Below are 57383 nucleotides of genomic sequence, written 5' to 3'. Positions count from 1 at the left end.
ATCCACGCCTTCTGCGAAAGCGACGGCATGCTGCAGACGATGGAGCGCTGCGCCAGCGACCGGCGGATGTCGAAGGTCAGCCTGCGGATCAACAGCGGCACGATCCAGACCGCGGTGAACATGTTCACCACCGCCCCGACCCCGAACCTGATCATCCTCGAGAGCTCCACCGAGCCTTCGGCGATCCTGCAGGAGCTGGCGCCGCTGGCCGAGGTCTGCGACCCGAGCACCAAGGTCGTCATCGTCGGCCACTACAACGACATCTCGCTCTATCGCGAACTGATCCGCAACGGCATTTCCGAATATCTGGTCGCTCCCGTCGCCATGGCGGAGGTGCTGAACGCCGTCTCGGCGATCTTCGTCGACCCCGAGGCCGAACCGCTGGGACGCACCATCGCCTTCGTCGGCGCCAAGGGCGGCGTCGGCTCGTCCACCATCGCCCACAACTGCGCCTGGGACATCTCGAACCTGTTTTCCACCGAGGTGGTGCTCGCCGACCTCGACCTGCCCTTCGGCACCGCCAACATCAATTTCGACCAGGACCCGGCCCAGGGCATGGCCGAGGCGGTCTATACGCCGGAGCGGCTGGACGAGGTCTTCCTCGACCGACTGCTGGCGAAATGCTCCGATCACCTGTCGCTGCTGGCCGCGCCGTCCACGCTCGACCGGGCCTACGAACTGGAGCGCGGCTCGTTCCAACCGATGATGGAGGTGCTGCAGAGGAGCGCACCGGTGAACGTGCTCGACGTTCCGCATGCCTGGTCGGAATGGACGCGCGCGCTGCTTGCGGAGGTCGACGAGGTGGTGGTCACCGCCGTCCCGGACCTGGCGAACCTGCGCAATGCGAAGAACATCTTCGACGCCTTGAAGAAGCTCAGGCCGAACGACCGCACGCCGCATCTGATCCTCAACCAGGTCGGCATGCCGAAGCGCCCGGAGATCGCACCGAACGACTTCTGCGATCCGCTGGAGACCCAGCCGATCGCCATCATTCCCTTCGACGCGCAGCTCTTCGGCGCCGCTGCCAACAGCGGGCGGATGATCGCCGAGATGGACAGGAAATCACCGGCTGCGGAGACCTTCTCCCAGATCGCGCACGTCGTCACCGGGCGCGCCACGGTCAAGAAACCCAAGAAGGGCGGACTCGGCAAGGTGCTGGGAATGCTCGGCCGCAAATGACACCCGGCAAGGCCCGGCACAGGACTGGATGAAACGGCATGTTCGGTAGACGCGGAAACGAAGGCTTTGGAAAGAGTGGCGGCCCCGCCGGCCATCCGCCGCAGGCCGCCCCGACCCCGGCTCCGGTCGAACGCGCGGCGGCGCCGGTGGCTGCCGAGCCGGTGCGGGAAGCCGCGATCGCGTCGGCACCACCGCCCCATCAGCCCTCGCCGATCGCGCGCAAGAAGATGCCGCGCACGGAGGACTACTACGATACCAAGTCGCAGGTGTTCTCGGCGCTGATCGACACGATCGACCTGTCGCAGCTCGCCAAGCTCGATACGGAGAGCGCGCGCGAGGAAATCCGCGACATCGTCAACGACATCATCACCATCAAGAATTTCGCGATGTCGATCTCCGAGCAGGAGGAACTGCTCGACGACATCTGCAACGACGTGCTCGGCTACGGCCCGCTCGAGCCGCTGCTCGCCCGCGACGACATCGCCGACATCATGGTCAACGGCGCGGGACGGACCTATATCGAAGTGGGCGGCAAGGTGCAGGAATCGGAGATCCGCTTCCGCGACAACGCGCAGCTCCTGTCGATCTGCCAGCGCATCGTCAGCCAGGTCGGCCGCCGCGTCGACGAATCGAGCCCGATCTGCGACGCGCGCCTTCCCGACGGCTCGCGCGTCAACGTCATCGCCCCGCCGCTGGCGATCGACGGCACGGCGCTCACCATCCGCAAGTTCAAGAAGGACAAGCTGACGCTCGACCAGCTCGTGAAGTTCGGCTCGATCACGCCGGAGGGCTCCACGCTTCTGCAGATCATCGGCCGGGTCCGCTGCAATCTCGTCATTTCCGGCGGTACCGGCTCGGGCAAGACGACGCTCCTGAACTGCATGACCCGCTACATCGATGCCGACGAGCGCGTGATCACCTGCGAGGACTCGGCGGAACTGCAGCTGCAGCAGCCGCATGTGGTGCGCCTCGAAACCCGCCCCCCGAACATCGAGGGCGAGGGCGAGATCACCATGCGCGACCTGATCAAGAACTGCCTGCGCATGCGTCCGGAGCGGATCATCGTCGGCGAAGTGCGCGGACCGGAGGTGTTCGACCTGCTGCAGGCGATGAACACCGGCCACGACGGCTCAATGGGCACGATCCACGCCAACTCGCCGCGCGAATGCTTAAGCCGCATGGAATCGATGATCGCGATGGGCGGCTACACGCTGCCGGCCAAGACGGTGCGCGAGATCATCGCCGGCTCGATCGACGTGATCATCCAGGCCTCGCGCCTGCGCGACGGCTCGCGCCGCATCACCCACATCACCGAGGTGGTCGGCATGGAGGGCGACGTCATCGTCACCCAGGACCTGATGCGCTTCGAGATGGAGGGCGAGGACGCCAACGGCCGCATCATCGGCCGCCATGTCGGCACTGGCATCGGCAAGCCCAACTTCTGGGACCGCGCACGTTACTTCAACGAGGAGCGACGTCTCGCCTCGACGCTCGACATGATGGAAAAAGTGGCATAGCCGCGGGGGACCGATGTTCGGACTGGATCTCACCATCGTAGCGATCATCGCGCTCGCGGCCGTGGCCGCCGGCGCGCTCGGCTACGGCCTGCTGTTCTCCCGCATCGAGACCGAGAAAAAGGCCGAAAGCCGCGTCAATAAGGTGAAATCCGCCGAGACCGACCAGAACAAGGTCAAGGCGGCGCGCGAGCGCATGCAGGAGATGTCGAAGCGGCGCAAATCCGTCCAGGATTCGCTGAAGGATCTGGAGAAAAAGCAGCAGGAGCGCAGCAAGAAGGCGGCGCCTACCCTGAAGTCGAAGCTGTCGCAGGCCGGCCTGTCGCTGAGCCCGACGCAGTTCACCCTGATCGGCATCGGCTTCGGCCTATTCATGGCGGCCGCCGCCTTCGTCGCCGGCGCGCCTGCGGTCGTCGCCGGCGGGCTTCTCTTCATCGCCGGCGTCGGTGTCCCCCGCTGGGTGCTGAACTTCATGGTCAAGCGGCGGATGAACAAGTTTCTGGAAGAGTTTCCGAACTCGCTCGACGTGATGGTGCGCTCGATCAAGTCCGGCCTGCCGCTGACGGACGCGCTGCGCCTGATCGCGGCCGAGGGCCAGGAACCGGTCCGGTCCGAGTTCCGCCGCGTCGTCGAATCCCAGCAGATGGGCCTCAGCGTTCCGGACGCCTGCGCCCGCATGTTCACCTACATTCCCCTGCAGGAGGTGAACTTCTTCTCGATCGTGATCGCGATCCAGAGCCAGGCCGGCGGCAATCTTTCCGAGGCGCTCGGCAACCTGTCGCGCGTCCTGCGCGAGCGGCGCAAGATGCGGGCGAAGGTCGATGCGCTGTCGATGGAGGCCAAGGCGTCCGCGGTCATCATCGGCGCGCTGCCGCTGATCGTGATGCTGCTCGTCTACCTGACGACGCCCGACTACATCAAGGTCATCTTCATCGATCCGCGCGGCCATCTCATCCTCGGCGCTTCCGCCGTCTGGATGACGATCGGCATCCTGATGATGCGCAAGATGATCAACTTCGACATCTGAGGAAGGATATGGCGCGATGAAGGAACTGGCGGCGACCCTCACCAATCCCGACATCCTGCTGCCGGTGTTCGTGGTCATCGCGGTGCTGGCGACCTTCTACACGCTGGCGGCGCCCTATTTCGAGCGCGGCGACCTCGACAAGCGCATGAAGTCGGTGGCGCTCGAGCGCGACCAGATCCGCGCGCGGGAGCGGGCCCGGCTGAACGCCGAGGGGCCGCAGGGACGCGGCTCGCTGCGCTCGCAGCAGAACAGCTCTGTCCGCCAGGTGGTCGAGCGGCTGAACCTGAGGGAGGCGCTGGTCGACAGCGGCACGATCAACCGGCTGCGCCAGGCCGGCTACCGGTCGCAGAACGCGCTGAACATCTTCCTCTTCGCCCGCTTCGTCCTGCCCTTCGTGTTCTTCGCCGTCGGCGCCTTCTACATCTTCTATCTCGGGCATCTGGGGGACAAGCCGCTCGCGATCCGCATCCTGGCGGCGATCGGCGCCGCCTATCTCGGCTTCTATGCTCCGAACATCTTCATCTCCAACCGTGTCTCCAAGCGGCAGCTGTCGATCAAGCGCGCCTGGCCGGACGCCCTCGACCTGCTGCTGATCTGCGTGGAATCGGGCGTGTCGATGGAGGTGGCGCTGCGCCGCGTGGCCGACGAGATCGCCGCGGCTTCATCCGAGCTTGCCGAGGAACTGGTGCTGACGACCGCGGAGCTCTCCTTCCTGCAGGACCGGCGCGTCGCCTATGAGAACCTCGGCACCCGCACGGGCCTCGACATCGTCAAGGCGGTGATGCAGGCGCTGATCCAGGCCGAGCGCTACGGCACGCCGATCGCCCAGGCACTGCGCGTGCTGGCGCAGGAAAGCCGCGACCAGCGCATGAACGAGGCGGAGAAGAAGGCGGCGGCGCTGCCGCCGAAGCTCACCGTGCCGATGATCGTGTTCTTCCTGCCGGTGCTGATCGCCGTCATTCTCGGCCCCGCCGGCATCCAGGTGGCGGATACGTTCTAAGCAGCCGCCCGAGGGTCGGGTGCGCTGCCCGCAGAGCGGCGGCGGCCGGACATGCAGCCACGCCCGCCCCCGCACGACGCCAATTCCGGACAAGCCGCGCTGGTTTCCCGCCGCAACGGTCAACGATCATTGCCAAGACAACGCGCTGGTGCGCGCGGCCGGCCGCCAATGCCCCGGTCCGCAGCGCACATCTGCAGCAACGGCCGATTGCGCGATCAGTTGGTGTTGTTGTCGTCGTTCTGGGCGAGCTGCTTCCAGGCGTTCTGCTGAGAAAGCATGCCGCGGAGATAGGCGACGTTCGCCTCCGCCTGTTCGGCGCTGAGTTCCTGCCGTGCGATCTGCTGCGCCTCGTCGAAACGCCCCTGCAGGCCGATCGCGAGCGCCAGGTTCTGCCGGACGCTGGAATCCGCGCCGGGCTGCTGCGCTGCGGAGCGCAGGTAGGTTTCGGCGGTCTTCAGGTCGCGCACGAGAAGATAGGACATGCCGAGGTTGGACAGCACCGAGGGTTCGTTCGGCTTCAGGTCGAGCGCCTCGCGATAGCGGTTGCGGGCCTCGGGCGCACGACCGAGCTGGTCGAGGATCGCGCCCTCGGCGGACTTCAGCCGCCAGTCGGGACGATCCGGCGTCTGCGCCCGCTGGATCGTGCTGAGCGCCTGCTCGAGCTGGCCGGCGGCGGCCTGCGATTTTCCGTAGGCCGCAAGCACCTCGCGATCGGTCGGGTGGAAGATCGCCACCTGCTGCATGACGGCAAGCGCCTGGTCGTTGCGGCCGGTCATGCGCAGAAGGTTTGCATAGTTGAGGCCGGCCTGGCGATCCTTGGGGTTCTTTTCGTAGGCCTTTCCGACGCTTTCGGCCGCCCTCGCCAGTTCGCCGGCATTCATCTCCGTCACCGGCTTCGACATCTTCGGGATGGAGCCGGTTGTCTCCCGGCTGGGTCCGGTCTGACATCCCGCGAGCATCGCCGCCAGGAGGGCGGTCGCCGTCGTCAGGGCAAGTTTTCGGCCAAGCGATCGTGAATGTGCGGAGCCAGGCATGTGCGTTCCCCAGAATGTCTCCTGCGGCGCCCCTTCGAAGAATCACGCCGCAATCCTCACTCCAGCAATATTCTGTTAACCCTAACGGAGTGTTAATTCGCCGATTCCCGGACCGTACCGCAAAGGCTCTGCCATGGCTCCCTACCAGTTCATCGACCGCCCGTCCCCCTTCAACAGCCGCGGCGGAAAGACGCTTCCGATCTTCGCCATCACCCCGGCGCATATCGAGACCGGCACGATCGATCCGGTGGCGCTGGACTGGGCCCGCAAGGCGGGCTTCAAGGCCGACGTGGGTTCGCTGCTGCTCGTCCCGACGGACGACGGCCATCTGGGCGGCGCGCTGTTCGGCCTCGGCAAGACGCCCTCGGAGACGCCGTTCCTGGCCGGAAAGCTGGCGCGCACGCTGCCGGCCGGCGACTGGCATGTCGAGACCGCGCCGCTGACGGCAAACCGGCTCGCGCTCGGCTACGGCCTCGGCAGCTACCGCTTCGAGCGCTATCGCGAGGCGAACAAGGACGCGCCGACGCTGATGATCCCCACCGACGCCGACGCCGCCGACATCAAGCGGCAGCTCGCCGGGGTCTTCCTCGCCCGCGACCTGATCAACACGCCGACGAACGACATGGGCCCGGATGCGCTCGAGGACGCCTTCCGGGCGCTCGCCGAGCACTACAAGGCCAAGGTCACGGTCGTCCGCGGCGACGACCTGCTGAAGGAGAACTTCCCGCTGATCCACACCGTCGGCCGGGCCTCTGCCGAGGCACCGCGCCTGCTGGAGCTGCGCTGGGGCAAGAAGGGCCACCGCAGGGTGACGCTGGTCGGCAAGGGCGTCTGCTTCGACACCGGCGGCCTCGACATCAAGCCTGCCGCTTCCATGCTCCTGATGAAGAAGGACATGGGCGGCGCGGCAAACGTCATGGGGCTCGCCCTGATGATCATGGATGCCAAGCTGAAGATCGACCTGCGGGTGCTCCTGCCGGTGGTCGAGAACTCGATTTCCGCCAATGCCTTCAGGCCCGGCGACATCTATCGCAGCCGCAAGGGCCTGACCGTGCAGATCGACAACACCGATGCCGAGGGCCGGCTGATCCTGGCCGATGCGCTTGCGCTCGCCGACGAGGAGGAGCCGGAGCTGCTGATCGACATGGCGACGCTGACCGGGGCCGCACGTGTGGCGCTCGGACCCGACCTGCCGCCGTTCTTCACCGACGACGATGACCTTGCGCGCGAGTTGAGGGACGCCAGCCTCTCGGTCGACGACCCGCTCTGGCGGATGCCGCTCTACATGGGCTACGACAAGGACATCTCCGCCCGGATCGCCGACATCACGAATGCACCCGCCGGCGGCATGGCCGGCGCGATCACGGCTGCGCTCTTCCTCAAGCGCTTCGTGACGCGGACAAAGAGCTGGGCGCATTTCGACATCTACGGCTGGGCCCCCACCGAGCGGCCGCATTCGCCGATCGGCGGCGAAGCCCAGGCGATCCGGGCGCTCTACCATCACCTGCGGTCGCTGGCGGGATAACGGCGTCGCCGGGCGCGCTTGCGCGCAAGGGGTCCGGGCGGGGCCAAATCAAGCCTATTCCCATGACGGGAACGATCCGGTACCGTAACGACGTTGCGATACCCGACCGGAGACCGACTTGCCCCTGGAACTCTCTGCCTCGCAGGCGCTCGGCCTATGGCATTCCGTATCGATGCAGCAGGTCAGGCTGGACGAACGCGATCTCAGCCTGCGGCAGCTGGCGATCCTCCTCGAGATCTACCTCGTGCCGCCGCCGCACACCGTCCGCGGCCTCGCCGCCAAGCTCGACGTGACGAAGCCGGTCATCACCCGGGCGCTGGACACGATGGGCGCGCTCGGACTGGTGACCCGCGAACGCGACGAGCGCGACCGGCGCAACGTCATCATCAAGCGCACCATCGACGGTGCGCTCTATCTTGAACGGCTCGGCGACCTGATCATCGGGCGCGGCCGTTCGCTGACCCAGTGAGACCGTCATGAACGCCCTGCCCGATCGCCGTCTGAACGCCTATCGCCCCGATCTCGCCGAAGAGGCGCTGCGGGGACGCCTCGACGCCCCGCGCTATACGGCCGGCACGCCGGCGACGGTTTCCGCAGCCGTCGTGGCGCTGCGGCCCCGACCGGACGCCGGCGCCGGCATCGATACCGAACTCCTCTACGGGGAGACGCTGCGCGTGCTGGACAGGGCGGACGGCTGGGCCTGGGTCAAGGCCGATCTCGACGGCTATGTCGGATACCTGCCGGAAAGCGCCCTCCGCGAGGCCGCCCCGGATGCGACGCACGTCGTTGCCGTCCCGCGGACCTTTGCCTACAGCGGCGCGGACCTGCGCACCCCCGCCGCCTTCGCGCTCTCGCTCGGTAGTCGGCTAAACGTCGTCGGCGAGACCGAAACCCGGGGCACGCGCTACCTGACGCTCGACGGCGGACAACATGTCGTGGCCGCCCATTGCGCAGCGGCCGGCCGGCCGATCGGCGACGACTACGTTTCGATCGCCGCGCGGCTTCTGGAGACGCCCTACCTGTGGGGCGGCCGGAGCGGCTTCGGCATCGACTGCTCCGGGCTGGTCCAGCTTGCGATGCTGATGACGGGCCGATCCGTGCCGCGCGATTCCGACATGCAGGCGGCCGGGCTCGGAAGCCCGATCGACCGGGCCGACCTCCGGCGCGGCGACCTGGTGTTCTGGAAGGGCCACGTGGCGATCATGGAGGACGAAGAGACGATCCTGCATGCCAACGGCAACACGATGAACGTGGCCCGGGAGGGCCTTTCGGCCGCCATCGAACGGATCGGCTGGCTGCATCAGCAACCGACCGGCTATCGCAGGCCCTGACCGGCTCGACCTGATCGTTCCGCGCGGCGGTCAGTAGCCGGCGGCGCGGTCGACGACGTGCTCCAGCGGCTGGCCGGCTTCGACGCGGGCCATCTGGCGCTCGACATGGGCGAACAGGGCGCCGACATCGGATGCGGCGGCCGCATGCGGCGTGACGAAGATCTTCTCGTGGGTCCAGAGCGGGCTTTGCAGCGGCAGCGGCTCCGTCTCGAACACGTCGAGCGAGGCGCCGGCCAGGACGCCGCGATCGAGTGCTGCCAGCAGGTCCGCCTCGACCTGGCTGCCGCCACGGCCGGCATTGACGAAGACCGGCCCGCCGAGGGCTCCCCTGCGGCGAAGCCGTGCGAACAGGGCAGCGTTGAAAAGACCGCGCGTTTCGGCGGTCAGCGGCAGCAGTCCGACCAGGATGTCGGTGCGGGCCAGGAATGCGTCGAGCCCGGCCGTGTCGAAGGTCTCGATGCCTTCGATCTCCTTCTTGCGCCGCGACCAGCCGATGACGTCGAAGCCCATGATCTTCAGCTTGCGCGCCGCATCCTGGCCGAGCACGCCCATGCCCATGATGCCGACCGTCACCTGGGCGGCCTCCGGCTGGGCCAGCTCGTGCCAGAAGCGCTTGCGGTTCTGCGCCTCGTAGGCCTTGAACTGGCGCAGGTGCAGCAGGCACTGCATCACGATCCATTCGCTCATCCGGTTCGTCAGCGTCGGGTCGACGAAGCGGACGACCGGAACATCCGGCAGACCCGGCAGGGTCATGACGTGATCGACGCCGGCGCCGCCGGAAAAGACCACCTTGAGGTTGGAAGCCCGGGTGAAGAGATCGGCCGAGGGCCGCCAGACGACGGCATAGTCGATCCCGGAAAGATCGCGGCTGCGATGGGCCGGAAGCGCCAGGTCGATCACCTCCCGGCCGGCGAACGCCCCCTTGAGCGCGGCGGATACCTGCTCCCGGTCGAATTTCAGATCGAGGATGACGGGGCTCTTCTTCTGCACGTTGCGCTACCTGCTATTGGCGGATCACGTCGGACTTCACGGCCGCAAGGTCGAAGGCAGCGGCCATCAGCGCCTTCGTATACGGCATTTCCGGGGCTTCGATGATGCGCTCCGCCGGCCCCTTCTCGACGACCTTGCCGGCGCGCATGACGATGATCTCGTTTGCCAGCGCGCGCACGACCTTCAGGTCATGACTGATGAAGAGATAGGCGAGATTATGCTTCGCCTGCAGGTCGCGCAGGAGGTCCACCACCTGGGCCTGCACGCTCATGTCGAGCGCCGAGGTCGGCTCGTCCAGCATGACGAATTCGGGCTTCAGCACCATGGCGCGGGCAATCGCGATGCGCTGGCGCTGGCCGCCGGAGAATTCGTGCGGGTAGCGCCAGCGGGTGGTCGCGTCGAGGCCGGTCTCCTCCAGGGCGGCGGCGACGCGGCGGTCGCGCTCGTCGGCCGAAAGCGCCGGTTCGTGGATCGCGAGCCCCTCGCCGACGATGTCTGCGACGGACATGCGCGGCGACAGCGAGCCGTAGGGGTCCTGGAAGACGATCTGCATGCGGTTCCTGAGCGGCCGCATCTCGCGGAAGGAATAGTCGGCGATGTCCTTGCCGACGAAGGCGATCCTGCCCTTCGAGGCGATCAGCCGGGTCAGCGCCAGGCCGAGCGTCGTCTTGCCGGAGCCGGATTCGCCGACGACGCCCAGCGTATGGCCGGCGCGGAGCCTGAGATCGATGCCGTCGACCGCCTTCACATGGTCGACGACCTTGCGCATGAACCCGGCCTTGATCGGGAACCAGACCTTGACGTCGTCGGCTTCCATGATGACGGGCTTGCCGTCGTCGGCCGGCAACGGCTTGCCGCGCGGCTCGGACGCGAGCAGGTGACGGGTGTAGTCGTGCTGCGGATCGGTGAAGATCGCCTCGACCGGGCCGCTCTCGACGATCCGGCCCTTGGTCATCACGCAGAGCCGGTCGGCGAACTTGCGCACGATGCCGAGGTCATGGGTGATGAAGAGCATGGACATGCCGTGCTGGTCCTTGAGCTGCTTCAGAAGCTCGAGGATCTGCGCCTGGACCGTGACGTCGAGCGCCGTCGTCGGCTCGTCGGCGATCAGGAGCTCGGGCCTGTTGGCGAGCGCCATGGCGATCATCACACGCTGTCGCTGGCCGCCGGAAAGCTCGTGCGGATAGGCCGAAAGCCGCTTCTCCGGCTCGCGGATGCCGACCTGGTTCAGGAGCTCCAGCGTGCGCGTACGCGCCGCCGCCCCCTTGATGTTCTGGTGCAGCTCGAGGATCTCGCCGATCTGCCGCTCGATCGGATGCAGCGGATTGAGCGAGGTCATCGGCTCCTGGAAGATCATCGTGATGTCGTTGCCGCGCACCCGGCGCAGCTCCGCCTCCGATGCGTTCATCAGGTCCTGGCCCTTGAAATGTATCGAGCCGGAGGGATGGCTCGCGGCCGGATAGGGCAGGAGCTTCAGCACCGAATTGGCGGTCACCGACTTTCCCGACCCGGATTCGCCCACGAGCGCCACGACCTCGCCCCGGCCGATCTCGAAGGAGACGTGGTCGACGGCGACCGATGTCTTGCCGCCCTGGTGGAAGGCGACCGACAGATCCTCGACCTTGAGGATCGGCTCGCTTTTCTTCTCGTTCATGGCAGCGCTCACCGGAAGGTCTTCCTCGGATCGAAGGCATCGCGGGTCGCCTCGCCGACGAAGATGAGGAGCGACAGCATCAGCGACATGATGACGAAGGCGGTCAGGCCGAGCCAGGGCGCCTGCAGGTTCTGCTTGCCCTGGGCGATCAGTTCGCCCAGCGACGGCGAGCCGGGCGGCATGCCGAAGCCCAGGAAGTCGAGCGAGGTCAGGGTCGTGATCGAGCCGGACAGGATGAAGGGCAGGAAGGTCAGGGTGGCGACCATGGCGTTCGGCAGCAGGTGCCGTACCATGATGGTGCCGTTGCCGACGCCGAGGGCGCGCGCGGCATTGACGTATTCGAAATTGCGCGCCCGCAGGAATTCCGCGCGCACCACGCCGACGAAGCCGACCCAGGAAAACAAAAGCATGATCGACAGCAGGATCCAGAAGCCGGGCGGCAGGATCGCCGAGATGATCAGCAGGATGTAGAGCACCGGCATCGACGACCAGATCTCGATGAAGCGTTGCATCAGAAGATCGGTCCAGCCACCGAAATAGCCCTGCACGGCCCCGGCGGAAACGCCGACGACGGCGGAGGCGATCGTCAGCGCCAGCCCGAACAGGACCGAGATGCGGAAGCCGTATATGACGCGCGCGAGCACGTCGCGCGCCTGGTCGTCGGTGCCGAGCCAGTTGAGGTTGCCCAGCGTGCAGTTGCGATCGGCCGCACCGTTCGGATAGCCCGCGCAGCGTTGCTCCTCGCCCATCAGCCAGAACGGTTTCGTCGGCGCGGAATGGGGGATGTTGGAATTGACGGTGCGGTAGGAATAGCGGATCGGCGGCCAGATCATCCAGCCGTTCGCCTCGATCTCGTCGCGAATGAAATCCGACTTGTAGTCGGTCTCGGCAAGGAAGCCGCCGAACTTCTCCTCCGGGTAGTTCACCAGCACCGGAAACAGGATCTCGCCCTTGTAGGAGGCGATCACCGGCCGGTCGTTGGCGACGAATTCGGCGCAGAGGCTGATGCCGAAGAGGACGAGGAAGATCCAGAGCGACCAGTAGCCACGGCGGTTGGCGCGAAAATTCTCCCAGCGCCTCTTGTTGGTCGGCGACAGCAGGCCGCGCCGCGGCGGTTCGGTCGGAAGCGCCTTGCGGGTATCGGGGACGGCCGCCATCAGACGTCCCTCCGCTCGAAGTCGATGCGCGGGTCGACCCAGGTGTAGATGAGGTCGGAGATCAGGCTGACGACCAGGCCCATCAGCGAGAAGATGTAGAGGGTGGCAAAGACGATCGGATAGTCGCGGCGGACGACGGCGTCATAGCCGAGACGCCCGAGGCCATCGAGCGAGAAGATGTATTCGATCAGAAGCGAGCCGGTGAAGAAGGCCGAGATGAAGGCGCCAGGGAAGCCGGCGATGATGATCAGCATGGCATTGCGGAACACGTGGCCGTAGAGCACCTGCCGCTCCGTCAGCCCCTTGGCGCGGGCGGTGACGACATACTGCTTCTTGATCTCGTCGATGAAGGAGTTCTTCGTCAGGAGCGTCGTGGTGGCGAAGGCCGACAGCAGCAGCGTGATCAGCGGCAGGGTCATGTGCCAGAGGTAGTCGAGCGGCTTCTGCCACCACGGCAACTGCCAGAAATCGTCGGAGACGATGCCGCGCAGCGGGAACCAGTCGAAGAAGGAGCCGCCGGCGAAGACGACGATCAACAGGATGCCGAACAGGAAGCTCGGCACCGCATAGCCGACGACGATGATGGCGGAGGTCCACATGTCGAAGGGCGAGCCGTCGGAGACCGCCTTCTTGATGCCGAGCGGGATGGAGATCGCGTAGGAGAGGACCAGGATCCACACGCCGAGCGAGATCGACACCGGCATCTTCTCGACGATCAGGTCGACGACGGAGGTGTTGCGGAAGAAGCTCTCGCCGAAATCGAAGCGGATGTAGTTGCCCATCATCGTCAGGAAGCGCTCGAGCGGCGGCTTGTCGAAGCCGAACTGCTGCTCGAGCTTGGCGATGAATTCGGGATCCAGGCCGCGCGCGCCGCGATAGCCGGAGGAGGCATCCTGCGAGAAGTCCTGCAGCATGTCGCCGCCGCCCGACAGCCGGTCGCCGCCACCCTGGCTGGTGAGGTCGGAAATGACCTGCTCGACCGGGCCGCCGGGGGCGAACTGCACCACGATGAAGGAGATCGCCATGATGCCCACGATCGTCGGGATCATCAGCAGCAGCCGCCGGAGGATATAGGCGCCCATCAGCCCCGCCCCCGCTCGCCTGCGGATGCCCTGCCGCGCCCTGTCGCCCTGTCAGCTGTCAAAACCGCCCGATCCCCGATTCTCGTCCCGCTGTCCGCGGTGATTCGTGTTTGCGTCATTTGGGGCGCCGGAGCGCCCCAATGCAAGCGCTCAGTCCTGCTTGACCTCGGTCGACCACCAGGCGTCGGGGAAGCCGAGGCCATAGGTGGGCAATTCTGCCGGCCGGGTGATCCGGTTCCAGTAGGCGATCGGATCCGTCATGCGGTAGTACATCGGCACGACATAGTGATGGTGGAGAAGCACACGGTCCATTGCACGGGTTGCGGCAACGAGTTCCTCGCGGTCCTTGGCGAAGATGATCCGATTGATCAGCGCATCAACGGCAGGATCGGCGATCCCGGCATAATTTTGCGAACCCACGCGCGACACCGAGGATGAGCCCCAGTAGTCGCCCTGCTCATTGCCCGGATGCAGGGACTGACCCCAGACGTGCCATGTCATGTCATAGTCGAAATCGCGGGTTCGATTGGTGTATTGCGACGGATCGACGGTGCGCAGCCTCGCATCGATGCCGATCCGCTTGAGATTGTTGGCGTAGGGTAGGGCGACTCGTTCCAGCATGGGGCTGGACAGCAGGATCTCGAAGGAGAGCGGATGACCGCTATCGGCCTTCACCATCCGGTTGCCCTTCAGCACGTAGCCGGCATCCTTCAAGAGGGCGACCGCCTTGCGCAGGTTCTCGCGCTGCCTGCCCGGATCGCCGCCGACCGGGTTTTCGAAGGGCTCGGTGAAGACGCTCGGCGGCAGCAGATCCCTGTACTCGTTCAGGATTTCCAGCTCCTTGCCTTCGGGCAGGCCGGAGGAGGCCAGCTCCGTGCCGAAGAAGAAGCTGTTGACCCGCTGGTACTGTCCGAAAAAGATGGTCTTGTTCAGTTCTTCGAAGTCGAAGGCATAGCCCAGCGCCTCGCGCACGCGTTCGTCCTTGAACATCTCCTTGCGCATGTTCGGCACCATCGCCTGCATCACACCGCTCGCGCGGCGGCGGTTGGGGACCTCCTCGCGCTTGACGCGGCCGTCCTTGACGGCGGGGAAGTCATAGCCCGTCGCCCAGCGGCTCGCCTGGTTCTCGAACCAGTAGTCTACATTGCCGGCGCGGAAGGCCTCGAACTCGACGTTGCGGTCGCCGAAGAAGGAATATTCGATCCGGCCGAAATTGTTCTGGCCGACGTTGACGTTGAGGTCCTTGCCCCAATAGTCGTCGCGCAGCTCGTAGGTGATCGTCGCGCCCGGCGAGAAGGCGGCGATCCTGTAGGGGCCGGAGCCCATCACCGGCTCGAGCGTGGTGCGGGCGATGTCGCGCTGCTTGCCGGCGGCGTCCTTGCCCTCCCACCAGTGCTTCGGCACGACCGGGAACTGGCCGAGGATCTGCGGCAGCTCGCGATTGTTCTTCTCATCGAAACGGAAGGTGACGTCGCGTTCTCCCGACTTCTCCGCCGAGACAACGTGCTGGTAGTAGTTGGTGTAGAGCGGATTGTGCTCGATCACCTTCTCGAAGGAGAAGATCACATCCTCCGGCGTCACCGGCTGGCCGTCCGCCCATTTCGCCTCCGGGCGCAGGCGAAAGGTCGCAGACGAGATGTCGTCGGGATAGGAAACACCCTCCGCCAGCAGGCCGTAGGAGGTGGTGACCTCGTCTTCGGAGGATTTCATCAGCGTGTCGAAGACCAGGGAGATGCCGACCGCCGCCTCGCCCTTGGCGAGCAGCGGGTTGAAGGTGTCGAACGTGCCGGCATCGGACAGCCGGAGCGTGCCGCCCTTCGGCGCCTTCGGGTTGACGTAGTCGAAATGCGCAAAGCCGGGCCGGTATTTCAGATCGCCGACCGTGGAGATGCCGATCCGCCATTCGGGGGCCGTCTCTTCGGCGCTTGCGGAGGCGAACAGCGAAGACGCAGCCGCCGCGGCAAGGATGAGCCCAACGAATTTTGCGGATCTGCGTAACCTCATGCCAAGCCCCTTGTCCTTGTTCGTTGCTGTCGTCTGCCGGAAAGATTAGACGAATTCCGGGCAAAGGACACAAGCCGCCATGAAAGCGGCGATTTTTTGCGGCCCCCTCGCGACTCACAAATCCATTTCCGCGAAAGCGCGTCGTGCTATTTCGCAACGAACGAAAACACGCAATCGATTCCGGACAGCCCGATGTCTTCCATGCTCATGACGCTCCTCTCCCGCCTCGGCGCCGCGGCCGCGCTGCTCGCCGCCGTCGCCGTTCCGCTGCATGCGGAGGAGCGACCGGCCAAGGAACTGTTCGGCGCAAAGGCGCTGCCCACGGTGATGGAGCCGCAGGCCTATGGTTCCTATGCCAAAGGCTGCATCGGCGGCGCCGTGGCCATCCCGACGGACGGCCCGGCCTGGCAGGCGATGCGGCTGTCGCGCAACCGGCGTTGGGGCCATCCGCAGATGATCGCCCTTCTGGAGCAGTTCTCGCAGGATGCGCAAAAGCTCGGCTGGCCGGGACTGCTTCTCGGCGACATCTCGCAGCCGCGCGGCGGTCCGATGCTCTCCGGCCACGCCTCGCACCAGATGGGGCTCGACGCCGATATCTGGTTCACGCCGATGCCGGATCACCGGATGAGCGCCCAGGAACGCGAACAGCTGCCCTTCACCTCCATGCTCGACAAGAGCAAGTTCCTGACGGTCGACTCGCGCCGCTGGACTGCCACGCATGCCCGCCTCGTGATGAAGGCCGCCAGCTATCCGCAGGTCGAGCGGGTCTTCGTCAATCCGGCGATCAAGAAGAAGCTTTGCGACACCTGGCAGGGCGACCGCTCCCTGCTCGGCAAGGTGCGCCCGATCTACGGCCACGACGAGCACTTTCACATCCGCATCAAATGCCCGGCGGGGTCGAGCAACTGCAAGGGCCAGGCTGCCGTGCCGGCCGGCGACGGCTGCGACAAGTCGCTCGCCTGGTGGTTCACCAAGGAGCCCTGGGCGAAGCCGAAGCCGAGCTCGAAGCCGGTGAAGCCGCGCTACGTCAAACTCTCGGACCTGCCGAAGTCCTGCGCGGCGGTGCTGGCGGGACCCGCGCCGTCCTCCGAGCAGGCGGTCACCTATGGCGGCGGCGCGGCGATGGCCTTTGCCGCGCCGCCCGCGGCCGACGACGGGATCGCCGCGGTGATCGCCGCCGATGGCGGTGCAGAGCCGGCAGGCGTCGTCCCCGTCCCCCTGCCGCGGCCCTCGCTGCAGTGAGGCTGCCTGCGGCGTCGAAAGCGGCTTTTCATGCAGGGCGCCCTGCTGTACACAGCGTCTAATCGATTTAAACCGACGACCATGCCGCTTGAGGTGACCGCGTCCATGCCGCTTCCGAAGACCATCGCGCTCATTGCCCATGACGAGAAGAAGGACGAGATGGCGGAATTCGCCAGGCGGAACGAGGCTGCCCTGAAGCCCTGCAGGATCTTCGCCACCGGCACCACCGGCGCCCGGGTGCAGGCGGCCTGCCCGCACCTCGACGTGACGCCGCTGAAGAGCGGGCCGCTCGGCGGCGACCAGCAGATCGGCGCGCTGATCGCCACCGGCGAGGTCGACATGCTGGTGTTCTTCGTCGACCCGCTGACGGCCATGCCGCACGACGTCGACGTCAAAGCCCTGATGCGGCTTGCGATCGTCTACGACATCCCGATGGCGCTCAATCTCGCAACCGCCGAGCGGCTGGTTGCGGGCGGCTGACAACAGTGGCAAAAGCCTTCGGGTGAGATTCAAATCGCGGCCTGCGGGCCGGCGGGAAAACGAGACATCATGGTAAAGTCGACCCACGGCGAGAACGCCCTGCCCTTTCCCATCCTGATCGGCGACATTGGCGGCACCAATGCCCGCTTCGCGCTGCTGCTCGACGCCTTCGCCCCGCCGAAGGAATTCCCGATCGTCCAGACGGCGCAGTTCGAGACCATCGACGAGGCGCTGCAGCGCTCGATCCTCGACAAGAGCTCGGTCCAGCCGCGTTCGGCCATCCTGGCGCTCGCGGGCCCGATCCAGGGCAACGAGGTGCCGCTGACGAACTGCGACTGGGTCGTCCGCCCGCACGACATGATCGCCAATCTCGGGCTGGAAGACGTGTTGCTCGTCAACGATTTCGAAGCCCAGGCTTTGGCGGTCGCCGCGCTTTCCGACGGCGACCGCGAGCAGATCGGCGGCGGGGTGGAGAATTTCACGGCATCCCGTGCCGTGCTCGGCCCCGGCACAGGCTTGGGCGTCGCCGGACTGGTGCATGCCATGCACACCTGGATCCCCGTTCCCGGCGAAGGCGGCCATATCGACATCGGGCCGCGCAGCGAGCGCGACTACCAGATCTGGCCGTTCCTCGAGCCGATCGAGGGCCGCATGTCCGCAGAGCAGGTGATCTGCGGGCGGGGCATCATGAACATCTACCGCGCGATCTGCGCCGCCGAACGCCGCGATGCCACGCTGGACACGCCGGCTGCCGTCACCGGCGCCGCACTGTCGAAGTCCGACCCGGACGCCATCGAGACGGTGTCGCTGTTTTCGACCTATCTCGGGCGCGTGGCCGGCGACATCGCCATGATCTTCATGGCCAAGGGCGGCGTCTATCTCTCCGGCGGCATCTCGCAGAAGATCCTGCCGGCGCTGCGTGGGCCCGAATTCCGGGCCGGCTTCGAGGACAAGGCCCCGCACACGGAAATGCTGCGCGAGATGCCCACCTTCGTGGTCACGCATCCGATGGCCGCACTCGCCGGGCTCGCCGCCTTTGCCCGCATGCCCGACCGCTTCGGCGTGGCAAGCGAAGGACGCCGCTGGAAGAGGTAGAGGCTCGTACGTCCTCAACGCCAGACTCGCCAAACGCGGCGCAACGCACTATAGAGCGCCGCAACAGGCGTCCCGGATGCCAAGGGCGCCGAACGCCGCTGCAGGAAAGATGGGTTATTGAGCGAAAAGCACCGTAGCGATCGTCACGTCAGTGCCGAAACGATCACGGGCGTTCTGAAGCGCGTCATTGCGGAGAACGGGCGCGATCACATTCGCGGCTACATCTTCGCGATCTTCTGCCTCGTCGTCGTCGCCGGCTCCACCGCCTTTACCGCCTGGATCATGGAGGCGGTCGTCAACGAGGCCTTCGCCAACCGTCGCGCGGATCTCGTCGCCTGGATCTGCGGCGCGATCCTCGTTGCCTTCATCCTGCGCGGCTTTGCCACCTACGGCCAGGCGGTGACGCTGTCCAAGATCGGCAACAACATCGTCGCCAACTACCAGCGCCGGCTTTATTCGCACCTGATGAGCCTCAGCGTCGGCTTCTTCAGCGAGGCGCGCTCGGCGCGGCTGGCGGCCCAGATCAACCAGAACATCAACGGCATCCGCGACGTCCTGAACATGACGGTGACGTCGATCGCCCGCGATTTCCTGACGCTGGTGTCGCTGATCGGCGTGATGATCTCGAAGGACGCGCTGCTCACGGCGATCGTCTTTTTCGTGGCGCCGCCGCTGCTGCTCGGCCTGCGTTACGTCTCCAAGCGGCTGAAGTCGGCCACGCGGGAATCGGTGCTGATCAACAGCCATGTGCTGGGCGCCATCCAGGAGACCATCCAGGGCATCAGCATCGTCAAGGCGTTCACGATGGAGGACCAGCTCCGCGCCAAGGTCGAGACGATCATCGAGCAGGCGGAGAAGCGTTCCAACCGCATCGCGCGGCTGTCCGAGCGAACCGCGCCGATGACGGAAACCTTTGCCGGGGTGGCGATCGCGAGCGTGCTCGGCTACTCGGCCTACCAGGCGATCTATGGCGGCGTGCTGCCGGGCGCCTTCTTCGCCTTCATCGCCGCGCTCCTGATGGCCTACGACCCGGCCAGGCGGCTCGCACGGCTGCAGGTGTCGATGGAACGGGCCGTCGTCAATGCGCGGATGATCTACGAGATCCTCGACATCGAGCCGCACCAGCGCGACCGGCCGGATGCAAAGCCGATCCGGATCGAGAAGGCCGAGATCACCTTCCGCAACGTCTCCTTCGCCTACGGCAGCGGCAAGAGCATCCTGAACGGCGTCAGCTTCGTCGCCGAGGGCGGCAGGACGACGGCGCTCGTCGGGCCGTCGGGCGCGGGCAAGTCGACGGTGATCAGCCTGATCCCGCGCTTCTACGATCCGGCGGAAGGCGAGATCCTCATCGACGGCCAGGACATCGCGCATGTGACCAAGCAGTCCCTGCGCAACAACCTCGCCTATGTCTCGCAGCAGCCGTACCTGTTCGAGGGCACGATCCGCGACAACATCCGCTACGGCCGCCCGGATGCGACCGATGCGGAGGTGGAGGAGGCCGCACGGCTCGCCTATGCGCACGAGTTCATCCTCGGCCAGCCGCAGGGCTACGACACGCCGGTCGGCGAGAACGGCATCACGCTGTCGGGCGGCCAGCGCCAGCGTCTGTCGATCGCCCGCGCGCTGGTGCGCAACGCGCCGATCCTGCTGCTCGACGAGGCGACCTCGGCGCTCGACACCGAATCCGAACAGGCGGTGCAGAAGGCGCTGGAGCATGCGATGAGCGGACGGACCGTGGTCGTCATCGCCCACAGGCTGTCCACGATCGTCAACGCCGACAAGATCATCGTGATGCAGAGCGGCACCGTCGCCGAGGAAGGCTCGCACGACGTCCTTGCCGGGCGTCCCGACGGTCTCTACGCTCGGCTGCACAATCTGCAGGGACCCGGCGGAAATCCGCAGGAAGCGGGGAAGGAAACAGGAGAATGATGGCAGGGGACATGAAGCTGGTCGTGGTCGGCGCCGGCGGGCGCATGGGCCAGACGCTGATCCGCACGATCCATGCGATCGCGGGCGCACGGCTGTTTGCCGCGGTCGAACGCCCAGGCTCCCCCTTCGTGGGCAAGGACGCGGGCGAACTCGCGGGGCTCGGGCCGATCGGCGTCAAGGTGACGGACCGGCCGCTCGAGGCCTTCGTCGAGGCGGAAGGGGTGCTGGACTTCACCGCGCCCGCCGCAACGGTCGAGTTCGCGGGCCTCGCCGCACAGGCGCGGATCGTCCATGTGATCGGCACGACGGGCTGCTCGGCCGACGACGACGCCAAGATCGCCGCGGCCGCCCGCCATGCCCGCATCGTCAAGTCGGGCAACATGAGCCTCGGCGTCAACCTGCTTTCGGTCATGGCCGAGCAGGCGGCGCGCGCGCTCGACGCCGCCGACTGGGACATCGAGATCCTCGAAATGCATCACCGCCACAAGGTGGACGCGCCGTCCGGCACCGCACTGCTGCTGGGCGAGGCGGCCGCGCGTGGGCGCGGCATCGCGCTGGCCGACCATTCCGTCCGGGTGCGCGACGGCCACACCGGCGCGCGGGCGCCGGGCACCATCGGCTTTGCGACGTTGCGCGGCGGATCGGTCGTCGGCGAGCATTCGGTGCTCTTGGCCGGGGAAGGCGAACTGGTGACCCTGTCGCACAGTGCCGGCGACCGCGCCATCTTCGCGCGCGGCGCGGTCAAGGCGGCGCTATGGGCGCGTGACAGGAAGCCCGGCCTCTACTCCATGCTCGACGTGCTCGGGCTCAACTGATCCCCCCATCTCCAAAGCGAGGAGCGAAGACCACATGAGCGGAACCCTTGTCCTTGTTCGCCACGGCCAGAGCGAATGGAACCTGAAGAACCTGTTCACCGGCTGGAAGGACCCGGACCTGACGCCGCTCGGCATCGAGGAGGCCAATGCCGGCGGCAAGGCGCTCGCCGACACCGGCATCAAGTTCGACATCGCGTTCACCTCCGACCTGTCGCGCGCGCAGAAGACCTGCCAGATCGTGCTGGACAAGGTCGGCCAGCCGAACCTCGAGACGATCCGCAACCAGGCGCTGAACGAACGCGACTACGGCGACCTCTCCGGCCTCAACAAGGACGACGCCCGCGCCAGGTGGGGCGAGGAGCAGGTGCACATCTGGCGCCGCTCCTATGACGTGCCGCCGCCGGGCGGCGAAAGCCTGCGCGACACCGGCGCCCGCGTCTGGCCCTACTACCTGACCGACATCCTGCCGCGCGTGCTGGCCGGTCAGACGGTGCTGGTCGCCGCGCATGGCAACTCGCTGCGCGCGCTCGTGATGGTGCTCGACCGGCTGACGAAGGAACAGGTGCTGAACCTCAACCTCGCGACCGGCGTTCCGATGGTCTACAGGCTGAACGCGGATTCGACCGTGGCGTCGAAGGACGTGCTGGGCGACATGTCCGGCGCGCACTGAGCGCTTCCTGCCTTCCACGCACACCATGGCCTCCGGAAAGATCTTTTCCGGGGGCCTTTTTCTAAGCTCGGCCGACGACCTCCACGCGGCGCAGCGCCTACGCCTTGCCGGCTTCCCAGCCCAGCATCGCCCGCTTGCGGGTGAGGCCCCAGTGGTAGCCGGTGAGCGCGCCGCTCTTGCCGAGGGCACGATGGCAGGGGACGACGAAGGAGATGGGGTTGCGGCCGACGGCGGCGCCGACGGCGCGCGAGGCGGTCGGCTGGCCCAGTTGCCCGGCGATGTCGGAATAGGTGACGGCCTTGCCGAGCGGTATGCGCAGCAGCGCCTCCCATACGCGTATCTGGAAATCCGAGCCGATCAGGACGATGCGCAGCGGTTCCTCCGGATGCCAGCGCTCGGGATCGAATATGCGCGCGGCATAGGGCGTGGTCGCCTCGTCGTCGCGGATATAAGTCGCGTTCGGCCAGCGGCAGGTCATGTCGTCGAGGCAGGCCTGCTCGTCGCCGTCGTCGGCGAAGGCGAGGCCGGCGAGTCCGCGGTCGGTGATCATCACCAGCGCCTGGCCGAAGGGCGAGACATGGAAGCCGTAGCGGATCGTCAGGCCGGCGCCGCGCGCCTTCCATTCGCCGGGCGACATGGCCTCGTGGGTGACGAACAGGTCGTGCAGCCGGCCGGGGCCGGACAGTCCGACCTCGAGGCTGGTCTCGAGCAGCGGCATCTTCTCCTGGCCCAGCAGCCGCTTGGCGTGATCCAGGGTGACCGCCTGCAGGAAGGCCTTCGGCGACAGGCCGGCCCAGCGGGTGAAGGTCTTCTGCAGTTGCGTCGGCGGCTGCTTCAGGCGGGCGGCGATCTCGTCCAGCGAGGGCTGGTCGCGATAGTCCTCGGTGATCAGTTCGATGACGCGCCGGACGGTCTCGTAGTCCGAGCCTTCCGGGGTGATGTCGGATTTCAGCGTGGCGGCAATGTTCATGGCTTTTTCTCCTGAGTTTCAGGAAACCATGCCGCGGCGGCGGCCGCCACCCGAAACTTGCACCCGAAACTGACCGGGCGCCTCAGTTCCCGCGCTTGACGCGCGCGAGCGCGCCGGCAAAGGCGGCGGCGAAACGCTCCCGATCGTCGAGATGCAGGAAGCCGCCGACGTCCGTCCGGCGCCCCTGCCCGCTCACCGACATGCCGGTGATGCCGATCTCCGCCTTGCGCGCGACGTTGAAGCGCGCCCAGAAGGGATTGAAGTCATGCGCGCTCTCGCGGCCGGCCGGATCGCGCTTGCGGATCGAGATGTTGGTGCGCGACAGGGCGATCCGCTCGCAAGCGCGGGCCGCGCGGTTGTTCAGCCAGAAGGCGCCGAACAGGATCAGGAAGTCGGCGCCGAAGAACATCATCACCGGCCAGGCGCCGGAGAGAAGGAACACGGCCATGTGCGCGAAGGTGAGCGCGCCGGCGATGAGGAAGAAAACGAGGTGGCCTTTCCGGCCGAGCGAGCGGTGCGGCCTGAGTTCGGCGAGGAACACAGGCCGTTCGTTCGCACCGATATCATCGTTGCCATCGCTCATGGCCGATGACTATAGAGGCAGGATGAAAAACACGAAACCGAAATCGAAGGTTGCTCCTGCCGGCGCAGCGAAACGCCGGGTGAGCCGGCCCAGGAGCGCCTATTCCAAGGACGAAATCCGCGAGATCTTCCGGCGCTTCTCGATCCAGCGGCCGGAGCCGAAGGGCGAGCTCGAACACGTCAATCCCTTCACCCTCGTGGTCGCCGTGGCACTTTCCGCGCAAGCGACCGATGCCGGGGTGAACAAGGCGACGCGTGCGCTGTTTGCGGTCGCCGACACGCCGGAGAAGATGCTGGCGCTCGGCGAGGACCGGGTGCGCGACTACATCAAGACGATCGGGCTGTTCCGCAACAAGGCGAAGAACGTCATCGCCCTCAGCCGCAAGCTCGTCGACGACTTCGGCGGCGCGGTGCCGCGCAGCCGCGAAGAGCTGGTGACGCTGCCGGGCGTCGGGCGCAAGACGGCCAACGTCGTGCTGTCGATGGCGTTCGGGCAGGCGACGATCGCGGTCGACACGCATATCTTCCGGATCGCCAACCGCATCTGTCTGGCGCCGGGCAAGACCCCGGACGAGGTCGAGGCCCGGCTGATGCAGGTCATTCCCGACGACTACCTCTATCACGCCCACCACTGGCTGATCCTGCACGGGCGCTACGTCTGCAAGGCGCGCAAGCCGGAATGCGAGCGTTGCGTGATCGCCGACATCTGCAAGTCGCCGGAAAAGACCTGCGACATCCCGGCGCCGCTCGTGGAGCTGCCGCCGCAGGCGATTGCCGCCGCGCAGTGAACGGCACCTATCGGAGGCCGTCGATCAGGCGGACGACGGCTGCCTCATAGGCGGCGCGGTCGCCGCCCTCTGCGATCTCGATCGCTGCGCGATCGAAGGCTGCGGACAGCAGGGCCGTCAGTTGATCCAGCAACGGCTCTGCGCCTTCCAATGGCCGGAGCAGGTCGGACAGGCCGGCGCGCAGCGACGCCTCGGCGTGGCGACGATCGAGTGCCGTGACCGCCTCGGGACCGAGGACGGCCGGCGCATCGAGAAGCAGAAGACGTGTCCTGCCCTTTTTCTGCATCGCATCGAAGTAGCCTTTCGCCCCGAGGAGCAGTGCCTTGCGGGCATCCGCCTCCGATGCGGCCTGCGCTTCGATTTCCTCTGCCACCGCTTTCGCCTCCCGCTCGACGACCGCGAGGAACAGCGCCTTCTTGTCCTCGAAATGGTGATAGAGTGCGCCGCGGGTCACGCCGGCCGCGGCGACGACGTCGGGCGTTGCGGTTTCCGCGTATCCCCGATCCACGAACAGCGCCCGCGCCGCCTCGATGAGTGCTGCGCGGGTCGCCTCGGTCCTGTCCCTGTTGCTGCGGGCCACGATCGCTCCTTTACATACATTCTGCACGTATGATAGATATAAACATGCAGATTGTATGTTGTTCGACAGAGGATGAGAAGCCATGAAATGCACCAGCTACTATCCCGTGATCATGACCGACGACGTCGCCGGCACGGCCGCCTTCTATTGCGCGCATTTCCGTTTCCGGCCGCTCTTTGCCAGCGACTGGTACGTCCACCTGCAGTCGACGGAGGACGAGCATGTGACGCTCGCCATCCTGGACGGGCAGCATGAGACGATCCCGCAGGCCGGTCGCGGCAAGGTGTCCGGCCTGCTCCTGAATATCGAGGTCGAGGATCCCGATGCGGTCCATGCGGCCTGCCGCGCCGCCGGCCTGCCGATCCTGAAGCCGCTCTGCGACGAGGATTTCGGCCAACGGCACTTCATCACGGCCGATCCCAACGGCGTATTGATCGACGTCATCAAGCCGATTGCGCCGAGCGCGGAATTCGCCGCGCTGTACGACGCCTCCGCCCTGCCGTCCTGACCCTCAGCCGCGAAAGCCGGGATCGGCGCGGGACAGAAGCTTGTGCAGGTGGACCATCAGGCTCGCCGCAAAGAGCGGCGTCAGCAGGTTGACGATGGGCACGGCGAGGAAGGCGGCGATGACGAGGCCGGCGAGGAAGACGGTGGAGGCGTGCTTGGCCCGGAACAGCCGCGCCTCCTCCGGCGAGCGGAAGCGCATGGCGGCGAATTCGAAGAACTCGCGCCCGAGCAGGTAGCCGTTGACCAGGAAGAAGGCGATGAGGTTGATGCCGGGGATGAAGAGGAGGAACAGGGCGATCAGGTTGCCGACCAGCACCACGCCGAGAAACTTGACCGAGCCGGCGATCGCCGGCCACAGCGGCAGCGCCTTGCCCGGCGGATCGTCCGGGTAGTGGTGCGCCTCGACCACCTCGGCCACGTCGTCGAGAAAGAAGCCGGCGATGATCGCCGTCACCGGTGCGAGCAGCAGGGCCAGCGACAGGGCCAGCCCGATGCTGGCCACGATCCCGAAGACCACCGTCAGCCAGCCCGCCCAGTCGGGCACCGTGGGCATGTAGCCCGAGACCCAGGGCAAGGCGTAGGCGATGAAGCTTTCGCGCAGCGCGAACCAGAGCCCGATCAGGACCAGGATCGTCAGGCCGAGCACCTTCCAGAACACGCGGCGCGTGTCCGGCGCAAAGAGATTGCCGAGCGCCAGGCGCGCCGCGTCGAGGATCATCCCTATACTCCCTGTTGTGCCGACCGATGTAGGGTGTGGAAAACCGGCCCGCAAGCCGTGGCTTTTGACCATGCAGTTTAAGCCTGCGTTAAAGGGCCGGATCTAGAGTTCACCTCACGTCAGTCGAGGTCGAAATTCCAGTCCGGGTGTTTGAAAAATGCGCAGCATCAAGATCAGCAGGCTCCTTCCCGCCCTCTTCGTCCTGATGGTGCTGCTCGGCGGACTGCAGGGTGCAGTGGCCTTCCGGTCGCTCTCGACGATCACCGGCCAGTTCGAGCGCATCGGGCAGGAACGCATGCCCCAGATGAGCGAGATCCTGCAGATCAGCAACGATTTCTCCGTCCTGAACGGCACCTTCTCCGAACATCTGCTGTCGATGGACCCGGACGAGCTGACGGCGATCGAAAAGAAGATCGCCGACGATGCCGCCATCCTGAACCAGAGGATCGATGCCTATGCGGGCGCCGTGTCGGGCGATCCGGCAGCCGCCGGCACGGTCGCCGGCATCAAGGACAGCCTGGCGGCCTATCTGGCCGAGTCCGAAAAGCTGAAGCAGTTCTCGGCGATTGCCGCCAAGGGTCCGGCGCTGGAGATCTTCCATGGCGCGATGAAGCAGCAGGCCAACACGATCGATGCCGGCCTGAAGAACCTCGTGGCCACCAACCAATCTCTGACGTCCGAGGCCATCGACGCTGCGCAGGCCGAGCAGGATTCCGCCTATCTCTTGACGATCGCCTCGCTCGTGCTGTCGGTCAGTCTCGCGATCGCTGCGATCTTCATCGTCCACAGGCGCGTCGTGCGTCCGCTCGACGGCATCGCGGCTGCGATGAAGAAGGTGGCCGACGGCGACATCCACCAGGACATTCCGCACGCGGAGCGCGGCGACGAGATCGGCGAGATGGCCGCGGCCGTCGCCATCTTCCGCGACAACGCCGGCGAGCGGATGCGCCTGGAGCGCCAGGCCGCCGCCGATCGCGCCAGCGCCGAGAGCGAGCGGATGGCACGGGATGCCGAACGCAACCGGGAAAGCGGCAAGGTCGAGGCGGCGGTGGGCTCGCTCGGCGATGCGCTCGGCCGGCTGGCCTCGGGCGACATGACGTGCGCGATCGACGCGCCGTTCGAAGGCGAGCTCGACCGGCTGCGGCAGGACTTCAACACGTCGGTGGCGCGGCTGCGCGAGGCGCTCTGCGAGGTCGGCGACAATGCGCGCGCCATCGATTCCGGCGCCCGGGAGATCCGCGCGGCCGCCGATGCGCTGGCCCGGCGCACCGAGCAGCAGGCGGCCTCCGTCGAGGAAACGGCGGCGGCACTGGACCAGATCACGACGACCGTGCGCGATTCCACCAAGCGCGCCGAGGAGGCCGGCGACCTCGTCGGGCGCACCCGCGCCGGCGCGGAAAAATCCGGCGAGGTGGTGCGCCGGGCGATTGAAGCCATGCAGCAGATCGAGCGGTCGTCCGGCGAGATCGGCAACATCATCGGCGTCATCGACGACATCGCCTTCCAGACCAACCTCCTGGCCCTGAACGCCGGCGTCGAGGCCGCGCGCGCCGGCGAGGCGGGCAAGGGTTTCGCCGTCGTGGCCCAGGAAGTCCGCGAACTGGCGCAGCGCTCGGCCAAGGCCGCGCGCGAGATCAAGGCCCTCATCACCACCTCGAGCAGCCAGGTGCAGAACGGCGTGGCGCTCGTCGGCGAGACCGGCAAGGCGCTGGAGACGATCGTCGTGGAGGTCGAGGAGATCAACGGGCACGTCCAGGCGATCGTCATGGCGGCGCGCGAACAGGCACTCGGCCTTTCGGAAATCAACACCGCCGTCGGGGCCATGGACCAGGGCACGCAGCAGAATGCCGCCATGGTCGAGGAAACGACGGCGGCAAGCCACGGGCTGGCCAGCGACGTGCAGGCGCTCAACGCCCTGATCGGCCGCTTCAACGTCGGCGGCTCGATGAGCCAGGCCTCGCGCGGACCGCAACTGCATGTGGTGCCCGGAGCGGAACCCGCCGCAGCCGGCCCGACGCCGTCTGCGTTGCCGCCCGGAACGGCTTCGCCCAGAACCGCACCGGCCGGAACGGCACCGGCCGACGCGGCGCGCGCCCCCTCCAAGGGCGTGGTCTCCCAGCTGCCGCGCAAGTCAGCCGGCCAGTGGAACATCAAGGCCGCCAGCAAGACATCGCGGGCCGTCACCTCGCCGGCCCATCTGCTGAACCAGAAGCTGGCGGGCGCACTGGGGGCAAGGCAGGCCGACACCAAGGACGGCGACTGGGAAGAATTCTGATCCTCCGCGACTGCGGGCGGCGGCAGGCGCTCCCGGTGAGGCAGGCTCGAGGGCCTGGCAGCTTGCGGTGTTCCTGCGTTGAGGCGGCGCCTCTTGTCCGTCAGTCGTGGCGCGGCGGATAGCTGTGCTCGCCGCCGCGGAAATCGCGGATGCGGAAGCAGCCGTCATCGCTCTCGCGGACGGCATCGGAAAGCACCGGCACCTTGCCGTGACCACCCGGTATGTCGAGGATATAGGTGGGCTGGCAGAGGCCGGAGATGCGGCCGCGCAGCTGCTCCACCAGCGCCCTGCCCTCGGCGAGGCCGAGGCGGAAGTGGCCGGTGCCCGGCGCCAGATCCGGGTGGTGGAGATAATAGGGCCTGATGCGGTTTTCGACGAAGGCGCGCATCAGTTCGGCCAGCACGCCGGCGTCGTCGTTGACGCCCTTCAGGAGCACCGTCTGGCTGATCATCGCGATCCCGGCGTCGACGAGCCGGGCGCAGGCCGCCCGCGCCTGTGCCGTCAGCTCGCGCGGATGGTTGGCGTGGAGGGCCACATAGGTCGTCTTGCCGGACGCCTTCAGAGCATCCACGAGTTCGGCGTCGATGCGGTCGGGTTCCACGACCGGGACGCGGGTGTGGAAGCGAACCACCTTGACGTGGTCGATCTCCGCCAGCCGTTCCATCAGGTCGCGCAGGCGTCGAGCGGAGAGGACCAGCGGATCGCCGCCGGTGAGGATCACCTCCCAGATCTCCGGCCGTGCGGCGACATAGGCGATGGCCGCGTCGAGCTCGTCGGGGGCGAGCGTGCCCAGTCCCGACGGCCCGACCATCTCGCGGCGGAAGCAGAAGCGGCAATAGACCGGGCAGACATGCACGGCCTTCAGCAGCACCCGGTCCGGATAGCGGTGAACGATGCCCGCCACGGGGCTGTGGGCGAGGTCGCCGATCGGATCGGCCCGCTCTTCGGCGCGAACGAGGAGTTCGGCCGGATCGGGGAGAAACTGCCGGGCAATCGGGTCGTGCGGATCGTCCGGCTCGATCAAGGCTGCGACCGCAGGCGTCAGCGCGATCGCGTAGCGCTCACCGACTTTCGCCGCTCCCGCATGCTGGGCTTCGGGCGGCATCAGGCCGGCCTCCACCAGTTCGGCGACCGAGCGAAGCGTCCTTGCCGTCGTCATGGCGCTGTGTCCGGCACCGGCGCCCAGATGACCTGGTCGATGCGGGCGGCCCCCGTTGCCAGCATGACCAGGCGATCGAAGCCGAGGGCGATGCCGCTCGCCTCCGGCATGATCCGCAGCGCCGCGAGAAAATCCTCGTCGAGCGGATAGGACTCGCCGTAGACCCGTTGCTTCTCCGCCATCTCCAGGCCGAAGCGGCGGCGCTGCTCGGCTGGGTCGGTCAGTTCGCCGAAGGCGTTGGCGAGCTCGACGCCGCAGGCATAGAGCTCGAAGCGCTCGGCGACGCGGGGATCATGCGCCGCCGGACGCGCCAGGGCGGCCTCGGAGACCGGATACTCGCAAAGGATCGTCGCCCTGCCGAAACCGAGCTTCGGCTCGATGCGCTCCACCAGCACCCGGCTGAACAGGTCGGCCCAGGTATCGTCGGGCGCCACGCGGATGCCGGCTCTGCCCATCGCGCTTGCCAGCACCGCGCGGTCGGTCGCACCCTCGGGGCCGATGCTCGCCAGCAGGTCGAGGCCGGCATGGCGCGCGAAGGCCGCCGCCACGGTCAGCCGCTCGGGCTCGGCAAAGGGATCGCAGGCACGGCCGCGCCAGGACAACTGCTGCGTCCCGGCCGCTTTCGCGGCGAGCGCCAGGATCTCCGCGCAGTCCTGCATCAGTTCGTCATAGGTCGCCCCCGCCCGATACCATTCGAGCATCGTGAACTCGGGATGATGCAGGGGGCCGCGCTCGCGATTGCGATAGACATGGGCGAAGCAGGCAATGCGCCGTTCGCCGGCGGAGAGCAGCTTCTTGCAGGCGAATTCGGGCGAGGTGTGCAGGTAGAGCGGGGTTTCGGTGCCCGAGTGCCCGATCGCCTCGGTGCGGAAGGCATGCAGATGCGCCTCGTTGCCGGGCGAGACCTGCAAGGTCGCGGTGTCGACCTCGACGAAATCGCGATCGGCAAAATATCCCCTCAGGGCCGCCTGGATGCGGTTGCGCGCCATCAGGAACGGGCGACGATCGGCATGGACGTCTGGCGTCCACCAGGGGGACGGTGCGGGGGTGCTCGCGGTCATGGCAAGTTTCTATCAGATTCCGGCGGACGCGCTGGCCTTTTGGCGGAATTTAGGGTAGTTGCGGCCCGAACCCGCTTTCCGGCGGCCCGGGACGACACTTGCCGTGTCCTCTACGACGCGGCCGCTCCAGATACAAGGAAGACTTATGGCAAAGATCATCGCTTCTTCCGTCCGCAAGGGCAACGTGCTCGACGTCGACGGAAAACTCTACGTGGTTCTGACGGCGCAGAACTTCCATCCGGGCAAGGGTACGCCCGTGACGCAGATCGACATGCGCCGCATCTCCGACGGCGTGAAGGTCTCGGAGCGCTACCGCACGACCGAACAGGTCGAGCGCGCCCATGTGGAGGACCGCGAGCACACCTTCCTCTACGAAGACGGCGACGGCTTCCACTTCATGAACCCGGAGAGCTACGACCAACTGACCATGTCCGCCGAAGACGTCGGCGACGCCAAGGCCTATCTCCAGGAGGGCATGGCCGTGATCCTGTCGACGCACGAGGGCGTCGCGATCGCGCTCGACCTGCCGCGCCACGTCACGCTCGAGATCACCGAGACCGAGCCGGTCGTGAAGGGCCAGACGGCATCTTCCTCCTACAAGCCCGCCATGTTGTCCAACGGCGTGCGCACGCTCGTTCCGCCGCACATCCAGGCCGGCACCCGCGTCGTCATCGCCACCGAGGACGGCTCCTACGTCGAGCGCGCCAAGGACTGAGCCCATTTCGGCCGCCCGACGGAACCCGATCGGGCGGCACCCCTTACAATCCGTCGAAAATCCGCTATGACCGGTATCCGGCTCTTACCCCAACGAGACGGATCTGATACCGCATGACCCAATTCGACGTGCTGACGGTCGGCAATGCCATCGTCGACATCATCGCCCGCTGCGACGACGACTTCCTCACCGACAATGCCATCATCAAGGGCGCGATGAACCTGATCGACGCCGAGCGCGCCGAGTTGCTCTATTCGCGGATGGGACCTGCGGTGGAAGCCTCCGGCGGCAGCGCCGGCAACACGGCGGCCGGCATTGCGAGCTTCGGCGGACGCGCCGCCTATTTCGGCAAGGTGGCGAAGGACCAGCTCGGCGAGATCTTCACCCACGACATCCATGCCCAGGGCGTCCATTTCGCCACGAAGCCGCTCGACCGTTTCCCGCCGACCGCGCGGTCGATGATCTTCGTCACCGAGGATGGCGAGCGGTCGATGAACACCTATCTCGGCGCCTGCGTCGAGCTCGGGCCGGAAGACGTCGAGGAGGCCGTGGTGGCGGCCGCCAAGGTCACCTATTTCGAGGGCTATCTCTGGGACCCGCCGCGCGCGAAGGAGGCCATCCGCGCCTGCGCGCGCATCGCTCATGCGAACGGCCGGGAAGTCTCGATGACGCTGTCGGACAGTTTCTGCGTCCATCGCTATCGCGACGAGTTCCTCGAGCTGATGCGCTCGGGCACCGTCGACATCGTCTTCGCCAACCGGGCCGAAGCGCTGGCGCTCTACGAGACGGACGACTTCGACCACGCGCTCCAGCGGATCGCCAACGATTGCCGTCTCGCCATCGTCACCATGAGCGAGGAAGGATCGGTGATCCTGAAGGGCGGCGAGCGGACACGGGTTCATGCCTCGCATATCGAGCGGGTGGTGGACACGACCGGCGCCGGCGACCTCTATGCGGCCGGCTTCCTCCATGGCTATACGCAGGGGCGCGCGCTGGAGGATTGCGGCAAGCTCGGCAGCCTCGCGGCAGGGATCGTCATCGAGCAGATCGGGCCGCGACCGATGTGCTCGCTCGCCGCGGCGGCCGTGCAGGCAAGGCTCGCCTGAGCCTTTCTGCTACTTGAAAGCCTCTCCGGGATAGGCGCCCCAGATCTCGGCCTGGGCTACCCAGCCCTCGGTGCCGTCCACCTCGGCGCGGCACCAGTCGCCGTTGCATTCCCCGACCTTGATGACGACGCCGGGTTCGAGCTTGGCGACGATCGCGCTGGAGGACTGCGGATCGCGGCGCATGTTGACGTAGATGTCGGCGCCCTTGCCGCGCATCCAGGGCGCCGTCACCGCCGTGCGTTCCCCCGAAAGAAGCGCCTGGTTGACCCAGCCCTCGGTGCCGTCCGCATCGCGGACGCGCCGCCAGTTGTCGTATTCCTGGATGATCTCGACCGGCACGCCGGACTTCATGTAGCGCCAGGCGACCGCATAGTCGACGCTCGGGCCGACACGCAGATTGACGCTCTTCGCCTTCAGGCTGACAAAGCGCGGCAGCGGCAGGCCGCTCGAACCCTTCGCCGCCTGCGCGAAGGCGGCAGGGACGCCATGGGAGGCCAGAAGGGACAGGGCGGCGAGCGCGAGGGTGCAAACGCGGATGGGTAAGCGATGCATGACGTGATCCACTCAAAAACATGCGGGCATCCGGCAACCGGACCTGGCCGGACCAGGCAATTCGCAAGTCCGGCTTTCAGAGCGGATTGTCTTCGCGATGGGGTCTGGTAGAAAATGCCCTTGATGAAGCAAGTCTTGCCTATCTTGGTTAAGGACCCGTCAACAGGACGCCGATCGGACCATGACGAACAAGAAAAAACCGAAGGTCTATCTGACACGCCGCCTGCCAGACGTTGTGGAAACGCGCATGCGCGAACTGTTCGACGCGGAGCTCAACATCGAGGACACGCCGCGCTCGCAGCCGGAGCTCGTCGCCGCGGTCAGGACGCATGATGTGCTGGTGCCGACCGTCACCGACCGGATCGACGCGGCCCTGATCGAGCAGGCCGGACCGCAGCTGAAGCTGATTGCCAGCTTCTCCAACGGCGTCGACCACATCGACGTCGACGCGGCGGCACGCCGTGGCATCACCGTCACCAACACCCCGAACGTCCTGACCGAGGACACCGCCGACATGACGATGGCGCTGATCCTCGCCGTGCCGCGCCGGCTCGCCGAGGGCGCGCACCTGCTGACGGACCGCAAAGGCGAGTGGGCCGGCTGGTCGCCGACCTGGATGCTCGGTCACCGGATCTGGGGCAAGCGGCTCGGCATCGTCGGCATGGGCCGGATCGGCACCGCAGTCGCCCGTCGCGCCAAGGCCTTCGGCCTCTCCATCCACTACCACAACCGCCACCGCGTCAGCCCCGCGACCGAGGAGGTGCTGGAGGCGACCTACTGGGACAGCCTCGACCAGATGCTGGCGCGCGTCGACATCGTCTCGGTCAATTGCCCGTCCACGCCTGCGACCTACCATCTGCTCTCGGCGCGGCGGCTGGCGCTGATGCAGCCGTCGAGCTACATCGTCAACACCGCGCGCGGCGGCATCATCGACGAGGCGGCGCTGATCAAGTCCCTGCGCGAAGGCAAGATCGCAGGCGCCGGGCTGGACGTGTTCGAGCACGAACCGGCGGTCAACCCGAAGCTCGTCAAGCTCGCGACCGAAGGCAAGGTGGTGCTCCTACCGCACATGGGCTCGGCGACGCTGGAGGGCCGGATCGACATGGGCGAGAAGGTGGTGATCAACATCCGCACCTTCTTCGACGGACACCGGCCGCCGGACAGGGTGCTGCCCGGACGCACCTGAGCCGCCCGTCCCCGATCCTACTGTCTGCGCCGCCGATAGCGCATCACGTCGAAGCGGGCCGCGAGGCCGTCATAGAGCATCAAGCGACCAATGAGAGGTTCGCCGGCGCCGGTGACGACCTTGATCGCCTCCATCGCCATCAGCGTGCCGATGACGCCGGTCAGCGCGCCTACGATGCCGGCCTCGGCGCAGGACGGGACGACGCCAGGCGGCGGCGCCTGCGGGAAGAGGTCGCGGTAGCCGGGGTTCAGCCGTCCGTCGGGATCGGTTTCCCACGGCTTCAGCACCGTGAGCGAGCCGTCGAAGCGGCCGACCGCGCCGGTCACCAGCGGCAGGCGCGCCGCCTCCGCCGCGTCGGCGGCGGCATAGCGGGTCTCGAAATTGTCGGAGCCGTCGATCAGGAGGTCGAAACCCGCCAGGAGGCCCGGGGCCGCCTCAGGCGTGAACCGCGTCCTGAAGCCTGTGACGCGGACATGCGGATTGATCGCGGCGATCGCCGCCTCGGCACTCTCGATCTTGCTGAGGCCAATGGCGTCGGTGCCGTGGATCACCTGCCGCTGCAGGTTCGACAACGAGACGGTGTCGTCGTCGACGATGCCGATGTGCCCGATGCCGGCGGCTGCCAGGTACTGCAGGACCGGCGCGCCCAGGCCGCCGGCGCCGATCACCAGCACGGCGGCGTTCTTCAGCCTCTGTTGACCCGCGCCGCCGATCTCGGCCAGCACGATATGGCGCCGGTAGCGCTCGATCTCATCCGGTCCAAGGGGCTCTTCGGTCGTCACACGCGCACTCCGTCGGTCTGCTATCCCGCAATCGCACCGTTCGCCACCGTCAGGAAGCGAGCGCGATCGCCGAGCGCCTCGAACATGGCACGATCGGTCCCGGTCATGAAGGCCTGACCGCCGAGCGCGTCGACGCGGTCGAACAACGCCGCCCTGCGGCCCTCGTCGAGATGGGCGGAAATCTCGTCCAACAGCAGGATGGGCGCATGCCCGGTCATGCCGGCGACGAGGCCGGCATGGGCGAGCACCATGCCGACGAGCAGCGCCTTCTGCTCGCCGGTCGAACAGCGCGCGGCATCCATGTCCTTCTCGCGGTGGCGGATCATCAGATCGACCCGATGCGGGCCGTCGAGCGTGCGGCCCGCGGCAGCGTCGCGGAACCGGCCGTCGCGCAGCATGGCGGCATAGACCTCCTCGATCTCGTAGGCCGGCCGATCGAGTTCGTCGTCCAGAAAGCCGCTGAGCGCCATCGCTGCGGAGGGGAAGGGCCCTTCGTCGCGCGCCGCCTCGACGATGCCGGCCAGGAGGCCCACGAGCTCGCGCCGCGCCAGCGCCATGGCGACGCCGATCTCGGCCATCTGTAGTTCGAGCGCGTCCAGCCAGCGCGCGTCGGGCCGCGGCTCCGACAGCAGCCGGTTGCGGCCACGCATGGCCTTGTCGAAGTCCGCAGCCCGGCGGCCGTGGTCGGGATCGAGCGACAGAACCAGGCGATCGAGGAAGCGGCGGCGGTCCGACGACGCCCCGGTGAAGAGCCCGTCCATGGACGGCGTCAGCCAGACGACGCGCAGGTGCTCCAGGAGTTCGTCGACCGACCGGGCCGCGGTTCCGTTCAGCCGGAGGCGGCGCGACTGGCCCTCCTCGCCGGCCTCCGTGCCCGTGCCGATCTCGACTTCGCCCTGCATGCCGTCGATCGCCGCAAAGACGCTGAAGCCGCCCGGCGCCCCCTCGCGGGCGACGTCGGCATAGGCGGCGCGGCGCAGGCCGCGGCCGGGGGTCAGGAAGGAGACCGCCTCCATCAGGTTGGTCTTGCCGGCGCCGTTCGCGCCGGTCAGCACGACATGGCGACCATCGAGCCCGAGCGCGATCGACGCATAGTTGCGAAAATCGTGCAGCTTCAGGCTGAAAATGGTGACCTTGTGAGGCATCGGCATCCGGATCTTTCGCCAGAGAGCTATGCCGAAGCGGGCGCCAAGGCAAGCCCGCCCGTCCGGCGCAACCCATTCTTGCAAATCGGCAAGTCCGTTCACCGGGCCTTAACGCCTCGTCGGGACAATGTCGCGGCCGTATCTGCCGCCTGTTGGGGCCGGCTCACCCCCAGGATCTTCATGCCGCCAAACGACCGCTCATTCCGCCTCTCGCTCGTGGTCGCCACCCTCGGCCGCTCGGACGAGCTGGCGCGACTGCTGGGCTCGCTCGCAGCACAGACCGTGTCTGACTTCGAAGTGATCATCGTTGACCAGAACAGCGACGATCGCGTGCTCGGCCCGATCGCGCAGCACAGCCGCCGCCTCGAGATCGTGCATGTCAGGACACCGAGGAAAGGCGTCTGCCGCGCGCGAAACCTCGGCGCGTCGGTGGCGCGCGGCGATTGGCTGATGTTTCCGGACGACGACTGCTGGTATCCGGAAAGCCTTCTGGAGCGCTATCGGCACGTGACCGAGGCGATGCCCGCCGACTTCTACTGCGGCCGCGCCACCAACGCGGCCGGACAGACGATCATGGGCACGTTCGAGACCCGTCCGGTGCGGATCCGGCGCGGCAACGTCTGGACGACGCTGATCGAGTGGATGCTGGCGGTGCGAAAGCACGACTTCACCGCGGCAGGCGGGTTCGACGAGAAGATCGGGCCGGGCTCCGGCACGCCGTGGGGCGCCTACGAGGTGCAGGATTTCGTGCTGACGCTGCTGGAGCGCGGGCTCATGGGCCGGTACGATCCGACGCTTGCCGGGCACCATCCCGAGGACATGACCGACCAGACCGTGCCGGCGAACATCGCCAAGATCCGCTGCTACAGCGCCGGCCTCGGCTATGTGATGCGCAAGCACGGCTTCGGCCTTTCCGGTTTCCTGCCGCGCCTGCTGCGGCCGCTCGCGGGAATGAGCGTCTACGCGCTGACGGGCCGCCCGGCGATGGCGCGGCGCTCGCAACAGATCATGATCGGCCGTCTGGACGGATGGCGGAGGGCGGCAGAGTGACGACCATGCTGCAGTCCAACGACCTTGCGGCGGCCGCCGACGAAAGCGCCACCTGGACGCCAGGGTCGGCGGCCCTGCCCGTTTCTTTCGCCAGGACCGTCGGCCTCTTCACGCCGCCGGGGCCGGGGGCGGCACCCTCCGACTGCGCCGTGCTCCTTCTCAGCCCATGGGGCTTCGAGGAGATGTGCACGCGCAAGCTCTGGCGGCAGCTCGCGGAACGGTTCTCGGGCCTCGGGGTTGCGAGCCTCCGCTTCGACTATCCGGGGACGGGCGACTCTCTCGACGCGATGGAGTTTCCCGGCGGCCTGCCGGTGTGGCAGGGGGCGATCGAGGCCGCGGCGGCCGAACTGCGCCGCCTGTCCGGCGCCTCGAAGCTGGTCCTCGTGGGGCACGGGCTCGGCGCGACGCTCGCGGTCCTGTCGGCGGGGAAGCTCGGAGCCGTAGAAGGAATGGCGCTGATGGCGCCGGTGGTCAGCGGGCGCTTCTACCTGCGCGAACTGTCGGCCTGGTCGAAGATGGTGGACGACGGCCTCGGGCTGGGCGAGGACCAGCGTATCACGTCGAAGACCTCGATCGCCGGCCTGGTCATGCCGGACGACGTCGCGGAGGCGGTGCGCAGGATCAATCTCCAGGCCACGGAGATCGCCCCGGCCCCGTCGATCCTGATGGTGCACAGGCCTGCCCGGGAGAACGAGGCGGCACTCGCCACCCGGCTGGAAGAGCTCGGTGCCGCCGTTTCCCGACAGGCCTATCTCGGCTACGACGAGCTCGTCTCCAACCCGACCATCGCGACCCAGCCCGACGCGGTCGCGACACGCGTTGCCGAATGGGTCGGGACGCTGGCGGCCGCGGCCGGGCCTGCGAGCCGGCCATGGTCGTCGCCCGGCACAGCCGTTCTGGGCGGCGACGGCTTCTTCGAGGAGCCGCTGCGGTTCGGGCCCCGCGGCCGGCTTTCCGGCGTCCTCTGCACGCCGGTCGCGGCGCGGCGCGGCGCATCCGTCATCCTCCTCGGCACCGCCTATGACCGTCACGCCGGATGGGCGCGCTCGACCGTGGAGACGGCCAGGTGCCTTGCGCTGCAGGGCATCGCCTCGCTGCGGTTCGACGCGGCCAATGTCGGCGACAGCCCGCCGGTCGGGGGCGCGCCGGGGCAGGTGCTCTTTTCGGCGGGCCAGAAGGACGACGTGAAGGCCGCCTTCGACCTGATGGCGGCGCGCCGGCTCGCGCCGGCCGTTCTTGCCGGGCGATGCAGCGGCGCCTATCTCGCCTTCCAGAGTTCGCTCGACGAGCCACGCTGCCGCGGCGTCGTCGCCGTGAACCCCTTCACCTTCGTCTGGGACCCCGACGACAGCGTCGACGAGGCCCTGCGGTACAATCCGCGCTCGCTGGGCGATTACCGCAAGCGGGCGCTGCGGCTGGACACCTTGCGCCGGCTCGCCGCCGGCCAGATCGATCTCGGGCGTGCCGCAGCCAATATCGGCAGGCAGCTCGGCCGCCGGGCGGCCGCGGCGGCACCGGGCCTGCTGGGACGCCTGACGAAGTACGGCCGGCTGCAGCGGTCGGCGCTGTCCGCCTTCCGCACCCTTGCCGGGCGGCGGACGCCCGTGCGGCTGATCTACAGCGAGACCGACGTGGGGCTCGAACGATACCACGCCTATTTCGGGGCGGATGGGTCGGGCCTGAGGGCGTTTGCGAACGTCTCAGTCGAGGTCGTCCCCGATGCCGATCACAACATGTCGCCGCCCGCCGCCAGAGCCCTCCTGCAACGGCGGATCATCGAGACCGCGCTGGCCGACGACTGAGCGGCAAGGGCTGACCTGACCGAAATGACAGGCGTGGTGGCACCGGCTCAGAAGGAGACCGGAGCCTGCAGGTTGAGCGCGGAGAACTCTCCGACGGGGCGATCCACGGCACCGAGCTGCGCCAGCCGGATCACGCGCTCCCGCCCCGGCGCAAGATGGAACCAGTTGTCCGAAGGCAGGAAGCCAGGGCAGGCGATATGGGCCGACTGCAGCAGCCGGTCCGCAGCGACCCGCAATTGCCAGCCCTCGTCCCCCTCTTCCAGCGCAACCGTCGCCGTTGCCGGGTGAAGGGCGCGGGTCCGGCCTTGCGGGAAATGGAAGGCCTCGGCGAGGATCGCCGATCCGTCCGCCTCCTCCCGCAGGCTCGCGATCGTGACGTCATGCGCGGGCGGGCCGAAGCGGAAGGCATAGGTCGTATCGTAGAAGGCGCCGAAGAGATCGGTGGCGGCGATGGTGGCGGTGCCGTGGGCCGCAAGCGTCAGGGCGCGGCGGCCGCTGACCACGGGCTGGCGACCGTCTCGCAGGCAGGCGAGCTCGAGGACAAGCGCGCGGCCGCTACCCGTCTCGTTGATCACGTGCACGTCGAGGCCGTTGGTGCCCTCGTCGGAGAGTAGCACCTGGAGCGGACGGAAAGCCCGCCGCAGCGCATGCCAGGCCGGCTTCGGCAGGCCGGTGGCGTCGACGATGCCCCACCCCGCGCCCGGCTGGAGATCCTGAAGCGTCCAGACGAGCGCGCCGTTGCAGGTCGATTGCGGCCGACGCCATTCGGCATAGGTCGCCTCCATGACCTCGCCGGTGACGGCGCGGGAGAGGTCGAGGTAGCGCGCAGGATCCTCGCGGCGCAGGCGCGCCGGATCATGGTCGTAGAGCAGGCCGAGATAGTGGTCGCGCACGTCCTCGAAGTCCCACGAAGCGCCGCGGTCGCGCGGGACCCGCGCCTTCCAGCGGGGATCGTGAACGGCGGGGACGGGCAGATGCGCATCGAGCGTCGCCTGCTCCGGCACGTTGGCGAACGCCAGCGCTTCGGCTGCGAAGCGCACCGCCGCCCGGCGCGCATCCTCGAGCGGCCGGCAATAGGCGCCGACGCCGTAGTAGTGTGCGACGCCGGCATTGGGGGAGAACGGCATGGCGCCGCCGAAGGGCGAGTTGGGAACGAAGGGAACGTCCGGGCGGAGCGTTCGCACGACCTCGGGCAGCACCGTCTCCGTCAGCGGCCCGCGCCATGCGTCCGCCGGCAGACCGAGCATCGCCGCCTGCTGGAACACCTCGCTGCCGCCGCAAAGGACGGCCAGCGACGGCGAGGCGGCAGTGCGCAGCAGCAACTGCTCGACTTCGGTTTGCAGCAGGGCGACGAAATGCTCATCGGCGGCCGGATAGTCGAAATTCGCCAGCATGACGTCCTGCCAGACGAGGATGCCGAGCTCGTCGCACAACTCGAAGAAGGCATTGGTCTCATAGGCCATGGTGCCGCCGATGCGCAGCATGTTCATGCCGGCCTCGGCCGCAAGCCGCAGGGTCGGCGCGTAGCCCGCCCGCGTGCCCGGCAGGTCGACGATGTCCGCATTCGTCCAGACGGCACCACGGCAGAAGACCGGGACGCCGTTCACCCGCAAACCGAAACCGCTGCCATCGGGACCGGTGTCGATGTCGATGCGGCGGAAGCCGGTGCGGCCGAGCGCATGGCGTTCGCCATCCAGATCGGCCTCGACCGCATGGAGGACGGGGCGACCGTGGGTGTGCGGCCACCAGGCGGCGACGTCCGGGATCCGGAGCTGGCCGCTCCAGCGGCCGTCGGCGGTGCGATGCATGGGCACGGCAGTGCCGGCACAGTGCAGCACGGCTACGCGTGTGCCCGCGTCCGCCGAAAGCGAAACGGCAAGATGCCCGGTGCCGTCCGGCGCAAGGCTCGAAGCGATGCGGATGTCCCGCGGACGGCCCGGTTGCGGCCGCACGAGCCGGACGGGGCGATAGGGACCGACGGCGTGCACGGACGGGCACCAGCCCGGCATCCGGCCGAGCAGGGTCGTGCGGGTGAGCCGGAGGCCCTGCGGAACGATCATCTGCGGGCGCCAGCGGGCACGCGGGCCGCGCCGCTCCAGATGCGGCGCGAGCGCGCGAAAGCAGATCGCCAGATGGTCCGTGCCGTTGACCTGCACGTCGATCCGATGGCCGATGAACATCGAATCCGAGGCAAGCAGGAGCGCACCGTTCCAGTAGACCTCCGCGATCGTCGCCAGGCCTTCCAGCTCGAGCACGGCCGGGCCCGGCCGCTCACCGGACAGATCGAGCAGGTACCACGCATCGTGTCCGTCGAGCGGCTCCGGGTCGTCGCGGTCGAAGCGACCGGCGCGCTCCAGGGCGCCCGCGACCGTTCCCGGCATCGGCGCCTCCAGCCTCTCGGCGTCGCGGTCGATCATCGACGGGTCGGACCAGGCGCCGGCCGCCGTCAGGCACAGCTTCCAGCCCCTGTCCAGTTCGATCGTGGACGGAGACGTGCGCTCTGCCGGATCGCTCATGCGCATCCCCCAGCCTCAGTCGATCCGGCGTTCGAGCACGGCCATCATCTCGTCCCAGGCGGCGGCCGCCGGATCGAGCGCGGTCGCAAGCGGCTCGAACCGCTTGCGGGTCACCGCGCGGGCGAGCTGGAACTGCACGGACTTGGCGGTCTCGGCGATGCGGCGGGCGGCTGCCGCTGCATCCGACAGCGTGCCGTCCGGGGCAAGCCAGTCCAGGTGGCTCGCGGCGAGCTCGAAATTGGCGCCGAGCTGGCGCAGCGTGTTGAAGGCATATTTATGGAAGAAGCCGAACGGGCGTTCCGCGACGGCCTCGACCTGGCCCGGGAAGACGGCCGCGAAGGCGGCAACGGGGTTTTCCGGCGGCCGGCGCTGCAGGTGGAACCGCAGCAGGCGACGGGCGGCTCTTGCCATGTCGGCCGCGGCAGGGCGCGCGGCGGGGAACTTGACGAATTCCGTGTACGGCAGGAACGGCAGCGCATCGGCCGGCGCGTCGAGCTGGAACAGCCCGTCGAAATCCTCGCCCTCCAGCCGGAAGAAGCCGGCATTGTGGAAATAGTCGAGCGTGCGGGCGGCAAGGTCGAGACGGTTGATCGCCACCGTGGTCTTGCCGTGTTCCAGCCGGTAGGCGACGCCGCGCGTATCGGGCATGTAGAAACTGTCCATCTCCACCAGGCAGAGACGGCCGCGACCGATCTGTTCCAGGACGTGGCGCTCCACCCGGTCGTAGATCGCAAGCTCGGTGCAGCGGATACCGTAGAGCACCTCGAGGTCCTCCAGCGGCACCTTGAAGAAGGTGAACTGGTCGCCCTCGAAGTCCTGCGTCAGGGTGAAGCCCAGCATCGCCTCCGGCGGCAGGGCGCGGGCGTTCAGCACCTCGATCCACAGGTCGACATAGCAGTTGGTCTCCGGCCACATGCGCTCGTGATCGTGCAGCGCGTGCGGCCGGTAGGCGGCGGGATCGAGCCCGGGAAAGACGGAAGGCGCGGCCAAGGTCAGCCCCAGAGGGTCTTGCGGACGCTCTCGGGCCAGTCGGCGACGTCGAGGCCATGGGTGTGGAACAGCGCCAGCGCGATCCGTTCCAGGCCGAAGCCGACGCAGGCGGTGTGCGCCACGCTGCCATCCTCCATGACCAGGCCCCACTTCGCGCCGAACGCATCCTGATGATAGTTGAAGCTCATGCAGGCCGTGGGCTTCGCGACCGAGGTGATCGGGATCAGCAGCTCGAACTTCAGGTTCTGGTCGCGCTGGTTGTTGGCCAGCATCTTGCCGGCGCGGCCGAAGAAGGGATCGTTGGCGACATCGATCGCAACCTCGAGGCCGACCTCCTTCATCATGGCGACGCCGCGGTCCATCCAGGACTGGCGGAAATCGGTGACATGCTTCTCCGTGCCCATGCAGACATATTCGCGCATGCGGAAGAGCTGCTGGCGCGCCGGGTCCTGCGAGGGCTCATGACGGAAGCAGTAGGACTGCAGGTCGTAGAGGGCACCCTTGGCCGGAACCGGTCCACGCTTTGCCACCGTCGGGTACAGCGGATAGCAGGCCGCCGGCGTCAGCACGATGTCGGTCGCCTTCTGGTCCTTCGTCCAGTCCTCCTCGCCCACCTCCATGCATTTGAGCAGGCTCATATGGTCGAGCTCGTTGCCGCAGAAGGAATGGACGGTGCCCGCGAGCTGCGGGAAGCTCTTCATGTAGCCGCTCTTTTCGAAGAAGGCGCGGTTCATGCCCGGCGGGAAGCGCATGGCTTCCGCGCCGTCGGCCCCGCCGAAGCGATCGATCAGCCGCTCGAAGGCGACGATGACGTCCTCGAAGCGGCCGCTGCGGCCGTAGAGCCCGTCAACGCCGGTATCGATCAGCAGGCCGGCATCGAACAGGCGGTCGAGAAACGAGGTCTGCATATCCATGGTTCTTCACCCCAGAAGACTGGTGTCCTGCTTGTGGACGAGCAGGAGATTGGACGTGTTGCCGAGAATGCGGTCGTTGGAGATCATCAGCTGGGCCGAATGCGCGTCGCGCAGGTGCCGGCCGAGGCTGTAGGGCGTGCCGTTCTTGTAGCCCATGATGCCGCAGATCAGCATGGCGTGGTTGATGATCGTCAGGATCGTTTCCGACGAGCCGATCTTCAGATTGTTCATGGCGACGGCGAAACCCATCGAGGACAGGACGTCCTGATCCGTCTTTGCCGCCTCGAAGGCGTTCAGACCGGCGACCACGTTGGATTTCAGAAGCTGCAGCAGACTGGAGGCCTCGGCGAGCCTGAGCGCGCCGGGCGGCGTCTGCCCCGGCGCCTTGCGGGCGGCGGCCCGGACGAAGGCCTGTGCGCGGGCAAAGGCGTTGACGGCGATGCCGTACCAGACGGCACTCCAGAGCAGGTGCGAGGTGGCCAGCATCGACTGGGCGGCAATTTCCGCAAAGGGCTTCGGCAGGATCTGCTCGGCCGGGGCCTCGCCCTTGAACAGGTAGCCGTCCGAGCAGGTGCCGCGCATGCCGAGCGTATCCCAGACATGGGTGCGCTCGAGCGTATACTGGTCCTTCGTGAAGACGGTCATGACCTGGTCGGTGGATGCGGCTTCGGCATGGCTGCGCGAGGTGATCAGGATCGCATCGGCGTTTGCGCCGTAGGAGATGACGGTCGCGTCCTTCTCCAGCCGGCAGCGGCCGCCCTCGACTTCGATGGCGCAAATGCTGTTGCGCAGGTTGCCGCCGATGCCGCCTTCCGTCGTGGCGGAGGCCAGAAGCAGCTGTTCGTCGGCGATGCGGCGCATGAAGGCGCGGTGCCAGGCTGCGTCCGCGCCGTGCGAGACGAGGCTCGACGCCTTGATCTGGTGCATGGCGAAGACCATGGCGGCGGCAGCGCAGGACTGGCCCAGAATGGAGCAGACCTCGGCGATCTCGGCGATGCTCGCCCCCTCGCCGCCCAGTTCGACAGCGATCTGGATGGACAGCAGGCGTTCGGCGCGCATGGCATCCACCGCCTCCTGCGGGAAGCGCCCCTTGGCGTCGACGTCGTCGGCATGCGCCTCGGCTACCGCGGCAACGCGGGCGGCCCGTTCGGCCAGGCCCGCCCCGGTGGACATGTTCATTCGGCGGCCTCCGCGTTGCCGGTCAGCCCTTCCACCGTGCGCGTGATGGCCGCAATGCTCTGGAACGACTTGCGGTTGAGAAGATTGTCCGGAAACTCCAGGTCGAAGGCCTCCTCGATCGCCAGCATGATCTGGACGGAGGCGAAGGAGGACAGGCCCGCCGCGTAGAGGTCCTGGTCGTCGGCGATCTGGTCGACGGCGACAGGCAAGCCGCCATGCTTGGCGAGCAACTCACGGATTTTCTGCTTCATGGCGACACTCTCCCGTGCTGTTTTCTTGTCGGCAGGCCACGCCGCCCGCCCGGTCTCGTTCAACCAGAGGCATACAGAACGAGAGATAAGAACGCTTGAAGGGACATGGATAAGATTCCATGAAGGCGGCCCGGCTGGCGCATCTGGCCGGGGAACGGCGGCCGCCCTGAGACCGGCCGCCCCGAAAAGCATCGTATTTTCAATATCCTTTATATGTCCCCCGCCCCTGCCGCCGCCGTCTTTCCTGCGCGCCGGTTGAGAGGTTGTTAACCATAATCTGAGAGGTTGCGGGACGGTTCTCAGCAAGCGCCGCGCGATCGGGCGGCGGCGGGGACCGTGGATTCGGCCGCTTCCGAGAGGGACCGGCAATCGGGCATGTGATGGACATCGACATTTTTCAGTTGCCGGGCATCGTGAGGAAGAGGATCCACTACGTGATCCTCGCCGCGGTGGTCTGCGCCCTGCTGGGAATGGCCTTCGTCCTCACACAGAAGCCCTTCTACCGCTCGACCGCGGAGATCTTCGTCGACATCGGGGCAGGCCCCGTCGTCGGCACCGACACGGGCGGTTCCCTCAACGTGCAGCAGGTGATCGGCAGCCAGGTCTATCTGATCCAGTCCCGCGACGTGCTGCACCAGGTCGTCACAAAGCTCAACCTCACCAGCGATCCCTATTTCAACCACCGCGGGCTCCTGTCCCGGTTGCTGGGGGGCGCGAAGGCCGATGCCGCGACGGTCGACGGCATCATCAATGCGCTTCTGGAGAACCTGAGCGTCGCTCGCAACGGCGACAGCTTCGTCTTCACCATCACCGTCAAGCACGGAAACAGCGAGATGGCCGCGAAGATCGCCAATGCGATTGCCGAAAGCTATCTGGCGGTCGCCGACAAGGCACGCCTGGACGTCAGCCTGAAGACCACCCGCACGATCGCCGAGCAGGCGGAAGAGCTGCGCCAGCGGGCGCTGGACGCGCAGAAGGCGGTGGAGGACTTCCGGGCCGAGAACGGCATGATCAGCACCGGCGACCAGGGTCTGATCACCGACCAGCAGCTTGCCGGCCTGAACCAGCAATTGCTGACCGCGCGCCAGCAGGTGGAGCAACTGAAGACGGCTTACGAACAGGCGCGCCAGCTCAACGTGTCCAATGTCGAAGCGGGCGCCATTCCCGAAACGCTGAATTCGGGCGCACTCTCCGGGCTGCGCAGCCGCTATTCGCAAGCGCTCGACCGCCAGGCGGAACTGGCGGCCAACCTCGGCAACGACCATCCGCAGATGCGTGCCATCCGCTCCCAGATCGCCAGCATCCGCAACGCCATCGAGATCGAGCTGGAGCGTATCCGCCAGCTGTCGGCCAATACCTACGAGCGCAGCCGGGCCAACCTCGCCTCGCTGGAAAAACGCTTCGACGAGCAGGCGGCGTCGACGAAGGACAGCGGCAAGCTCCGCTTCCAGCTGGTGCAGCTGACGAGCGAGGCACAGGCCATCGATGCGGTCTACAAGGCCTTCCTCACCCGCGCGGAAGAACTGAGCCGCCAGCAGGATCTCGGCAACGGCAACTCCCGGATCATTTCCGAAGCTGTGCCATCGGACAAGGCCGTGCAGGCGCCGAAGCTGCTGGTGCTGATCGCCGCCATTCTGTTCGGTGCGGCCGCCGGGGCCGCGCTTGCGGTCCTGCGGGAGCTGCTCGGCGGCACCCGGCGCATCGAACGGAGCCTCGTCGCAAAGACCGGCGCACCCATGCTGGCCGTGATGGCGGGCAGCGAGCCTTCCCCCGCAAGCCGCCTCGACAGGCTGGCGCGCCGGATGCCGTTCGCACGGCCGGCCGCACCGGAGGCCTTGCCGCACGAGGCCGGGATCCGCAGGTTGGGCCAGCTGCTCGAAGCGGAATTCGGCACGACCCGACCCGCCACCATCGCCTTCCTGTCGCCCGACGGCAGCGGCCGGGACAAGGTCGCCGCCGCGGTGGCGCGCGAGCTGCATCTGGCCGGCGAGGTCGTGCTCTTTTGTAACGGCGAACTTCGCCGCAGGGACCATCTGGCCGCACGACCGTCCGCCAGCGTCAAGATCCGCCTCGATGCCGCAGCGCCGCGCGACCATGCGCTTCAGGATATCTTGCACTTCGAACGCATCGGTTCCGGCGGGCTGAGAAGAATCGCGGCGCTCGGATCCTCCCGCGTCAGTACCGCGCCCAGGTCCGAGCCCGTCGACTTCGCCGTCGTCGATTGCAGCGGCACGCCCGCCGAAACGGTCATCCCCACCGTGCTCAAGCACGCAGACGCCGTCATCATCGTCTCGACGGTCGGCGCTTCGGGGGGCGATGCGCTCGATACGCTGATGGCGGAGATCGGCCCGTGGCGCGACAAGATCCTCGGCAACGTCCTCCTGTCCGGCAAGGCCTCATAGGAGACGCTGAGGATGGCCCGCACGGAAACGATCGGCACCGGGACGGGTTTCGGCAACCGGTTCGGCCGCAGCAGCCCCGATGTGCGCCACGACGCTGCTGTGCCGGCGGGGATCGAGCCCGTGCGCATTGCGGCGATCGTGACGGTGATCGGCGGGCTGGTGTTCAACGCCCTCCTCTGCCTGGTCAACACCCGTTTCATGGGGACGGCCGACCGCCATGTCATCATGTCGGAGCTCGCGATCGTCGGCTGCGCGTTTCTCGCGGCGATGACGCGACGATCGACGCTCTACGTGATCCTCGGCGTCTTCGTCAGCTACATGATGTTCCTGTTCATGCTGCGCGGGCAGGTGAACCCGAAGGCGATTCGCGACATCCTGATCCCGCTGACCTTCTATTTCATGGCCGCCCGCATCGCGGATGCGAAGCTCGCCGACAAGCTCGTGATGGCGAGCGGCCTGATCGTCGTCGGCTTCGGGCTCTTCGAATATCTCTTCCTCGAGACCTTCCTCGAATACTTCAACGTGATCGGCTACTATCTGGCGCGCGGCACGGTGACGCTGGACCAGGTGTTCGGTCAGACCAAGGGCCTGTTCATTTCCGGCCAGCGCCCCGAGGCCCGCACGATCCTGCCCTTCCTCGGCCAGCACCGCGTCTCCTCCGTCTTCCTGGAGCCGGTCTCGATGGGCAATTTCGCCGTGATCATCTACTCATGGGCGCTCTATCGCGGGCGCGCCTTTCCGGGCCGGTGGCTGGTGTTCGCGCTGGCCTTCACCGTGATCGCGCTGGCCGACGCCCGCTTCGGGCTCTACAGCTGCGTGCTGATCACGCTGCTCTATCCGGTCTATTCGTTCCTGCCGCGACTGGTCTGGGTGGTCCTGCCCTTCTTCCTGCTCGCCGTGCTGACGATCTACGGCATCACCTCGGTCTCCGGCGGCGGCCCGAACGATCTCGCCGGACGCTTCGCCGTCACTGCACACATCCTCACGCAGCTCGACCTCGGCGTCGTGCTCGGCTCGGAGACGACCGACGCATTCACCGCCGATTCCGGCATCTCCTACTCGCTGACCGCGTTCGGCATCTTCGGCTTCATCGGGCTCTGGACGATGTTCGTGCACGCGCCGCTGAAGGAGGCGCGGGCCTGGCGCTTCCACTCGATGATGATCGTCTACCTGCTGCTGCTGATGCTGATCAGCGACTCGTTCTATTCGATCAAGACCGCCGCCCTGATGTGGTTCCTGGTGGGCACCGCCGGCGCCTGCCGGGATGCGACCCCGCCGCGACGGCCCGTCCTCGCGAAGACGCCGCTACGGCGGGTCGCAACGACCCTGCCACGGCACGCGTGACGCTCCTACTCGGTCTGGCCGAGCGCCGGGCAGGCGCCGGTCTTCGCCGGGATGCTGCCGCCATATTCGAGGGCGCGCAATTGCAGCCGGTCGCCGTCCTTGGTTGGCTGGATGTTGAGTGCCTCGGTCGGCGGCCACCAGTCACCGGCCGCCCAGTAGGTCCAGCCGGTCCACACGTCCGGCGCGCCGTCGACCACGGCGGTCATGCGGGACAGCGCCGTCAGGCATTCGGTCTTGGCGGATGCGCCGAACTCGCCGAGGAAGCCACGCTTGCCGTTCTCGCGCAGCCAGGCGGTGAAGCGCTCGAGTGCCGCGACGGCGCTCTCCGCGCCCTCGCAGGTGTCGTGCGTGCCGGAGAAATCGTCGTCGAGATATTGGTGGACCTCGTAGGCGTAGTTCTTCGCTGGATCCTCGACGCCCAGCATCACGCGGGCGTTCGAGCCGCCGGGCCGGTCGCTCTCCCAGCTGTGGGCGCCGGTCCAGATCGTGCCGGGGACGTAGACGAGATTGTCAGCCCCCGCGCTGCGGATCGCGGCGATGGCGGCGTTGGCCGCAACGAGCCATTGATCGGCCGGAATGTCGTGAGGCTCGTTCATCAGGCCGAACTGCACGGCCGGGTCGTTGGCGAACTCGGTGGCAAGCCTGCGCCAGAAGTCGGCGAAGGCCTCCACGGGGACCTCGTCGGAACCGATCTGCCGGCCGGCGTGATAGGCGTAGTTGTGCGGATCGAGAACCACCGTGAAGCCGGCCGCCTTCAGGCGCTTGACGGTGTCGACGAGGCGCCGGCGCTCGCCCATCGCGAACGCCCGGCCGAGCCTCGGCTGGAGACGCTCCCAGCGGAACGGCAGCCGCGCGCCGTTGAACCCCTTGCCGGCGAAATACTGGATGGTCTCGTCACTGGGATAGATGTAGTCCTTGCCGTAGACGCCCGGCGGATCGCCGAACTCGGCGCCGGCGAAGTTGACGCCGCGCATGCAGGCGGCGGAGGCCTCGAGCGGAAGAACCAGGGCCAGCGCCAGCCCGCCGATCCGCAGTGCCCCACGTCTGGCATGCGCGGACCGGGATGCGATCCGCCCGGTACGCCGGCGCTCAGCCATTGGCCGCCACTTCATTGCCTTCACTGCCCTTTGCCGCCGGATCCCATTCGGGCGGCGCGACGCCCCCCAGTATCTCAGTGTAGATCTCGGCATAGCGCCGGGCCACATGATCCCACGCATAGCCGTCTGCCGCGCGCATGGCCCGCGTCCGGTAGCCGGCGACGTCGCGGGCGAGCGCCAGGAAGGCCGAGTGGATCGTTCCGGCGGCCGCTTCCGCGTCCTCGAAGTCGCAGAGGCGAATCTCCGGATGCTTGGCGGCGAGGTCCTCGTAAGCCTGGTTCGGATGCAGCAGGGGCATGAGACCGGCGCTCATCGCCTCGACCGCCACGAGGCCGAAGCCCTCGTATTCGGAGGCGGAGGCAAACAGCGAGCATCCCGAGATCAGCGTCCGGATCTCTTCGTTCGACAGGCCGACATGCACCTCGATATGGTCCTCGAGCGCCCGTTGGCCGATCATCCGCTCAAGGTCCGCCTCGGTTAGGTCGCCCGGGACACCCACGACCGAGAGGCGCCAGTCCGGCTCGTGCACGACGAGCCGCGACAGGGCTTCGAAAAGACGGTCGAGCCGCTTGTTGGACGAGAAACGGCCGATGGTGACGATGCGGCGCAGCGGCTTGCCGGCGCCCGCGTTGCGGAATTTGGCGACGTCGGCGCCGTTGTCGACCTCGACGACCCGGCGTCCGGCGATCTTGCGGAACAGCCGGGCGTCCTGCGCGCTGCAGGCGATCAGCCGGCGGTAGGCGAGCGCCGACAGGCGCGTCGTGACGTTGAACCAGGCGAGCTTGAGTGCCGCATAGCGGTCGGTGTGAAAGAAGCCGCCATGGGTCGTGGCGACCAGCGGCTTGCCATGCAGGAGCTTGCCCCAGGCGAGCGCGTCGAAGAAGAAGTCGATAGCGTGCACATGCACGAGGTCGGCATCCTTCAGATGCCGGAATACGCCCGGCGCGATGGGATAGCGGGTGCTGCCGGAGAACGGAATGCGCACCACCTCGATCCCGTCGACAAGCTCGCGGTCCGGCAGCTTGCGATCGGGGGCGGTGAAGAGGCGATCCAGCGTCACGACGCGAACGCGGTAGCCGCGCGCGCAAAGCTGGCGCGACAGGTTGAGGACGACATCCTCCAGCCCGCCGCGGCTCGGCGGAAACTGGCGCACGACCTGCACGGCCAGCGGCGCGCGCCTGTCAGGATCGCTGGAAAGACTGCCTTGCAGAAATGCGTCCATGCCGTCATCCGTGCCGCATCGCATTGCGGGTCATCCGCAATTTCCAGGCGCCGGTCGATGACACGCGCCCCCCAAGCCTCCCGCAGAAGCGCAGGAAGCCCTTAAGGCCGCGTTAAGGCCGGCCGGCCGGGGCTGAGTTCCGCGCGAAACGTCGGTACGTGGTAAACGGACCCGCAACAGTTGCACCGGCTGCGCCGACGAAACGCCTAGTGCGCTTCGTCCCAGTTGAGGGCCGCGCGCGCATCCACCTTCAACGGCACCTTCATCGACAAGGCCGGCATGGACGCGTGCTCCATCACGCCGACGATGACGGGAATGGCGCGTTCCACTTCCGCGTCCTCGACCTCGAAGACGAGCTCGTCGTGCACCTGCAGCAGCATCCGCGCCGACAGGCCGTTGTCGGCAAGCGCCGGCTCCATCTTGATCATGGCCCGGCGGATGATGTCGGCGGCCGAGCCCTGGATCGGGGCATTGATCGCCGCCCGCTCGTTGAAGGCGCGCACCGAGGGATTGGAGGAGCGGATCTCGGGATAGTGCGCGCGGCGGCCGAAGATCGTCTCGACATAGCCGTGCTCGCGGGCAAAGGCCTTGGTCTCGTCCATGTAGTCCTTGATGCCGGGGAAGCGCTCGAAATAGCGCTTGATGTAGTCGCCGGCCTCGGAGCGCTCGATCGACAGCTGGTTGGCAAGGCCGAAGGCGGAGATGCCGTAGATGATGCCGAAATTGATCGCCTTGGCGCGGCGGCGGACGTCTGCGGGCATGCCCTCGACCGGCACGCCGAACATCTCCGACGCCGTCATCGCATGAATGTCGACACCGTCGGCGAAGGCCTGCCTGAGCTGCGGGATGTCGGCGACATGGGCCAGCACGCGCAGCTCGATCTGGCTGTAGTCGGCGGAGACCAGCTTGTGGCCGGGGGTCGCGATGAAGGCGGTGCGGATCTTTCGGCCCTCGGCATTGCGCACCGGGATGTTCTGCAGGTTGGGGTCGGACGACGACAGGCGGCCGGTCGTGGTCGCCGCCAGCGCATACGAGGTGTGCACCCGCTTCGTCTCGGGGTGGACGAAGCCCGGCAGCGCGTCGGTATAGGTGGACTTCAGCTTGGTCAGTTGGCGCCAGTCGACGATCTTGCGCGGCAGCGGCACGCCCTGGGCGGCCAGGTCCTCCAGCACCTGCGCGGAGGTCGACCATTGGCCGGTCTTCGTCTTCGAGCCGCCGGGCAGGCCCATCTTGCCGAACAGGATGTCGCCGAGCTGCTTCGGCGAGCCGATCGTGAAACGTTCGCCGGCGAGCGCGTAGATCTCGTCCTCGAGCGCGGCGGCACCCTGCGCCAGCTCTCCCGACAGGCGCGACAGGATCTGGCGGTCGATGGTGATGCCCCGCTCCTCCATCCGCGCCAAGACGGGCACCAGCGGCCGTTCCAGGCGCTCGTAGACCGTCGTCATCTTCTCCGCCGCGAGCCGCGGCTTCAGGACGTGCCACAGCCGCAGCGTCACGTCGGCATCCTCGGCGGCATAGGCCGTCGCCCGGTCGATATCGACCAGATCGAACGTCTGCGCGCCCTTGCCGCTGCCGGCCACATCCTTGTAGGCGATCGGCTTGTGGCCGAGCCAGCGCTCGGAGAGCGAATCCATGCCATGCGTGCCGGCGCCGGCATCGAGCGCATAGGACATCAGCATCGTGTCGTCGAAACCCTGCATGGTGACGCCGTGGCGCTTCATCACGAGGTAGTCGTATTTCAGGTTCTGCACCACCTTGAGGACAGACGCGTCCTCCAGCAGGTCCTTCAGCCGCGACAGCGCGTCGCGCATCGGGATCTGCCCGTCGACGAGCCCGCCGCCCAGAAGGTCGCCGACGCCCGACTTGTGCAAGAGCGGCACGTAGGCCGCGCGGATCGATATGCCGGACGGGTCCCTGCCGTTGTCGGCGATCGCCAGGGAGAAGCCGCAGAGCTCCGCCTGCATCGCATCGAGCGACGTCGTCTCGGTGTCGAAGCCGACGAGCCCGGTCTCGCGCGCGGCCGCGATCCAGCGGTCCAGGGTATCGAGGTCGCGGATCGTGACATAGGCGGAATGATCGATCGGCTGGCCGGAGAGGCGGGCCGCGCGCGTCCGGGCGAGCGTCGCGGGTTCGTGCCCGTCGGCCGATGCGACCGGCAACAAGGTTTCGGCCGCCTCGGCGGCACTCTCCTCCGGCACGCCGGCAGCATCCGGTCCGGAAGCCCCGCCCTTGTCGAGGTCCGGGCCATGGGCCTCGGCGCCCCATTCCACCGGCACGTTGGCGGGATCGATCGCGGACGCGTCGCAGTCACAGGCCTCGGCAACGCGCCGCGTCAGCGTGGTGAACTCCATCGCCTTGAGGAAGGCGATCAGCTTCGGGCCGTCCTGCGTTTCGAGGACCAGATCCTCCAGCGGCACGTCGAGCGGCGTGTCGGTCCTGAGCGTCACGAGCTGGCGCGACAAAAGCGCCTGGGCGCGGTTGGCGATGATGTTCTCCCGGCGCTTCTGCTGCTTGATCTCCTCCGCGCGCGCGAGCAGCGTGTCGAGATCGCCATATTCCTCCAGCAGCTGGGCTGCGGTCTTCGGCCCGATGCCGGGGATGCCCGGCACGTTGTCGGTCGAATCGCCGGTCATCGCCTGCAGGTCGATCATCTTGTCCGGGGTCACGCCCCATTTCTCGATCACCTCGGGGATCGAAATCTGCTTGTCCTTCATGCTGTCGTACATCGACACCTTCGGGGTGACGAGCTGCATCAGGTCCTTGTCGGACGACACGATGGTGACATCGGCCCCGGCCGCCTCGGCCAGCCGCGCATAGGTGGCGATCAGGTCGTCGGCCTCGAACCCCTCCTTTTCGATGCAGGGCAGGTTGAAGGCGCGCGTCGCGTGGCGGATCAGCCCGAACTGCGGGATCAGGTCCTCCGGTGGGGCCGTGCGGTTGGCCTTGTACTGGTCGTAGAGCTCGTTGCGGAAGGTCTTCGAGGAATAGTCGAAGATGACCGCGAAATGGGTGGGCGTCACACCGACGTCGGTGTTGCGCGCATCCTTCAGGAGCTTCCACAGCATGTTGCAGAAGCCGGAGACGGCATTGACCGGCAAGCCGTCCGACTTGCGGTTCAGCGGCGGGATCGCGTGAAAGGCGCGGAAGATGAAGCCCGAGCCGTCGACGAGGAAGAGATGGTCACCATTTTTCATGGCGTTAGGGATAGCGTGCGCGGGTCCTCGCGTCCATCGTCCATTGCGCTTGCCGCCAGGCTTGCCAAACCGCTTTGGAGCCTCACACAAACGTTACCAATTTGTAATTTCCGGTGCCGCGCAAATCCCTTGAAAAGCCACATTCCGAGGCCCAAATGACAGTCATCGGCACCTGATCAAGCCGTGGTCTGGCATCCCGGCCTGTCCCCCGCCGCGCCAGACCAGAGGACAAAGGCCTTATCCCCCTCTCCGGGCCTTTGTCCACAATTCATAAGGGCCGCTTCGAACGCACCTCCCGTCCGAAGCGGCCCTTTTCGTTTCCCCGCCCCGATGTGCGTCCCCGCCCGGCCCCACGACGAAGCCGCGCCGCGGCAACCGTCGTGGCTTTGTGCGCACCCATCGCTTTTCCCCGTTCCCACTTTCGGCAGACATGCATTATGGTCCGTCCGCAAAGAGGATTCGACCATGACCAACCTGTTACCCGTACTCGACCACGCCGCCGCGAACGTGCCCGCCGCCCTGGAGCGCCTGTTCGAACTCGTCCGTATCAAATCGATCTCGACCGACCCGGCCTACAAGGCCGATGTGCGGCGCGGCGCGGAGTGGCTGGTGAGCGAACTGCGCACGCTCGGGTTCGACGCCACCGTGCGCGATACGGCCGGGCACCCGATGGTGGTCGCCCACCACGAGGGGGCCAGCGCCGATGCGCCGCACGTTCTTTTCTACGGCCACTACGACGTGCAGCCGGTCGATCCGCTGGAGCTCTGGGAGCACGACCCGTTCGAGCCGGCGGTGCGCGACATCGGCGGCGGACGCCGGATCATCACCGGCCGCGGCACCTCCGACGACAAGGGCCAGCTGATGACGTTCGTCGAGGCGTGCCGCGCCTACAAGGAGACGGCCGGAACGCTGCCCTGCAAGGTCACGATCCTGTTCGAGGGGGAGGAGGAGTCCGGTTCGCCGTCGCTCAAGCCCTTCCTGGAGGCCAATGCGGCCGAGCTGAAGGCCGACTATGCGCTCGTCTGCGACACCAACATGTGGGATGCCGAGACGCCGGCGATCTCGGCGGGGCTGCGCGGGCTGGTCGGCGAGGAAGTCGTCGTCAAGGCGGCGGACCGCGACCTGCATTCGGGCTATTTCGGCGGGGCCGCGGCCAATCCGATCCATATCCTCGCCGACATCCTCGCCGGACTGCACGACCGGGACGGGCGCGTGACGCTGAAGGGCTTCTATGACGGCGTCGAGGAGACGCCTGCCGACATCAAGGCCACCTGGGACAAGCTCGGCCAGACGGCGGAAAAATTCCTGGGCGAGATCGGCCTGGCCCTTCCCTCGGGCGAGAAGAACCGCTCGGTGCTGGAACTGACCTGGGCGCGGCCGACGGCGGAGGTCAACGGCATCATCGGCGGCTATACGGGCGACGGCTTCAAGACGGTGATCGCCGCCGAGGCCACGGCGAAGGTCTCGTTCCGGCTCGTCGGCAAGCAGGACCCGGGAAAGATCCGCGACGCCTTCCGCGCCTATGTCCGCGCGAAGATACCGGCCGACTGCTCGGTGAGCTTCCACGCCCACGGCGGTTCGCCGGCGATCCAGTTGCCCTATGATTCGCCACTCCTGAACAAGGCGAAGGATGCGCTTTCGCAGGAATGGCCACAGCCCGCCGTGATGGTCGGCATGGGCGGCTCCATCCCGATCGTGGGCGACTTCCAGAAGATGCTCGGCATGGAATCGCTTCTGGTGGGCTTCGGGCTCTCCGACGACCGCATCCACTCGCCGAACGAGAAATACGAGTTGCGGTCCTTCGAGAAGGGCATCCGCTCCTGGGTGCGCATCCTTTCGGCCCTGGCGGCACGCTGACGAATTGTTGACCGTCGAGGGCGCGCAAATCGCGCGCGTTCGCGGTCGCATCGTTGTCCGGTTGGCCGAGAGTGGTTAACGTCGAGCGGATGGGAACCAGGGACGGGTGCAGACCCCGACGGGGTCGCTGCCGCGACAGAAGACGGCCCGGAAGGGAAGCAACGGCATGAACGACAATCCTGGACATCGCCTGCGACCCGGTCTGTTCCGACGCAGCCGTCGCCGGTCCGGGCAGGCACCGGGCGCATGAAACTCGGCAAGCTCTTCTGGCCCCTCGTCGGGGGGGCCGCGATCATCTTCTCCCTCTGGATCCTGTACCACGACCTCAGGGGGCTGTCGTTCCACGAGTTCCGCGACAGCCTTCTGGCCATTCCGCCTTCGGGATGGGCGCTCGCGGCTGTTGCGACGATCGCGGCCTATGCGGCGCTTGCCGCCTACGACCACCTGGCGCTCGAGCACCTCGGCCACCGGATATCGCTCTGGTTCATCACGGTCGCCTCGTTCACCGCCTATGCGCTGGCCCACAATATCGGCGCATCGGTCTTCTCCGGCGCCGTCGTGCGCTACCGCGCCTACACCTCCAAGGGACTGTCGGCGAGCGAGGTCGGGGTGCTCGTCGCCTTCTGCTCGTTCACCTTCGCGCTCGGGACGGCGGTGCTGATGGGGCTGGTGCTGATCATCGAGCCGGAGATCATCGAGCGGGTGTCGAAATTCCTGCCGGTGGAAGCGGCATTCTCGACCGGCGTGCTGATCCTTACGCTGGTCGCGATCTACCTCACCGGCAGCCTCGTTGGGTTCCGGCCGGTCAGGACCCGCTGGCTGAAACTGGAATATCCTCGGCCGTCGGTGGCCTTCCGGCAACTCCTGATCGCGCCGGTCGAACTGGTGGCGGCGGCGGCGATCATCTACTTCGTCCTGCCGGAAGCCAACAATCCGGGCTATCTCGTCGTGCTCGGCATCTTCCTCGCCTCGTTTTCCGCAGCCCTGCTCTCGCATGCGCCGGGGGGCATCGGCGTGCTGGAGCTGATCTTCATCGCGGGCCTGCCGGAACTCGATCCCGTCGACGTCCTGGCTGCGCTCGCCGTCTTCCGGATCTTCTATCTGATCATTCCGTTCGTGCTCGGCCTCGGCGCCGTGCTGGTGTTCGAGCATGCACGCTATACGCAAATGCGGCGGGAGGAGAGCAACCGTCGGCAGGGATAGGCGGTTCATCGCCCGTTCAGCCGAATTCCTGCATCATCCGGCACGTCATTGGAAGGTTTGATGGCTCTCAGGAGTGAAAAGATGAGAAAGATCGTCAGCGGCCTCATGGCGGCCGCGCTATCAGCGGCAACGCTCGCAGCCAGCCTGGTGCCGGCGCAGGCGGCCGGAATGCCGCGTGCCGACGTCACCGTCCAGTCGGACGTCGAGAACGTCGACTACTATGTCCGCCGCGGCTATCGTCCGCCGCCGCCCCACTACGGCGGTTCGCGCTACTATCGCAGCGGCTACTATCGCGGCTACCGCGGCTATCCCTACTATCGCGAGGGCTACCGCCGCTACGACGACGGCTACTGGTATCCGCTGGCCGCCTTTGGTGCAGGCGCGATCATCGGCGGGGCGATCGCCAGCCAGCCGCGCTACGTCGACGGCGGCGTCAATCCGCGCCATTTCGAATGGTGTGCCGCGCGCTACCGCTCGTATCGCGCCTATGACAACACCTTCCAGCCCT

49 protein-coding genes (2 of these 49 only partly in view) are annotated in these 57383 nt (G+C 67.1%); 26 read left to right on the top strand and 23 right to left on the bottom strand.

The window, feature by feature from the left end:
- The 4 genes in view from P0086_RS17235 to P0086_RS17220 are tightly spaced (at most 38 nt apart) and all read left to right on the top strand, a layout consistent with a single transcriptional unit that may run on beyond the window.
- A protein-coding gene (locus P0086_RS17235; RefSeq protein WP_112612682.1) for a CpaE family protein crosses the window boundary here: on the top strand, positions 1-1179 show its 3' portion. The gene continues 111 nt to the left of window position 1, outside the view; the window shows 1179 of its 1290 coding nt (coding positions 112-1290); its start codon lies beyond the left edge, outside the window; its stop codon occupies positions 1177-1179.
- A 38-nt stretch (positions 1180-1217) separates the two neighbouring features.
- A complete protein-coding gene (locus P0086_RS17230; protein ID WP_112608803.1) occupies positions 1218-2696 on the top strand; it encodes a CpaF family protein in 1479 nt (492 codons plus the stop codon).
- Positions 2697-2709: 13 nt separating this feature from the next.
- On the top strand, positions 2710-3720 hold the full coding sequence (locus tag P0086_RS17225) for a type II secretion system F family protein (protein ID WP_112594526.1): 1011 nt from the start codon (positions 2710-2712) through the stop codon (positions 3718-3720).
- Between the two features lie 16 nt (positions 3721-3736).
- Positions 3737-4720, top strand: a complete 984-nt coding sequence (locus P0086_RS17220; RefSeq protein WP_112594528.1) for a type II secretion system F family protein — start codon at positions 3737-3739, stop codon at positions 4718-4720.
- A 215-nt stretch (positions 4721-4935) separates the two neighbouring features.
- Here the strand turns inward: P0086_RS17220 and P0086_RS17215 are convergent, their stop codons facing one another.
- The gene (locus P0086_RS17215; protein WP_275787744.1) at positions 4936-5754 is read right to left on the bottom strand and encodes a tetratricopeptide repeat protein; all 819 of its coding nucleotides are present in this window, start codon (positions 5752-5754) and stop codon (positions 4936-4938) included.
- 133 nt (positions 5755-5887) lie between these two features.
- Here P0086_RS17215 and P0086_RS17210 point away from each other — a divergent pair, with 133 nt between their 5' ends.
- From P0086_RS17210 to P0086_RS17200, 3 genes are all read left to right on the top strand, one after another.
- Positions 5888-7279 carry a M17 family metallopeptidase gene (locus P0086_RS17210; RefSeq protein WP_112594532.1) on the top strand — a complete coding sequence of 464 codons (1392 nt, stop codon included), beginning with the start codon at positions 5888-5890 and terminating at the stop codon, positions 7277-7279.
- Positions 7280-7397: 118 nt separating this feature from the next.
- Positions 7398-7748: a MarR family winged helix-turn-helix transcriptional regulator gene (locus P0086_RS17205; protein ID WP_112612686.1), complete on the top strand. Its 351-nt coding sequence runs from the start codon at positions 7398-7400 to the stop codon at positions 7746-7748.
- A 7-nt stretch (positions 7749-7755) separates the two neighbouring features.
- Positions 7756-8610, top strand: a complete 855-nt coding sequence (locus P0086_RS17200; RefSeq protein WP_275787741.1) for an NlpC/P60 family protein — start codon at positions 7756-7758, stop codon at positions 8608-8610.
- Positions 8611-8640: 30 nt separating this feature from the next.
- Here P0086_RS17200 and P0086_RS17195 read toward each other — a convergent pair whose 3' ends face one another.
- The 5 genes from P0086_RS17195 to P0086_RS17175 all read right to left on the bottom strand — a co-directional run bounded on the left by P0086_RS17195 (position 8641) and on the right by P0086_RS17175 (position 15497).
- A complete protein-coding gene (locus tag P0086_RS17195; protein ID WP_275787739.1) occupies positions 8641-9600 on the bottom strand; it encodes a glyoxylate/hydroxypyruvate reductase A in 960 nt (319 codons plus the stop codon).
- A gap of 13 nt (positions 9601-9613) precedes the next feature.
- Positions 9614-11254 (bottom strand): ABC transporter ATP-binding protein, encoded by a 1641-nt coding sequence (locus P0086_RS17190; RefSeq protein ID WP_275787737.1) that lies wholly within the window; start codon positions 11252-11254, stop codon positions 9614-9616.
- 8 nt (positions 11255-11262) lie between these two features.
- Positions 11263-12411, bottom strand: coding sequence for an ABC transporter permease (locus P0086_RS17185; protein ID WP_112594543.1), 1149 nt, complete (start codon positions 12409-12411; stop codon positions 11263-11265).
- The gene (locus P0086_RS17180; protein WP_112612691.1) at positions 12411-13493 is read right to left on the bottom strand and encodes a microcin C ABC transporter permease YejB; all 1083 of its coding nucleotides are present in this window, start codon (positions 13491-13493) and stop codon (positions 12411-12413) included. Before P0086_RS17180 ends, P0086_RS17185 begins: the two co-directional genes overlap by 1 nt.
- Positions 13494-13643: 150 nt before the next feature.
- Positions 13644-15497 carry an extracellular solute-binding protein gene (locus P0086_RS17175; RefSeq protein WP_275787733.1) on the bottom strand — a complete coding sequence of 618 codons (1854 nt, stop codon included), beginning with the start codon at positions 15495-15497 and terminating at the stop codon, positions 13644-13646.
- A gap of 207 nt (positions 15498-15704) precedes the next feature.
- On the opposite strand from P0086_RS17175, the gene mepA reads away from it, so the two are divergent.
- The 6 genes from mepA to P0086_RS17145 all read left to right on the top strand — a co-directional run bounded on the left by mepA (position 15705) and on the right by P0086_RS17145 (position 21728).
- On the top strand, positions 15705-16739 hold the full coding sequence (gene mepA, locus P0086_RS17170; protein ID WP_275787990.1) for a penicillin-insensitive murein endopeptidase: 1035 nt from the start codon (positions 15705-15707) through the stop codon (positions 16737-16739).
- 105 nt (positions 16740-16844) lie between these two features.
- Positions 16845-17219, top strand: a complete 375-nt coding sequence (locus tag P0086_RS17165) for a methylglyoxal synthase (RefSeq protein WP_112609487.1) — start codon at positions 16845-16847, stop codon at positions 17217-17219.
- 69 nt (positions 17220-17288) lie between these two features.
- Entirely contained in the window at positions 17289-18314 is a 1026-nt protein-coding gene (locus P0086_RS17160) for a glucokinase (RefSeq protein WP_112594550.1), read from the top strand.
- A 117-nt stretch (positions 18315-18431) separates the two neighbouring features.
- Positions 18432-20243, top strand: coding sequence for an ABC transporter ATP-binding protein (locus tag P0086_RS17155; RefSeq protein WP_112608779.1), 1812 nt, complete (start codon positions 18432-18434; stop codon positions 20241-20243).
- On the top strand, positions 20240-21058 hold the full coding sequence (gene dapB, locus P0086_RS17150) for a 4-hydroxy-tetrahydrodipicolinate reductase (RefSeq protein WP_275787727.1): 819 nt from the start codon (positions 20240-20242) through the stop codon (positions 21056-21058). Before P0086_RS17155 ends, dapB begins: the two co-directional genes overlap by 4 nt.
- 34 nt (positions 21059-21092) lie before the next feature.
- On the top strand, positions 21093-21728 hold the full coding sequence (locus P0086_RS17145; RefSeq protein ID WP_112594556.1) for a 2,3-bisphosphoglycerate-dependent phosphoglycerate mutase: 636 nt from the start codon (positions 21093-21095) through the stop codon (positions 21726-21728).
- Between the two features lie 97 nt (positions 21729-21825).
- On the opposite strand, the gene P0086_RS17140 is transcribed toward P0086_RS17145, so the two are convergent.
- Together P0086_RS17140 and P0086_RS17135 are read right to left on the bottom strand one after the other, a co-directional pair.
- Positions 21826-22698 carry a bifunctional helix-turn-helix domain-containing protein/methylated-DNA--[protein]-cysteine S-methyltransferase gene (locus tag P0086_RS17140; protein WP_112612696.1) on the bottom strand — a complete coding sequence of 291 codons (873 nt, stop codon included), beginning with the start codon at positions 22696-22698 and terminating at the stop codon, positions 21826-21828.
- 82 nt (positions 22699-22780) lie between these two features.
- Positions 22781-23281 carry a DUF2244 domain-containing protein gene (locus tag P0086_RS17135; RefSeq protein WP_112608775.1) on the bottom strand — a complete coding sequence of 167 codons (501 nt, stop codon included), beginning with the start codon at positions 23279-23281 and terminating at the stop codon, positions 22781-22783.
- Positions 23282-23303: 22 nt separating this feature from the next.
- Here P0086_RS17135 and nth point away from each other — a divergent pair, with 22 nt between their 5' ends.
- Positions 23304-24068 carry an endonuclease III gene (nth, locus tag P0086_RS17130; protein WP_148651423.1) on the top strand — a complete coding sequence of 255 codons (765 nt, stop codon included), beginning with the start codon at positions 23304-23306 and terminating at the stop codon, positions 24066-24068.
- Between the two features lie 7 nt (positions 24069-24075).
- Here the strand turns inward: nth and P0086_RS17125 are convergent, their stop codons facing one another.
- Positions 24076-24648: a TetR/AcrR family transcriptional regulator gene (locus tag P0086_RS17125; protein ID WP_275787718.1), complete on the bottom strand. Its 573-nt coding sequence runs from the start codon at positions 24646-24648 to the stop codon at positions 24076-24078.
- 82 nt (positions 24649-24730) lie between these two features.
- Here P0086_RS17125 and P0086_RS17120 point away from each other — a divergent pair, with 82 nt between their 5' ends.
- On the top strand, positions 24731-25156 hold the full coding sequence (locus tag P0086_RS17120; RefSeq protein ID WP_275787716.1) for a VOC family protein: 426 nt from the start codon (positions 24731-24733) through the stop codon (positions 25154-25156).
- A 3-nt stretch (positions 25157-25159) separates the two neighbouring features.
- Here the strand turns inward: P0086_RS17120 and P0086_RS17115 are convergent, their stop codons facing one another.
- Positions 25160-25873: a sulfate transporter family protein gene (locus P0086_RS17115; RefSeq protein WP_148151616.1), complete on the bottom strand. Its 714-nt coding sequence runs from the start codon at positions 25871-25873 to the stop codon at positions 25160-25162.
- Positions 25874-26030: 157 nt separating this feature from the next.
- Between P0086_RS17115 and P0086_RS17110 the strand changes: the two genes are divergently transcribed.
- The gene (locus P0086_RS17110) at positions 26031-28148 is read left to right on the top strand and encodes a methyl-accepting chemotaxis protein (RefSeq protein WP_275787713.1); all 2118 of its coding nucleotides are present in this window, start codon (positions 26031-26033) and stop codon (positions 28146-28148) included.
- 100 nt (positions 28149-28248) lie between these two features.
- Here the strand turns inward: P0086_RS17110 and P0086_RS17105 are convergent, their stop codons facing one another.
- Together P0086_RS17105 and epmA are read right to left on the bottom strand one after the other, a co-directional pair.
- Entirely contained in the window at positions 28249-29307 is a 1059-nt protein-coding gene (locus P0086_RS17105) for a lysine-2,3-aminomutase-like protein (RefSeq protein ID WP_275787711.1), read from the bottom strand.
- Positions 29304-30368, bottom strand: coding sequence for an EF-P lysine aminoacylase EpmA (epmA, locus tag P0086_RS17100; RefSeq protein WP_275787708.1), 1065 nt, complete (start codon positions 30366-30368; stop codon positions 29304-29306). The genes P0086_RS17105 and epmA overlap by 4 nt, the downstream gene beginning before the upstream one ends.
- Before the next feature lie 145 nt (positions 30369-30513).
- Here epmA and efp point away from each other — a divergent pair, with 145 nt between their 5' ends.
- Positions 30514-31083, top strand: a complete 570-nt coding sequence (gene efp / locus P0086_RS17095) for an elongation factor P (RefSeq protein WP_112594576.1) — start codon at positions 30514-30516, stop codon at positions 31081-31083.
- A 113-nt stretch (positions 31084-31196) separates the two neighbouring features.
- Positions 31197-32189 carry an adenosine kinase gene (locus P0086_RS17090; RefSeq protein ID WP_275787705.1) on the top strand — a complete coding sequence of 331 codons (993 nt, stop codon included), beginning with the start codon at positions 31197-31199 and terminating at the stop codon, positions 32187-32189.
- A gap of 9 nt (positions 32190-32198) precedes the next feature.
- Here the strand turns inward: P0086_RS17090 and P0086_RS17085 are convergent, their stop codons facing one another.
- Positions 32199-32741, bottom strand: coding sequence for an SH3 domain-containing protein (locus P0086_RS17085; RefSeq protein ID WP_112594580.1), 543 nt, complete (start codon positions 32739-32741; stop codon positions 32199-32201).
- Between the two features lie 181 nt (positions 32742-32922).
- Between P0086_RS17085 and P0086_RS17080 the strand changes: the two genes are divergently transcribed.
- Positions 32923-33927 (top strand): D-glycerate dehydrogenase, encoded by a 1005-nt coding sequence (locus P0086_RS17080; protein WP_275787700.1) that lies wholly within the window; start codon positions 32923-32925, stop codon positions 33925-33927.
- A gap of 17 nt (positions 33928-33944) precedes the next feature.
- Here P0086_RS17080 and moeB read toward each other — a convergent pair whose 3' ends face one another.
- Together moeB and recF are read right to left on the bottom strand one after the other, a co-directional pair.
- Positions 33945-34709: a molybdopterin-synthase adenylyltransferase MoeB gene (moeB, locus tag P0086_RS17075; RefSeq protein WP_275787698.1), complete on the bottom strand. Its 765-nt coding sequence runs from the start codon at positions 34707-34709 to the stop codon at positions 33945-33947.
- Between the two features lie 20 nt (positions 34710-34729).
- On the bottom strand, positions 34730-35854 hold the full coding sequence (gene recF / locus P0086_RS17070) for a DNA replication/repair protein RecF (protein WP_275787987.1): 1125 nt from the start codon (positions 35852-35854) through the stop codon (positions 34730-34732).
- Between the two features lie 180 nt (positions 35855-36034).
- Between recF and P0086_RS17065 the strand changes: the two genes are divergently transcribed.
- Positions 36035-36904 carry a glycosyltransferase family A protein gene (locus P0086_RS17065; RefSeq protein WP_275787695.1) on the top strand — a complete coding sequence of 290 codons (870 nt, stop codon included), beginning with the start codon at positions 36035-36037 and terminating at the stop codon, positions 36902-36904.
- Between the two features lie 5 nt (positions 36905-36909).
- Positions 36910-38706 carry an alpha/beta hydrolase gene (locus tag P0086_RS17060; RefSeq protein ID WP_275787984.1) on the top strand — a complete coding sequence of 599 codons (1797 nt, stop codon included), beginning with the start codon at positions 36910-36912 and terminating at the stop codon, positions 38704-38706.
- A 47-nt stretch (positions 38707-38753) separates the two neighbouring features.
- On the opposite strand, the gene P0086_RS17055 is transcribed toward P0086_RS17060, so the two are convergent.
- Genes P0086_RS17055 through P0086_RS17035 form a run of 5 tightly spaced genes read right to left on the bottom strand, consistent with a single transcriptional unit; the run spans position 38754 to position 44556 of the window.
- Positions 38754-41222: a glycoside hydrolase family 2 protein gene (locus tag P0086_RS17055; RefSeq protein ID WP_275787691.1), complete on the bottom strand. Its 2469-nt coding sequence runs from the start codon at positions 41220-41222 to the stop codon at positions 38754-38756.
- 15 nt (positions 41223-41237) lie between these two features.
- Positions 41238-42224 carry a DUF1839 family protein gene (locus tag P0086_RS17050; protein ID WP_275787982.1) on the bottom strand — a complete coding sequence of 329 codons (987 nt, stop codon included), beginning with the start codon at positions 42222-42224 and terminating at the stop codon, positions 41238-41240.
- Positions 42215-43126 carry an amino acid--[acyl-carrier-protein] ligase gene (locus tag P0086_RS17045; RefSeq protein ID WP_275787688.1) on the bottom strand — a complete coding sequence of 304 codons (912 nt, stop codon included), beginning with the start codon at positions 43124-43126 and terminating at the stop codon, positions 42215-42217. Before P0086_RS17045 ends, P0086_RS17050 begins: the two co-directional genes overlap by 10 nt.
- Positions 43127-43132: 6 nt before the next feature.
- Positions 43133-44305, bottom strand: a complete 1173-nt coding sequence (locus P0086_RS17040; RefSeq protein WP_148178982.1) for an acyl-CoA dehydrogenase family protein — start codon at positions 44303-44305, stop codon at positions 43133-43135.
- A complete protein-coding gene (locus tag P0086_RS17035) occupies positions 44302-44556 on the bottom strand; it encodes an acyl carrier protein (RefSeq protein WP_275787686.1) in 255 nt (84 codons plus the stop codon). The genes P0086_RS17040 and P0086_RS17035 overlap by 4 nt, the downstream gene beginning before the upstream one ends.
- 380 nt (positions 44557-44936) lie before the next feature.
- Between P0086_RS17035 and P0086_RS17030 the strand changes: the two genes are divergently transcribed.
- A complete protein-coding gene (locus P0086_RS17030) occupies positions 44937-46958 on the top strand; it encodes a GumC family protein (protein ID WP_275787683.1) in 2022 nt (673 codons plus the stop codon).
- Positions 46959-46970: 12 nt separating this feature from the next.
- Positions 46971-48302: a UDP-phosphate alpha N-acetylglucosaminyltransferase gene (locus P0086_RS17025; protein ID WP_275787681.1), complete on the top strand. Its 1332-nt coding sequence runs from the start codon at positions 46971-46973 to the stop codon at positions 48300-48302.
- Positions 48303-48307: 5 nt separating this feature from the next.
- Here P0086_RS17025 and P0086_RS17020 read toward each other — a convergent pair whose 3' ends face one another.
- The 3 genes from P0086_RS17020 to polA all read right to left on the bottom strand — a co-directional run bounded on the left by P0086_RS17020 (position 48308) and on the right by polA (position 53815).
- Complete coding sequence (locus P0086_RS17020; protein WP_275787678.1) at positions 48308-49399, bottom strand: glycoside hydrolase family 5 protein; 1092 nt, start codon at positions 49397-49399, stop codon at positions 48308-48310.
- Complete coding sequence (locus tag P0086_RS17015; RefSeq protein WP_275787674.1) at positions 49392-50621, bottom strand: glycosyltransferase family 4 protein; 1230 nt, start codon at positions 50619-50621, stop codon at positions 49392-49394. The genes P0086_RS17020 and P0086_RS17015 overlap by 8 nt, the downstream gene beginning before the upstream one ends.
- A 206-nt stretch (positions 50622-50827) precedes the next feature.
- Positions 50828-53815 (bottom strand): DNA polymerase I, encoded by a 2988-nt coding sequence (polA, locus tag P0086_RS17010; RefSeq protein WP_275787671.1) that lies wholly within the window; start codon positions 53813-53815, stop codon positions 50828-50830.
- 465 nt (positions 53816-54280) lie between these two features.
- Between polA and P0086_RS17005 the strand changes: the two genes are divergently transcribed.
- The 3 genes from P0086_RS17005 to P0086_RS16995 all read left to right on the top strand — a co-directional run.
- On the top strand, positions 54281-55672 hold the full coding sequence (locus P0086_RS17005) for a dipeptidase (RefSeq protein ID WP_275787668.1): 1392 nt from the start codon (positions 54281-54283) through the stop codon (positions 55670-55672).
- 246 nt (positions 55673-55918) lie between these two features.
- Positions 55919-56875, top strand: a complete 957-nt coding sequence (locus P0086_RS17000) for a YbhN family protein (RefSeq protein WP_275787665.1) — start codon at positions 55919-55921, stop codon at positions 56873-56875.
- 81 nt (positions 56876-56956) lie between these two features.
- On the top strand, positions 56957-57383 hold the 5' portion of the coding sequence (locus tag P0086_RS16995) for a BA14K family protein (protein ID WP_112594607.1). It continues 41 nt past the right edge of the window; only the first 427 of its 468 coding nucleotides appear in the window; the start codon lies at positions 56957-56959; its stop codon lies beyond the right edge, outside the window.

Source organism: Mycoplana sp. MJR14, from assembly GCF_029210525.1.
Taxonomy (GTDB): domain Bacteria; phylum Pseudomonadota; class Alphaproteobacteria; order Rhizobiales; family Rhizobiaceae; genus Mycoplana.
The sequence above is the reverse complement of the archived record's forward strand: the minus strand, read 5'-3'. Positions and strand labels throughout refer to the sequence as shown.

Excerpts from the sequence above, each read along its gene's own strand:
- P0086_RS17230 (WP_112608803.1), top strand. The coding sequence starts at position 1,218 with ATGTTCGGTAGACGCGGAAACGAAGGCTTTGGAAAGAGTGGCGGCCCC.
- P0086_RS17225 (WP_112594526.1), top strand. The coding sequence starts at position 2,710 with ATGTTCGGACTGGATCTCACCATCGTAGCGATCATCGCGCTCGCGGCC.
- P0086_RS17220 (WP_112594528.1), top strand. The coding sequence starts at position 3,737 with ATGAAGGAACTGGCGGCGACCCTCACCAATCCCGACATCCTGCTGCCG.
- P0086_RS17215 (WP_275787744.1), bottom strand. The coding sequence starts at position 5,754 with ATGCCTGGCTCCGCACATTCACGATCGCTTGGCCGAAAACTTGCCCTG.
- P0086_RS17210 (WP_112594532.1), top strand. The coding sequence starts at position 5,888 with ATGGCTCCCTACCAGTTCATCGACCGCCCGTCCCCCTTCAACAGCCGC.
- P0086_RS17200 (WP_275787741.1), top strand. The coding sequence starts at position 7,756 with ATGAACGCCCTGCCCGATCGCCGTCTGAACGCCTATCGCCCCGATCTC.
- P0086_RS17190 (WP_275787737.1), bottom strand. The coding sequence starts at position 11,254 with ATGAACGAGAAGAAAAGCGAGCCGATCCTCAAGGTCGAGGATCTGTCG.
- P0086_RS17185 (WP_112594543.1), bottom strand. The coding sequence starts at position 12,411 with ATGGCGGCCGTCCCCGATACCCGCAAGGCGCTTCCGACCGAACCGCCG.
- P0086_RS17180 (WP_112612691.1), bottom strand. The coding sequence starts at position 13,493 with ATGGGCGCCTATATCCTCCGGCGGCTGCTGCTGATGATCCCGACGATC.
- P0086_RS17175 (WP_275787733.1), bottom strand. The coding sequence starts at position 15,497 with ATGAGGTTACGCAGATCCGCAAAATTCGTTGGGCTCATCCTTGCCGCG.
- mepA (WP_275787990.1), top strand. The coding sequence starts at position 15,705 with ATGACGCTCCTCTCCCGCCTCGGCGCCGCGGCCGCGCTGCTCGCCGCC.
- P0086_RS17165 (WP_112609487.1), top strand. The coding sequence starts at position 16,845 with ATGCCGCTTCCGAAGACCATCGCGCTCATTGCCCATGACGAGAAGAAG.
- P0086_RS17160 (WP_112594550.1), top strand. The coding sequence starts at position 17,289 with ATGGTAAAGTCGACCCACGGCGAGAACGCCCTGCCCTTTCCCATCCTG.
- dapB (WP_275787727.1), top strand. The coding sequence starts at position 20,240 with ATGATGGCAGGGGACATGAAGCTGGTCGTGGTCGGCGCCGGCGGGCGC.
- P0086_RS17145 (WP_112594556.1), top strand. The coding sequence starts at position 21,093 with ATGAGCGGAACCCTTGTCCTTGTTCGCCACGGCCAGAGCGAATGGAAC.
- P0086_RS17140 (WP_112612696.1), bottom strand. The coding sequence starts at position 22,698 with ATGAACATTGCCGCCACGCTGAAATCCGACATCACCCCGGAAGGCTCG.
- P0086_RS17135 (WP_112608775.1), bottom strand. The coding sequence starts at position 23,281 with ATGAGCGATGGCAACGATGATATCGGTGCGAACGAACGGCCTGTGTTC.
- nth (WP_148651423.1), top strand. The coding sequence starts at position 23,304 with ATGAAAAACACGAAACCGAAATCGAAGGTTGCTCCTGCCGGCGCAGCG.
- P0086_RS17120 (WP_275787716.1), top strand. The coding sequence starts at position 24,731 with ATGAAATGCACCAGCTACTATCCCGTGATCATGACCGACGACGTCGCC.
- P0086_RS17115 (WP_148151616.1), bottom strand. The coding sequence starts at position 25,873 with ATGATCCTCGACGCGGCGCGCCTGGCGCTCGGCAATCTCTTTGCGCCG.
- P0086_RS17110 (WP_275787713.1), top strand. The coding sequence starts at position 26,031 with ATGCGCAGCATCAAGATCAGCAGGCTCCTTCCCGCCCTCTTCGTCCTG.
- P0086_RS17105 (WP_275787711.1), bottom strand. The coding sequence starts at position 29,307 with ATGACGACGGCAAGGACGCTTCGCTCGGTCGCCGAACTGGTGGAGGCC.
- epmA (WP_275787708.1), bottom strand. The coding sequence starts at position 30,368 with ATGACCGCGAGCACCCCCGCACCGTCCCCCTGGTGGACGCCAGACGTC.
- efp (WP_112594576.1), top strand. The coding sequence starts at position 30,514 with ATGGCAAAGATCATCGCTTCTTCCGTCCGCAAGGGCAACGTGCTCGAC.
- P0086_RS17090 (WP_275787705.1), top strand. The coding sequence starts at position 31,197 with ATGACCCAATTCGACGTGCTGACGGTCGGCAATGCCATCGTCGACATC.
- P0086_RS17085 (WP_112594580.1), bottom strand. The coding sequence starts at position 32,741 with ATGCATCGCTTACCCATCCGCGTTTGCACCCTCGCGCTCGCCGCCCTG.
- P0086_RS17080 (WP_275787700.1), top strand. The coding sequence starts at position 32,923 with ATGACGAACAAGAAAAAACCGAAGGTCTATCTGACACGCCGCCTGCCA.
- recF (WP_275787987.1), bottom strand. The coding sequence starts at position 35,854 with ATGCCTCACAAGGTCACCATTTTCAGCCTGAAGCTGCACGATTTTCGC.
- P0086_RS17065 (WP_275787695.1), top strand. The coding sequence starts at position 36,035 with ATGCCGCCAAACGACCGCTCATTCCGCCTCTCGCTCGTGGTCGCCACC.
- P0086_RS17060 (WP_275787984.1), top strand. The coding sequence starts at position 36,910 with ATGCTGCAGTCCAACGACCTTGCGGCGGCCGCCGACGAAAGCGCCACC.
- P0086_RS17055 (WP_275787691.1), bottom strand. The coding sequence starts at position 41,222 with ATGAGCGATCCGGCAGAGCGCACGTCTCCGTCCACGATCGAACTGGAC.
- P0086_RS17045 (WP_275787688.1), bottom strand. The coding sequence starts at position 43,126 with ATGGATATGCAGACCTCGTTTCTCGACCGCCTGTTCGATGCCGGCCTG.
- P0086_RS17040 (WP_148178982.1), bottom strand. The coding sequence starts at position 44,305 with ATGAACATGTCCACCGGGGCGGGCCTGGCCGAACGGGCCGCCCGCGTT.
- P0086_RS17035 (WP_275787686.1), bottom strand. The coding sequence starts at position 44,556 with ATGAAGCAGAAAATCCGTGAGTTGCTCGCCAAGCATGGCGGCTTGCCT.
- P0086_RS17030 (WP_275787683.1), top strand. The coding sequence starts at position 44,937 with ATGGACATCGACATTTTTCAGTTGCCGGGCATCGTGAGGAAGAGGATC.
- P0086_RS17025 (WP_275787681.1), top strand. The coding sequence starts at position 46,971 with ATGGCCCGCACGGAAACGATCGGCACCGGGACGGGTTTCGGCAACCGG.
- P0086_RS17020 (WP_275787678.1), bottom strand. The coding sequence starts at position 49,399 with ATGGCTGAGCGCCGGCGTACCGGGCGGATCGCATCCCGGTCCGCGCAT.
- P0086_RS17015 (WP_275787674.1), bottom strand. The coding sequence starts at position 50,621 with ATGGACGCATTTCTGCAAGGCAGTCTTTCCAGCGATCCTGACAGGCGC.
- polA (WP_275787671.1), bottom strand. The coding sequence starts at position 53,815 with ATGAAAAATGGTGACCATCTCTTCCTCGTCGACGGCTCGGGCTTCATC.
- P0086_RS17005 (WP_275787668.1), top strand. The coding sequence starts at position 54,281 with ATGACCAACCTGTTACCCGTACTCGACCACGCCGCCGCGAACGTGCCC.
- P0086_RS17000 (WP_275787665.1), top strand. The coding sequence starts at position 55,919 with ATGAAACTCGGCAAGCTCTTCTGGCCCCTCGTCGGGGGGGCCGCGATC.